45 protein-coding genes (2 of these 45 running past the window's edge) are annotated in these 57,671 nt (G+C 68.6%); 21 read left to right on the top strand and 24 right to left on the bottom strand.

What is annotated here, in order from left to right; all coding sequences use genetic code 11:
- Positions 1 to 719: the 5' portion of a polyphosphate--glucose phosphotransferase gene (gene ppgK, locus U0177_RS10570; protein WP_409570590.1), read on the bottom strand. The gene continues 22 nt to the left of window position 1, outside the view; only the first 719 of its 741 coding nucleotides appear in the window; its start codon is at positions 717 to 719; the stop codon falls past the left edge of the window.
- A gap of 72 nt (positions 720 to 791) precedes the next feature.
- Entirely contained in the window at positions 792 to 2,795 is a 2,004-nt protein-coding gene (locus U0177_RS10565; protein WP_409570589.1) for an amylo-alpha-1,6-glucosidase, read from the bottom strand.
- Between the two features lie 161 nt (positions 2,796 to 2,956).
- Between U0177_RS10565 and U0177_RS10560 the strand changes: the two genes are divergently transcribed.
- The gene (locus U0177_RS10560; RefSeq protein ID WP_409570588.1) at positions 2,957 to 3,517 is read left to right on the top strand and encodes a YdeI/OmpD-associated family protein; all 561 of its coding nucleotides are present in this window, start codon (positions 2,957 to 2,959) and stop codon (positions 3,515 to 3,517) included.
- 233 nt (positions 3,518 to 3,750) lie between these two features.
- Here the strand turns inward: U0177_RS10560 and U0177_RS10555 are convergent, their stop codons facing one another.
- From U0177_RS10555 to U0177_RS10545, 3 genes are all read right to left on the bottom strand, one after another.
- Entirely contained in the window at positions 3,751 to 6,492 is a 2,742-nt protein-coding gene (locus U0177_RS10555; protein WP_409570587.1) for an MGH1-like glycoside hydrolase domain-containing protein, read from the bottom strand.
- Positions 6,493 to 6,508: 16 nt separating this feature from the next.
- Positions 6,509 to 7,903 carry a mercuric reductase gene (locus U0177_RS10550; RefSeq protein WP_409570586.1) on the bottom strand — a complete coding sequence of 465 codons (1,395 nt, stop codon included), beginning with the start codon at positions 7,901 to 7,903 and terminating at the stop codon, positions 6,509 to 6,511.
- Positions 7,904 to 8,120: 217 nt separating this feature from the next.
- Positions 8,121 to 9,302, bottom strand: coding sequence for an FAD-dependent oxidoreductase (locus tag U0177_RS10545; RefSeq protein ID WP_409570585.1), 1,182 nt, complete (start codon positions 9,300 to 9,302; stop codon positions 8,121 to 8,123).
- Positions 9,303 to 9,666: 364 nt separating this feature from the next.
- Here U0177_RS10545 and U0177_RS10540 point away from each other — a divergent pair, with 364 nt between their 5' ends.
- Together U0177_RS10540 and U0177_RS10535 are read left to right on the top strand one after the other, a co-directional pair.
- Entirely contained in the window at positions 9,667 to 10,347 is a 681-nt protein-coding gene (locus tag U0177_RS10540; RefSeq protein ID WP_409570584.1) for an RNA polymerase sigma factor, read from the top strand.
- 1 nt (position 10,348) lies between these two features.
- Positions 10,349 to 10,618: an anti-sigma factor family protein gene (locus U0177_RS10535; protein ID WP_409570583.1), complete on the top strand. Its 270-nt coding sequence runs from the start codon at positions 10,349 to 10,351 to the stop codon at positions 10,616 to 10,618.
- A 1-nt stretch (position 10,619) separates the two neighbouring features.
- On the opposite strand, the gene U0177_RS10530 is transcribed toward U0177_RS10535, so the two are convergent.
- From U0177_RS10530 to U0177_RS10520, 3 genes are all read right to left on the bottom strand, one after another.
- On the bottom strand, positions 10,620 to 12,020 hold the full coding sequence (locus tag U0177_RS10530) for a CHAT domain-containing protein (RefSeq protein WP_409570582.1): 1,401 nt from the start codon (positions 12,018 to 12,020) through the stop codon (positions 10,620 to 10,622).
- A 167-nt stretch (positions 12,021 to 12,187) separates the two neighbouring features.
- A complete protein-coding gene (locus U0177_RS10525; RefSeq protein ID WP_409570581.1) occupies positions 12,188 to 13,435 on the bottom strand; it encodes a clostripain-related cysteine peptidase in 1,248 nt (415 codons plus the stop codon).
- 14 nt (positions 13,436 to 13,449) lie between these two features.
- On the bottom strand, positions 13,450 to 19,518 hold the full coding sequence (locus U0177_RS10520) for an AAA family ATPase (RefSeq protein WP_409570580.1): 6,069 nt from the start codon (positions 19,516 to 19,518) through the stop codon (positions 13,450 to 13,452).
- 202 nt (positions 19,519 to 19,720) lie between these two features.
- On the opposite strand from U0177_RS10520, the gene U0177_RS10515 reads away from it, so the two are divergent.
- Both U0177_RS10515 and U0177_RS10510 read left to right on the top strand, forming a co-directional pair.
- Positions 19,721 to 20,635 (top strand): diacylglycerol/lipid kinase family protein, encoded by a 915-nt coding sequence (locus U0177_RS10515; RefSeq protein WP_409570579.1) that lies wholly within the window; start codon positions 19,721 to 19,723, stop codon positions 20,633 to 20,635.
- Positions 20,636 to 20,791: 156 nt separating this feature from the next.
- Complete coding sequence (locus tag U0177_RS10510; protein ID WP_409570578.1) at positions 20,792 to 21,178, top strand: response regulator; 387 nt, start codon at positions 20,792 to 20,794, stop codon at positions 21,176 to 21,178.
- A 29-nt stretch (positions 21,179 to 21,207) separates the two neighbouring features.
- Here U0177_RS10510 and U0177_RS10505 read toward each other — a convergent pair whose 3' ends face one another.
- The 6 genes from U0177_RS10505 to U0177_RS10480 form a co-directional block, all read right to left on the bottom strand.
- Complete coding sequence (locus tag U0177_RS10505; RefSeq protein WP_409570577.1) at positions 21,208 to 22,863, bottom strand: response regulator; 1,656 nt, start codon at positions 22,861 to 22,863, stop codon at positions 21,208 to 21,210.
- 51 nt (positions 22,864 to 22,914) lie between these two features.
- Positions 22,915 to 25,251, bottom strand: coding sequence for a response regulator (locus U0177_RS10500; RefSeq protein ID WP_409570576.1), 2,337 nt, complete (start codon positions 25,249 to 25,251; stop codon positions 22,915 to 22,917).
- Positions 25,248 to 25,622: a response regulator transcription factor gene (locus tag U0177_RS10495; protein ID WP_409570575.1), complete on the bottom strand. Its 375-nt coding sequence runs from the start codon at positions 25,620 to 25,622 to the stop codon at positions 25,248 to 25,250. Before U0177_RS10495 ends, U0177_RS10500 begins: the two co-directional genes overlap by 4 nt.
- Positions 25,623 to 25,708: 86 nt before the next feature.
- Positions 25,709 to 27,598 (bottom strand): hypothetical protein, encoded by a 1,890-nt coding sequence (locus tag U0177_RS10490; protein ID WP_409570574.1) that lies wholly within the window; start codon positions 27,596 to 27,598, stop codon positions 25,709 to 25,711.
- 168 nt (positions 27,599 to 27,766) lie between these two features.
- Positions 27,767 to 28,240, bottom strand: a complete 474-nt coding sequence (locus U0177_RS10485) for a DUF1992 domain-containing protein (RefSeq protein ID WP_409570573.1) — start codon at positions 28,238 to 28,240, stop codon at positions 27,767 to 27,769.
- A 118-nt stretch (positions 28,241 to 28,358) separates the two neighbouring features.
- Entirely contained in the window at positions 28,359 to 28,721 is a 363-nt protein-coding gene (locus U0177_RS10480; protein ID WP_409570572.1) for a helix-turn-helix domain-containing protein, read from the bottom strand.
- 228 nt (positions 28,722 to 28,949) lie between these two features.
- Between U0177_RS10480 and U0177_RS10475 the strand changes: the two genes are divergently transcribed.
- The 4 genes from U0177_RS10475 (at position 28,950) to U0177_RS10460 (ending at position 34,032) form a co-directional block, all read left to right on the top strand.
- Positions 28,950 to 29,333: a response regulator gene (locus U0177_RS10475; protein ID WP_409570571.1), complete on the top strand. Its 384-nt coding sequence runs from the start codon at positions 28,950 to 28,952 to the stop codon at positions 29,331 to 29,333.
- A gap of 233 nt (positions 29,334 to 29,566) precedes the next feature.
- Positions 29,567 to 29,710 (top strand): hypothetical protein, encoded by a 144-nt coding sequence (locus tag U0177_RS10470; RefSeq protein ID WP_409570570.1) that lies wholly within the window; start codon positions 29,567 to 29,569, stop codon positions 29,708 to 29,710.
- Positions 29,711 to 29,926: 216 nt separating this feature from the next.
- Entirely contained in the window at positions 29,927 to 31,840 is a 1,914-nt protein-coding gene (locus U0177_RS10465; RefSeq protein ID WP_409570569.1) for an N-acetylmuramoyl-L-alanine amidase, read from the top strand.
- A gap of 2 nt (positions 31,841 to 31,842) precedes the next feature.
- Complete coding sequence (locus tag U0177_RS10460; RefSeq protein ID WP_409570568.1) at positions 31,843 to 34,032, top strand: CHAT domain-containing protein; 2,190 nt, start codon at positions 31,843 to 31,845, stop codon at positions 34,030 to 34,032.
- 89 nt (positions 34,033 to 34,121) lie between these two features.
- Here the strand turns inward: U0177_RS10460 and U0177_RS10455 are convergent, their stop codons facing one another.
- On the bottom strand, positions 34,122 to 34,967 hold the full coding sequence (locus U0177_RS10455) for an IS5 family transposase (protein WP_409568944.1): 846 nt from the start codon (positions 34,965 to 34,967) through the stop codon (positions 34,122 to 34,124).
- Between the two features lie 246 nt (positions 34,968 to 35,213).
- Here U0177_RS10455 and U0177_RS10450 point away from each other — a divergent pair, with 246 nt between their 5' ends.
- Positions 35,214 to 35,618, top strand: a complete 405-nt coding sequence (locus U0177_RS10450; RefSeq protein ID WP_409570567.1) for a globin — start codon at positions 35,214 to 35,216, stop codon at positions 35,616 to 35,618.
- Positions 35,619 to 35,768: 150 nt separating this feature from the next.
- Here the strand turns inward: U0177_RS10450 and U0177_RS10445 are convergent, their stop codons facing one another.
- Positions 35,769 to 36,578: a hypothetical protein gene (locus U0177_RS10445; protein ID WP_409570566.1), complete on the bottom strand. Its 810-nt coding sequence runs from the start codon at positions 36,576 to 36,578 to the stop codon at positions 35,769 to 35,771.
- A gap of 124 nt (positions 36,579 to 36,702) precedes the next feature.
- The gene (locus U0177_RS10440) at positions 36,703 to 39,249 is read right to left on the bottom strand and encodes an SUMF1/EgtB/PvdO family nonheme iron enzyme (protein ID WP_409570565.1); all 2,547 of its coding nucleotides are present in this window, start codon (positions 39,247 to 39,249) and stop codon (positions 36,703 to 36,705) included.
- 236 nt (positions 39,250 to 39,485) lie between these two features.
- Here U0177_RS10440 and U0177_RS10435 point away from each other — a divergent pair, with 236 nt between their 5' ends.
- The 3 genes from U0177_RS10435 (at position 39,486) to U0177_RS10425 (ending at position 41,254) form a co-directional block, all read left to right on the top strand.
- On the top strand, positions 39,486 to 40,100 hold the full coding sequence (locus U0177_RS10435; RefSeq protein ID WP_409570564.1) for an RNA polymerase sigma factor: 615 nt from the start codon (positions 39,486 to 39,488) through the stop codon (positions 40,098 to 40,100).
- Positions 40,101 to 40,171: 71 nt separating this feature from the next.
- A complete protein-coding gene (locus tag U0177_RS10430; protein ID WP_409570563.1) occupies positions 40,172 to 40,423 on the top strand; it encodes a hypothetical protein in 252 nt (83 codons plus the stop codon).
- Positions 40,424 to 40,603: 180 nt separating this feature from the next.
- Positions 40,604 to 41,254: a cyclic nucleotide-binding/CBS domain-containing protein gene (locus U0177_RS10425; RefSeq protein WP_409570562.1), complete on the top strand. Its 651-nt coding sequence runs from the start codon at positions 40,604 to 40,606 to the stop codon at positions 41,252 to 41,254.
- A gap of 235 nt (positions 41,255 to 41,489) precedes the next feature.
- On the opposite strand, the gene icd is transcribed toward U0177_RS10425, so the two are convergent.
- On the bottom strand, positions 41,490 to 42,842 hold the full coding sequence (gene icd, locus U0177_RS10420) for an NADP-dependent isocitrate dehydrogenase (RefSeq protein ID WP_409570561.1): 1,353 nt from the start codon (positions 42,840 to 42,842) through the stop codon (positions 41,490 to 41,492).
- A gap of 416 nt (positions 42,843 to 43,258) precedes the next feature.
- Here icd and U0177_RS10415 point away from each other — a divergent pair, with 416 nt between their 5' ends.
- From U0177_RS10415 to U0177_RS10380, 8 genes are all read left to right on the top strand, one after another.
- Positions 43,259 to 45,409, top strand: coding sequence for a right-handed parallel beta-helix repeat-containing protein (locus U0177_RS10415; RefSeq protein WP_409570560.1), 2,151 nt, complete (start codon positions 43,259 to 43,261; stop codon positions 45,407 to 45,409).
- A gap of 23 nt (positions 45,410 to 45,432) precedes the next feature.
- Positions 45,433 to 46,005, top strand: a complete 573-nt coding sequence (locus U0177_RS10410; RefSeq protein WP_409570559.1) for a class I SAM-dependent methyltransferase — start codon at positions 45,433 to 45,435, stop codon at positions 46,003 to 46,005.
- Between the two features lie 68 nt (positions 46,006 to 46,073).
- A complete protein-coding gene (gene rodA, locus U0177_RS10405; protein WP_409570558.1) occupies positions 46,074 to 47,177 on the top strand; it encodes a rod shape-determining protein RodA in 1,104 nt (367 codons plus the stop codon).
- A 3-nt stretch (positions 47,178 to 47,180) separates the two neighbouring features.
- Complete coding sequence (locus U0177_RS10400) at positions 47,181 to 48,578, top strand: cation diffusion facilitator family transporter (protein ID WP_409570557.1); 1,398 nt, start codon at positions 47,181 to 47,183, stop codon at positions 48,576 to 48,578.
- 125 nt (positions 48,579 to 48,703) lie between these two features.
- Positions 48,704 to 49,711 carry a phosphoribosylformylglycinamidine cyclo-ligase gene (gene purM, locus U0177_RS10395; RefSeq protein ID WP_409570556.1) on the top strand — a complete coding sequence of 336 codons (1,008 nt, stop codon included), beginning with the start codon at positions 48,704 to 48,706 and terminating at the stop codon, positions 49,709 to 49,711.
- An 81-nt stretch (positions 49,712 to 49,792) separates the two neighbouring features.
- Entirely contained in the window at positions 49,793 to 50,542 is a 750-nt protein-coding gene (locus tag U0177_RS10390) for a phosphoribosylaminoimidazolesuccinocarboxamide synthase (RefSeq protein ID WP_409570555.1), read from the top strand.
- Between the two features lie 178 nt (positions 50,543 to 50,720).
- Entirely contained in the window at positions 50,721 to 51,221 is a 501-nt protein-coding gene (gene purE, locus U0177_RS10385; protein WP_409570554.1) for a 5-(carboxyamino)imidazole ribonucleotide mutase, read from the top strand.
- 20 nt (positions 51,222 to 51,241) lie between these two features.
- Positions 51,242 to 52,366, top strand: coding sequence for a 5-(carboxyamino)imidazole ribonucleotide synthase (locus tag U0177_RS10380; RefSeq protein WP_409570553.1), 1,125 nt, complete (start codon positions 51,242 to 51,244; stop codon positions 52,364 to 52,366).
- On the opposite strand, the gene U0177_RS10375 is transcribed toward U0177_RS10380, so the two are convergent.
- From U0177_RS10375 to U0177_RS10350, 6 genes are all read right to left on the bottom strand, one after another.
- Positions 52,363 to 54,006 (bottom strand): alginate lyase family protein, encoded by a 1,644-nt coding sequence (locus tag U0177_RS10375; protein ID WP_409570552.1) that lies wholly within the window; start codon positions 54,004 to 54,006, stop codon positions 52,363 to 52,365. The two genes, U0177_RS10380 and U0177_RS10375, sit on opposite strands and share 4 nt — an antisense overlap.
- 171 nt (positions 54,007 to 54,177) lie before the next feature.
- Positions 54,178 to 55,569 (bottom strand): DUF58 domain-containing protein, encoded by a 1,392-nt coding sequence (locus tag U0177_RS10370; RefSeq protein ID WP_409570551.1) that lies wholly within the window; start codon positions 55,567 to 55,569, stop codon positions 54,178 to 54,180.
- An 85-nt stretch (positions 55,570 to 55,654) separates the two neighbouring features.
- The gene (locus U0177_RS10365) at positions 55,655 to 55,888 is read right to left on the bottom strand and encodes a hypothetical protein (protein WP_409570550.1); all 234 of its coding nucleotides are present in this window, start codon (positions 55,886 to 55,888) and stop codon (positions 55,655 to 55,657) included.
- Positions 55,889 to 55,893: 5 nt separating this feature from the next.
- Positions 55,894 to 56,499 carry an HAS-barrel domain-containing protein gene (locus tag U0177_RS10360; RefSeq protein WP_409570549.1) on the bottom strand — a complete coding sequence of 202 codons (606 nt, stop codon included), beginning with the start codon at positions 56,497 to 56,499 and terminating at the stop codon, positions 55,894 to 55,896.
- 57 nt (positions 56,500 to 56,556) lie between these two features.
- The gene (locus U0177_RS10355) at positions 56,557 to 56,889 is read right to left on the bottom strand and encodes an STAS domain-containing protein (protein ID WP_409570548.1); all 333 of its coding nucleotides are present in this window, start codon (positions 56,887 to 56,889) and stop codon (positions 56,557 to 56,559) included.
- A gap of 111 nt (positions 56,890 to 57,000) precedes the next feature.
- Positions 57,001 to 57,671, bottom strand: partial view of a PP2C family protein-serine/threonine phosphatase gene (locus tag U0177_RS10350; protein WP_409570547.1) — the 3' portion only. The gene runs 601 nt beyond the window's last position; 671 of the gene's 1,272 nt are visible here — the last part of the coding sequence; its start codon lies beyond the right edge, outside the window — the gene reads right to left on this strand; the stop codon is at positions 57,001 to 57,003.

Raw genomic sequence — 57,671 nt, 5'->3', positions numbered from 1 at the left:
GCCAGCGCCGCGCCGATGATCCCGGCCTCGTTGAGCATCTGCGCCGGCACCACCGGCGTGCGCAGCGTCAGAAAGGGCAAGAACTTCGCGTGCTTCTTGCTCACGCCGCCGCCGATAATAAACAGGTTTGGCGAGAAAAGCGCATCGTAGCAGTGCAGCACTTCGTCAAAGCGCGCGGCCCACTCTTTCCAGCCGAGCTTTTTCTTGGCGCGCACGCGATCCGACGCGCGGTGCTCGGCCTCTTTGCCGCGAACCTCAAGGTGGCCCAGCTCGGTGTTCGGCACAAGCTGGCCGTCGACGAACAGCGCCGAGCCGATGCCGGTGCCGATTGTCAGCATCATCACCACGCCGCGCTGGCCGCGCCCGGCGCCATACTGCATCTCGGCGATGCCTGCGGCGTCGCCATCGTTGACCACCACAAACGGGCAGCCGGACTGCTTCTGCAGCAGCGCCGCCGCGTCCGTGCCGATCCATCCTTTGTCGACATTCGCCGCGCTGTAGGCGACGCCATTCTTCATGATCGCCGGGAATGTACTGCCGGCCGGGCCAGTCCACTCGAAGTGTCGCACGATCTGGGCCACCACGTCGGCTACGGGCGTGGGTGCCGAGGGCTGGGGAGTTGGGATGCGGTGGTAGGGCACAGTCAGCGCCCCGCACTCGACATCCACCGGCGCGCCTTTGATGCCTGAGCCGCCGATGTCGATGCCAAGAATAATCATAGCACCTCCATATCCTTCGATGTCAGGCGTAAGTATACTCGCATGCATGGCTTTCGGGCAATCCGAGCGGCGCTAGCCCGCGAGCATGCGCCATACGCGCAGCAGCTCGGCCACGCCCCAGGCCTGCGCTATCGCGCCGCGCGGCAGGTGCGGCGCATCGCCCTCGAAGATCTCCGAGACGCTGCCGAGGCATGCGTCGCGCAGGTGGTGCTCGAACGGCCGCAGAAACGCCAGCGCGGCCTGGGCGTCGCCGTAGACGCGAAAGTGCGCCTCGGCGAACGCGCCGATCGGCCAGCTCCACACCGGCCCTTGGTGGTATACGCTGTCGCGCTGGCGCGGCGTGCCTACGAACGTGCCGCAGTAGGCCGGGTGCGCCGGGTCGAGCGAGCGCAGCCCGTAGCTTGCCAGCAGCGCGCGCGCGGTTGTGTCGACGACGCGGCGCGCGGCGTCGCCTTCGAGCAGCGGGTGGTGCAGCGACACCGCGAAGATCTGGTTCGGCCGCAGCGTCCAGTCGTCGCCTTCTGGCGCATCGACGACGTCGGCCAGGTGCTCGGTGTCAGACCGAATAAACCGCCGCTGGAATGAGGTGCGCGCCTGGTTCGCCAGCTGATCGTAACGGTCGGCTGCATCATCGTTACGTTTACGAAGGAAATCGGCCAGGATGCGGAGCAGGTTATACCACAGGGCGTTGATTTCGACTGGCTTGCCAATCCGCGGCGTAATCACCCAGTCGCCGATCTTGGCGTCCATCCAGGTGAGCTGCACGCCAGGCTCACCGGCGTAGAGCAGCCCGTCGGCCGGGTCAACGTGGATATGGTAGCGCGTGCCGGCGATGTGCTTGTCGGCGATATCGCGCAGCGTCGGCAGCAGGTCGCTCACCAGCGCCTCGTCGCGCGTCGCCTCGTAGTAGGCGCGGATGGCCTCGACATACCACAGCGTCGCGTCGACGGTGTTGTAGCCAGGCACAACCCCGGCGCTGTCGGGGAAGTTGTTTGGCAGCAGGCCATCGGCCACGTAGCGCGCGAACGTGCGCAGGATGCCGGCGGCGTCTTCCGGGCGGCCGGTTGCAAGCGTGAGGCCTGGCAGCGCGATCATGGTGTCTCTTCCCCAGTCGTTGAACCAATGATACCCGGCGATCACGGTTTTGCCCGTGGTCGCGGCATCGTCTGCCCGCGCAACCACAAACTGGTCGGCCGCCAGCACCAGCTGCTGCACGATCGGATCGGCGCTCTTGGCCTTCGCGCGCCGTAGCAGCTCGCCCTGGCGCGCCTGGGCCAGCCTAAGCGCGCCGGCGGCTGCCAGATCGGGCGTGGGCTCGGCTGAAAGGATCAGCGTCCAGCTTTCGCCAGGCCGAAGCGTGGCTGTAAACACGCCCGGCGCGAACAGATCCGACTCGGTATCGTCAAAGCCGCGCTCGTCCTCGACGCGGTGATAGAAGTGCTCGAACCAGCTACTGCCGGCCGTGAAGGTTCCGGCACCGGCCAGCAGCTGTATCGGGCATGCATTCGCCGCTGCAGCTACCGTCGCGCCGTGGTCGCGCGGCTCCACCGTGAAGCTGTGCTGGCTCCGGCTCGTCAGCACGTGAAAGTCGCGGTAGGTCACCAGCGGAGTGATTTCCAGCTCGAGCGGCCGCGTCGCGCGCACCAGCCGATAGCTCACGTAGGTGGTATTTGCGCCGTAGGCCATCCACACGCGCTTCTCAACGATTGCGTCAGCCAGCGCGTAGCGCCACACCGGCAGCGCGCCGTCGAGCGCGAACGACTCGGCCAGGCGGTAGCCGTGCTGATCAACCGTGCCGTCGGCGTACTCAAACGTGAACAGCGGGAAGCGCGCGCCGGCGTAGGCGGCCCACTCGACCAGGCTGCCCACCAGCACGGTGCGCTCGACCGGCGGCGCAAGGGCGGCCACGAGCAAGCCGTGATAGCGGCGCGTGTTCGGGCCGGCGAGCGTGCCCGAGGCGTAGCCGCCCAGGCCATTGGCCACCAGCCACTCGCGCCGCAGCCCGGCCGCCAGGTCGCCGCAGACCTCGCGGCCAAAGCTGACCAGCGGGTGGCGGAGTATCGAGGATGCGTTCATCGGTTGTACTCCCTTTGAGCGTGCTGTTGCCAGTTTGGCTATCGTACATAGAGCGATCTTCCACTCCATCTTCTGTATGCGGCTTTTCCGCGCAGAGCGTGGAAAAACCGCATACAATACACGAAGATAGTACCGCGAACGCCACAAAGGAGCAAAGAGATATGTCGACCATCGACTTTGAGGCTACGCTCTTTGAAATCAACTCCTGGACTATTCTCAGGCTGCCCGAGGATGCTTCGTCGCAGCTCCCATCACGAGGGATGACCATGGTTGAAGGAAAGCTCAATGGCGTTCCTTTTAAAGCCTTGCTCGAGCCGGATGGCAGGTATGCGCCTGGAAAAAAACCGAGCCACTGGTTTCAGCCTGGCCAAAAGCTGCTTGAAGATGCTTCGGCAACCGTAGGCGATACAGTTCACGTTGCGCTTGAGCCGACCAAAGAATGGATCGAGCCGGAGGTTCCTGAAGATCTCCAAAGAGCGCTGGCAACTTCCGCCAAAGCCGAGGCCCTATGGAACGAGATAAGCCCACTTGCCCGCTGGGATTGGATCCGCTGGATACGCGCGGTCAAAACGTCGGAGACCCGCCAGAAGCATATCGATGTTGCGCTCGACAAGCTCAATAAAGGCATGCGGCGGCCCTGCTGTTTTAACCGTAATCTCTGCAGTGAGCCTGCCGTGTCGCATAACTGGGTGCTGCTTGAGCCGAAGCAAGCGGCAGAGTAGCACGAGAGCAGAACGCGCAGCGATTGAGCCTGGAGCCTAGCAGCGCTGCCGCAGAGGCAGGAGGATGTTTGTTACAGAGTGGCGGTTTCGGCTTTGCCGAAACCGCCACTCTGCCTTCCCTGGTGTGGGTGCGCCGGAACATAGCGCGAGCGCGCAAAGGCATAGCGCGGGTGCGCCGGAACATAGCGCGGGTGCGCTATGCTCTGGCCCTGCACGATACGCACAAAAGCGGATCACGTAGGCGGCGGCTGGGGCGCTGCCGAATCAGTGGCGGGCCGGTGATCGCCCTGCTGCTGGATGAGCTTGGCGATCAGGCCAGTCCAGCCGGTCTGGTGGCTGGCGCCAAGGCCGGCGCCGGTATCGCCGTGGAAGTACTCGAAGAACGGAATATAATCGCGCCAGTGTGCGTCGGACTGGAGCAGCTGGCTTTCGCCGAACACCGCGCGCCGGCCAACCGCGTCGCGCACGAACAGGCGCATCAGCCGGCTCGATAGCTCGTCGGCGATCTGGTTCAGCGTCAGCATCCGCCCCGAGCCAGTCGGGCACTCGACGAGAAAGTCGTCGCCGTAGTAGTGATGAAACTGCTGGAGCGCCTCGATCAGCAAATAGTTCACCGGGAACCACACCGGCCCGCGCCAGTTTGAGTTGCCGCCGAACAGGCCGCTCTGCGACTCGGCCGGCTGGTAGCGCACCTCGTAGCTAGCGCCGCCGAACTCCAGCTGGTAAGGATGATCGGCGTGAAAACGCGAGAGCGCGCGCACGCCGTGCTGCGACAAAAACTCGGCCTCGTCGAGCATGCGCGCCAGCAGGCGCTTCATGCGGTGGCCACGGCAGATCGCCAGCAGCCGGCGTGCGCCCACGCCCGGCACATACCAGCGCGACACCAGGCTGGCGAGCTGCGGGCGATGCTCGAGGAACCACTCCATGCGAAACTTGAACTCGGGCACTTTTTCGAGCAGCGCCGGCTCGATCGTCGTGACCGCGAACAGCGGAATAAGCCCGACCATCGAGCGCACGCGCAGCGTAATATTCTGGCCGGGGCCAAGGTGCAGCACATCGTAGAAAAACTCGTCCTGCTCGTCCCACAGCGCGATCCCCTCGCCGGCAATATTGTTCATGGCCTCGGCGATATACAGGAAATGCTCGAAAAACTTGGTGGCAATATCTTCGTACACGCGGTTGTGGCAGGCTAGCTCGAGCGCGATCGACATCATATTCAGGCAGAACATGCCCATCCAGCTGGTGCCGTCGCTCTGCTCGATATGGCCGCCGGTGGGCAGCGGCGCGCTGCGGTCGAACACGCCGATATTGTCGAGCCCCAGGAATCCGCCCTGGAACACATTCAGGCCCTCGGCGTCCTTGCGGTTCACCCACCAGGTGAAGTTCAGCAGCAGCTTGTGGAACACCCGCTCGAGAAACTGCAGATCGCCCGCTCCGTGATGCTTCTGCTCGATCTTATAGACGCGCCAGGCGGCCCAGGCCAGCACCGGCGGGTTCACATCGCCGAAGGCCCACTCGTAGGCCGGGATCTGGCCGTTGGGATGCTGAAACCACTCGCGGCCGAGCAAGATCAGCTGGGCTTTGGCGAACGCCGGATCGACCAGCGCCAGCGGCAGGCAGTGAAACGCCAGATCCCAGGCGGCGAACCAGGGGTACTCCCAGGTGTCGGGCATTGAGATGATGTCGGCGCTGTTCAGGTGGCGCCAGTCGTGGTTGCGGCCGCTCAGGCGGCCAGGCGGCGGCGCGGGCTGGCCTGGGTCGCCGCGCAGCCACAGGTCGACATCGTAGTGGTAGAACTGTTTCGACCAGAGCATGCCCGCGAAGGCCTGGCGCTGGATCATGCGCTCGTCGTCGCTCAGCGTAGCCGGCTGCAGCGCGGCATAGAACGCGTCGGCCTCGGCGATGCGCTGTGCGAAGAGTGTGTCGAAATCGCCAAAGACCAGGGGCGAAGCACCAAGAAGCAAATGGCGCCGTTCATTTTCGTCGCTGGTCGTTGGCGATGCGTCTTTGGTATGGAGCAGCCTTAGCCGGATTGTGGCGGTTTCGCCCGGCCCGATCGCCAGCTGGTAGTGCGCGGCGGCCTTGGTGCCGGCTTCGGCCGGGTTCACCGCGCCGGCGCGCGCGCCCACCACTGCGTCGTTGATAGCATCTTTGACGAAGGGCGCAGAGTTTGGCGCGCGGTACAGCCGCTCGGCGTTGGTGTCGTTCTCGGTGAACAGCAGCGCGGGCCGGCCTTCGCCGGCCAGCAAGTAGCTGCCGAGGGTGTGGTGCTCGGCCAGTATGCCCCAGGCGGTGTCTTCGGCAGACGCACGGCCGAGGCGCGGGCGCAGCTGGGCGCCGTCGTGCTCTTCGCCCCAGGCCCAGGTATTGCGAAACCACAGCGTCGGCAGCAGGTGCAGCTCGGCGGCGTCGGGGCCACGGTTGGTGGCGCTGATGCGCACGAGGATATCCTGCGGGGTAGCCTTGGCGTACTCCACAAACACGTCGAAGTAGCGGTCGCCATCGAAGGCGCCAGTGTCCACCAGCTCGAACTCGGGGTCGAGCTTACCGCGCTGGCGGTTAGTCTCGGCCAGCGCGGCATACGGAAACTCGGCCTGCGGGTACTTATAGAGCATCTTCATGTACGAGTGCGTTGGCGTCGAGTCGAGGTAGAAATAGCACTCTTTCACATCCTCGCCGTGATTACCCTCGGGGCCGGTCAGGCCGAACAGGCGCTCCTTGAGGATCGGGTCGCGGCCATTCCACAGCGCCAGCGCGAAGCACAGTCGCTGCTGGCTGTCGCAGATGCCGGCGATGCCGTCTTCGCTCCAGCGGTAGGCACGCGAGCGGGCGTGGTCGTGCGGGAAATATTCCCAGGCGCTGCCGGACGCGCTGTAGTCTTCGCGCACGGTGCCCCAGGCGCGCTCGGCCAGGTACGGCCCCCACTGCTTCCAGCGCGAGCCGCCATTATGCAGCCGGTCGTGTTCGATGGTCATTGCCGCCCTCTCCTCCCTACTCGTCGAGGGCCATGAACAGATTGTTCAACGACTCAGCCAGCGTCGGGTGGGCAAACACGCCATCGCGCAGGGCGGTGTAGGGCAGCCTGCCCAGCATAGCGATCTGCAGCGCCGACATGATCTCGCCGCCTTCGATCCCCAGCACTGCCGCGCCGAGGATCTGGTTGGTATCGGCATCGACCAGCGCCTTCATAAAGCCGCGCGTCTCGTCGACCTCAAGCGCGCGCGCCACGCTGGTCATCGGCAGGCGAGCGACTCGCACGGCGCGGCCTTGCGCGCGGGCCTCGGCCTCGCTCAGCCCAACCCGGCCAAGCTGCGGGTCGATAAACACCGTGTAGGGCACCAGCCGGTCGCGCGTGCTGGCCGCGCCGCCCTCGATCAGGTTTGCGCGCAGGATTCTGAAATCGTCGTAGGAAATGTGTGTGAAGGCCGGGCCGCCCTTGATATCGCCCAGCGCATAGATGCCGGGCACATTGGTTTCGAGCCGCTCGCTCACCTCGATGAAGCCGTGCTTGTCGGCGCGCACGCCGGCCGCCGGCAGGTTGAGCGTATCGCTGTTGGGCGTGCGGCCGGCGGCCACCAGCAGGTGCGAGCCGGCGATCACGCGCTCGGCGCCATCTTTGGCGCGCACGGTCAAGGCGATCGCGCCATCGGCGGCACGGGCCACGCGCGGCGCCTCGCTGTCGAGCAGCAGCTCGATGCCATCCTGGCGCATGATCTCGGCCACCGCGTCGGCCACGTCGTCGTCCTCGCGCGCCAGCAGCTTCGGCCCGCGCTGGATCACCGTCACCTGGCTGCCGAAGCGCCGGAACATCTGGCCGAACTCCAGCCCGATATAGCCGCCGCCGATCACCAGCAGATGCGCGGGCACCTCGCCCAGCTCCATGATCGTGGTCGAGTTGAGGTACGGAACATCGGCGATACCCGCAATCTGTGGCAGGCTCGGCCGCGCTCCGGCGTTGATGATGATCAGGCCGGCGCTGATCTGGCGCGCGCCGCCGTCGTTCAGGCGCACATCCAGGGTCTGCGCGCCGCCGAAGCTCGCCGCGCCGAACAGCAGGTCGACGCCGTCGGTCGCCTCGATCCGGCGCTGGCTGCCGCCGCGGAAGCTCTCGACGATCGCGCGCTTGCGCTGGCGCACCGTGGCCATATCGATCGTGACCGGCCCGGTGTGCACGCCGTAATCGGCGGCGCGGCGCGCCAGGTGAGCCACGCGCGCGCTGGCGACCATGGTTTTGGTGGGGGTGCAGCCCTCGTTGACACAGGTGCCGCCCACGTGCTCGCGCTCGACAAGCGCAGTACGCCGGCCGGCCCGCGCAAGCGCGGTAGCAAGCGGCCCACCGGCCTGGCCCGCACCGATCACAATCGCGTCGTATCGATCTTCGGTCACTGGCTCCCCCTTCTTGAAGTCCTGGGCTTTGCGTAGCCCTGCAGGCCTTAGAGCCTGTTTGAAAAGGGGGTGCGCGAGGGGCTATGCCCCTTGCACTTCCTTCTGGCGGGTGGCGGCCACGAATGGGCTGCCACCCGCCAGGTGAACTTTGGAGGGACTTCGTCCCTCCAAACCACCCTTTCAAACAACTTCTTAAGCTCCAGCTCAAAGCTCAAACCTACACGCCCTTGAGGTACTCGCGCACCATCAGCGCGACGGTGGCACCTTCGCCGGCAGCGCTGGCGGCCTGCTTGGTGCTGCCCTTGCGCACATCGCCGGCGGCAAAAATGCCCGGCACGCCGGTTTCGAGCGTGGGCGACGTAAGCACAAAGCCATACTCATCGCGGGCGATCTCGGGCGGCAGCCAGCCGCTGTTGGGCGTCAGGCCGATAAACACGAACACGCCGGCCGGCTCGAGATCCTCGGCGGCGCCGGTGGCGCGGTTGCGAATGCTGATGCCGCTGAGCTTGCTCTCGCCGTGCAGCGCCGTCACCTCGGTATTGTAGCGCACCTCGACCTTGGGCGTCTCGGCGATTTTATCGATCACAACCTTGCTGGCGGTAAGCTTATCGCCGCGCGCCAGGATCGTCACTTTGTCGGCGAAGCGCGTGAGGAACAGGCTTTCTTCGCCGGCGCTGTTGCCGCCGCCGATCACCGCCACGTGCCGGCCCTTGTAGAACGGGCCGTCGCAGGTGGCGCAGAAGTGCACGCCCGCGCCGATCAGCTCGTCTTCGCCGGGCACGCCGAGGCGCTTGTACGTCGAGCCGGTGGCGATCAGCACGGCGCGCGCGCCATACACATTGCCGTCGGCGGTAGCAACGTAGTGCGACTCTTCCTCGCTGCGCAGGCTCGTAACCTCCTGCGCCTGCAGCAGCTCGACGCCAAACCGGCGCGCCTGCTGGGTCAGCCGGTCGGCGAACTCGGCGCCGCCAATGCCCTCGGGGAAGCCGGGGAAATTGTCGAGCCGCTCGGTGACGCCAGCCTGGCCGCCCAGGCCGCTGCGCTCGATCACCAGCACATCGAGGCCCTCGCGCGCGGCGTAGAGCGCGGCCGTGAGGCTGGTAGGCCCGCCGCCGATGCAGATCAGGTCGTAGTAATCCATCTTCGCGCGCGTCTGCAGCCCCAGCTTGGCCGCCAGCTCGGCATTGCTCGGCTCGACAAGCATGCTGTCGTCGTCGAACACGATCGTCGGGATGATGCGCTTGCCATTGTTCACGCGCTCGACCAGCGCGAGCCCCTCGGCGTCCTGCTCGACATCGACCCAGTTATAGTGCACGCGCTGCTCGCCCAGAAACTTCTTGGCGCGCTTGCAATCGCTGCACCAGGTCGCGCCGTAGACCGTGAGGTTGGTGTGAGACATTCGAACGACTCCTTTGGGCATGTGGGCACGGCTCAGACCAGCGCTTCGCTGCGTCGCCCCGGCGCCGTAGGGGCGCAGGGCCGAAGCTCCGGCAGTTGAACCAGGCCTTATAGATCTACACAGAAGCGATATTGCACTACAGTCTGCTTGGGCGGCGATCTGTTACACGGGGCGGCGCAAGATGTATTATACTGGACGCACTCCTCCGGTCTTACGGTTCGTTGCCCAAAGAACACGTAGCGGCGCAATAGAGCGCGCCCATTCAAGCCTGAGGATCAAGGCATGGCTTCCAGAATGTTCCGCAGAGCCATGGCCAAGCCGCACGATGATTGTGTTCGATGCATGTGCTAGGGGAACGTTTGCTATGGCCGACCGCGGGCAAGAACCATTAGCGACAGAGGGTGGCGCCTCGGCCGACGACTTGCAGCTGCTCGAAAGGCTACGTGCCGGCGACGAGCGTGCGTTCGAGGCGCTGATCGGCCGCTACCACAGCGCGCTGCTGCGCCTGGCAATGATGTACGTGCCAAGCCGCGCCGTGGCCGAAGAGGTGGTGCAGGAAACCTGGCTGGGCGTGCTGCAGGGGCTAGCGCGCTTCGAGGGCCGGTCGTCGCTGAAGACCTGGCTGTTTCGCATCCTCACGAACCGCGCCAAGACGCGCGGCCAGCGCGAGAGCCGCAGCGTACCCTTCGCCGACCTGGCCGCCGCCGAGGCCACAGGCGACGAGCCGGCGGTCGACGCGGATCGCTTTCTGCCGCCCGGCCACGAAGACGCCGGCTGGTGGGCAATCTACCCGCGCGCCTGGTCGGGCGCGCCGGAAGAGCGGCTGCTGGCGCTAGAAACTCGTGAAGTGATCGACCGGGCCATCGCCGCGCTGCCGCCGGCCCAGCGCGAAGTGATCACACTGCGCGATATCGAGGGCTGGGGCTCGGAAGAGGTGTGTAACATTCTGCAGATAAGCGAGACCAATCAGCGCGTACTGCTCCACCGCGCGCGCTCCAAGGTGAGGCGCGCACTTGAGCAGTACATGGAGGAAATTGGTGTCTAACATGGCCGACGCTGAGACGCTACGCTTCTACCCATGCCAGGAGCTGGTCGAGCTTGTGACCGAATATCTCGAAGACGCGCTGAGCCCATCGGAGCACGCGAGCTTTGAGTCGCACCTCGCCATTTGCCTTGGCTGCCGAAATTATGTCGACCAAGTGCGCGGCACGGTCACGGCGATCAGGCACGTGCCGGAGGATCCGGTGGCGCCCGAGGCGCGCGACCGGCTGCTCGCGCTGTTTCGCGCTTGGAAGCAGGGCGCGGAAGAGCCATAGGCTAGCCCAGCGTGATCTCGCCGCCCTCGATCGTCGTGCCGCCGGATGCTTGATCGACATGCACGGCGATCGACACCGTGCCGCCGCTCACATTCAGGTGCGCCGCGTCGATCGTGCTGCCGGCGGCGCTGCCGACGGTGATCGTGCTGCTGAGCGCGCCGGCTTTTACTGTGCCCTTCGGGCCAACCACGTGGCCGCCGGCGGCCAGCTCGCCAACCCGAATATCCAGCACCGCCTGCGCGGCCCTGGCGCCCTGCTCGCGCAGGCCGGGGTCGTCGGCCGCAAACAGCAGGCCGTCGGCGTCGCGCATATACAGCACCGGCGCGCCCCAATCGCGGCCCTGTGGGTCGGCGTTGTAGGCGGCCAGCCGGCCAGCCGCGAGCGCCTGCTCGATCGGCAGGCCGCCCACCAGCGCGCCGTAGAAATGTGCGCTAAAGGCGATAGCGCAGGAGTCGCGGACGGATAGCTGGTTGGCCACCACCGCCGGCAGCTGCTGCTTCACCAGCGCGGGCGCTACGCCGCTCCACACATTCACCCCATCGCGCCGGCCGGTCTCACAGCCGCCCAGCACCGCCAACCGCACGCCATTGCCGCGCAGGTTGATCCCGAGCTGTTCGGCATCGACGGCCTGGTCGTCGAGCGCGAGCTTGCCGACACCGGCGTAGGTGCCGGGCAGATCGGCCATCTGGCGCTCGAAAGTCGCGTGGCCGGCGAAGTGAAAGATCGCCGTGCCGGGCAAGGCGGCCAGCAGCGCGTCGAGCGTAGCATCGGCGAGAAAGGTAGGCGCGATGCCTGGCTGGCCCGCGAAGGCCTGCGCCAGGTTCGCCTGCTCTTGCGCCAGGTCGAGCGGCGGCAAGCCCTCGGCCGAAGCGAGCGCGGCCACCAGCTTGAGCGGGGCGCGCGCCGGCGGCAACGAGCCAGGCGCGGGCAGCGGCTCGTGGCGCACAATCGCCACGCGCGGGTCGAGCGCCAGGAAGCCGTCCATGCCGTCGCCGCCGCCGGCGCGCTCGACGTACAGATACTCCCAGGGCAGCGCGGCCAGCTGGGGCGGCAGGCGCAGCCGCAGCCGCAGGCCGGCGTCGGGGCCGATCGCCAGCAAGCTCTCGGCCAGCAGGTCGCCCACGCCTGCCGCCGCGCCGCTGGCCTTAGGCGGCAGCAGCAGGCTGGCGAGCAGGCGGCCAAGCGCCACCATGGCAGCGTGGTCGAGCGCGCGGCTTTCGAGCTGCTGCAGGCCAAGCTGCAGCGCCTTGTCGTCGTAGGTAACGGCCGCGGCGTCCTCGGGGCGCATCTCGCCGGCGGGCGAGGCAAGCACGCGCACGCTGAAGCTGCCGACGCGGCGCTTGTCGGGCGTGCGCTCGAGCGTCGCCGCCGACGCCTCGATCGACATGTCGTGGTAGAGCATTGTTGTTCCTCAGTAACACCACTTACGTGGTGGAGGTTCGGGGGCGGCAAAGCCGCCCAGCTTCCTTTTGGCAGGTGGCCGCGACCTGCCAAAGAGTGATGTTGGGGGCTTGCGCCCTCCAAGCCTCCCGCGCAGGAGGACATCGCGTACGTCCTGTCAGTAAGCGTTCAGCCCAGCGCGGCGTGGTAGGCCGCGAGAAATTCGCCCCAGCCGGTATGCTGGGCATACGCGGTAGCGGCATAGTAGGGCGAGAGCGCGCCTTCGCCCGGCGGCAGCATGTAGGTCGTCAGGCCGCCCACCGCATCGTAGGCCGCGCCGACGTGCGCGCTGGCCAGCAGCAGATCGGCGTCGCTCAGCGCGGCAAGCACCCGCCCGGCGGCGTGCGCGGCGTCGGCAGTGGCGCCTTGCGCGCTGGGCAGCGCCCGGCAGAAGCCAGCCAGATCGTACAGCTGGAACTTAAACGCGTGCGTGGCGCGCTGGGCCGCCCACACCGCCCCGGCCATGTCGTCGATGCCGGCACGCAGCGCCGCCGCCAGATCGCTCACCGCGCCGGCCAGCGCCGGGATGCCGTCGAGCCGCAACGCGGTAAGCGTCACGCCATCGGGCAGGCCGTCCTGGCCCCACGGCAGCGGATTCTCGCGGAAGTGCGCGCAGTAGCGCTCGACCGCGAGGCGGCCAACTGCGGCGGCGTCCATGGCAGGCTGGGCCGCCAGGCGCGAGAGAATATCTTCATAGGGCCAGCCGTACACCGGCATATCTTCGGCCGAGGCGACATACACCTCGGCGTTGCCGCGCAGCTGGTAGGCCACCTCGGCGTTGCTCATCTGGCAGGCGTTCATGCCCACCAGGTCGAGCGGGCGGCCGAGCGCGCGCGCGGCGCGGCCCACCACCCTGCCGAGCTCAACGGTATCGAGCGAGTGGCCGCTGCCGTCGTCGAAGGCGATCGCGCGATCGGCCGGCGTGGGCTTGGCGATCAGCTCGCGCAGCGCCGACGAGAAGAACACCTGCCCGGCGGTGTCGGCCGCGCCGCGCTGCTGCAGCTCGGCTGCGGTGAGCGGCACGCTGGCGGGGGCGCCCTGGGCCAGCCGCTCGATCTCCTTGGGCGCCCAGCCGCTGCCGTGGCTCCAGAGCACCAGCGCGTAGCGCCTGGCCGGCGCGGCGGCGGCGGCCCAGCCCACGAAATCGAGCAGCGCATCGGGCGCGCCCGAGTCGATCTGGCCAAGGTCTGCGGCCAGCTCGGGCGACGCGCCGATCACCCGGCGTACGGTGCGCTCGGGGGTGGCCTGCTGCACCAGCACGCGCACGCGCTCGTTCAGCGCGGCCTGGCGCATGCGCGCCACGCTCTCCTCGCCCACCTCGGCGGCGTTGTTATGTGTCGCCAGGTAGATCATCCACGTCCAGTCGGCTTCGGCCATGGTAGCGCCTCCGATCAGCGGTTGGCCATCGAGATCACCGGGCCGGCATCCGGCTCGGCCGTGCCCGCGCTTGGCGGCGCAGCCGAGCTGCCGGAGTGCGCGGTCGCGGCGAGCTGGGCGGCCAGCAGCGCGCGCACGCGCGTGGCGGCGGCGCGCGCACGTGGCGACCAGCCCTCGGGCGGGCTGGCCAGCAGCCTGTCGAGATCGGCCAGCGCGGCGCGGTAGATCGCCGGGCGCGAGTCGTCGGGGTAGTCGGCGTTGGGCTGCGGCACGATCGCGGCGTCCTCGGTGGCCTTGATCGCCGCTGCGTAGCTCGGCTCGGCGTCGCTGGCGGGGGTGGCGTTGCTGGCGGGCTTCAGCAGCGGGTTCGGGAAATCGAGCGGCATGCCCAGGCCCAGGCTCACGAGGCCGTGCAGAAAGTGGAAATCGGGCATCGGCGCAGACAGCTTATCCCACTTCTGAAAAATCGCGGGGCGGGCGTCGACCAGCGCCAGCTCGGCGCGGGCCAGATCGTAGCGCCCGGCGCGCGCGGCCTCCTGGGCAAGCTGCAGGTGGTTGGCGTTGGTGAGCAGCGCGTAGGTCCAGGGGATCCAGAAGTTCGCGAAGATCTTGCGGCGCGCGTCGAGCCGGTCGGCGGCAGCGGCGGCGGTGTAGTCGGCGTAGGCGCTGCTGTAGAGCGCGGCGAGCTCATTCCAATCGTGCAGGCCACGGCTCTTCTCCTGCAGCGTCAGCCCGAGCACCAGGTACATGCGCGCACGCCAGTAGCGGTAGCCCACCTGGCCATCGGCCGGCATGCGCTGGCGATCGGCGGCCACCAGCGCCTCGGAGGCGTCGGCGATTGCCTGGCGCATCCAGATGCTGTAGTCTTCGTCGTGGTAGTCGCCATCGGGGCGCGCGCCGGGGCGCGGGCTGTTGCGCAGGCTGAAGTTCAGCAGCGAGCGCGTAGCGTAGGCGCTCGGCAGATCGGCGCCGCCCATCTCGATCACGTGGGTGTAGCGCTCGAGCGCGCTGCCGATCGCGGCGCTGTAGCCAGGCGATGGGCCGCCTTTGCGCGCGGCCGGGTACTGGGTGCTGTCGAGCCAGAATGCCAGCCCCTGCAGCGCTGGGTAGGTCGGGTCGCGCGGGTCGAGATCGGCCGCCGCAGCCAGCAGGGCTTTGGCGCTGCCCCACGCGCCCATCTGGATGCTGCTCCAGGCCTGGCCGGTGTAGGCGCGCGGGTCGGCGGGGCTGGCGGCCGCGAGCTGCTGGAACGCGTTCATGGCTTGCAGCAGGGCGGTGGCGCGCTCGGGCTGGCCCACCGGAGGCTGGTCGATCTGGCCGATCGCCAGCCAGGCCGCCGCCTCGCCGCGCTCGGCAAGGTCGCGGTCCTTGGCCTCGGCGCCGCTCGCCGCCACCGCCTGGTACTCAACGATCGCGGCGGCCAGGTCGCGCCACGATTGGCCGCGAATGGCGTCGACGCCAAGCGGCAGCCCCTGGCGGTCGGGGGCGTTTAGCGCGCCGGCCAGCGCCGAGCCGCGGCTGTAGCAGGCGTCGGCGAGCTGCAGCACGGTTGGCGCCTGCCCTGCGGCGATCGTCGGCGGCGCGCGCTGCTGCAGGTCGATCGCCGCGTCGGGCGTGGTTCGCGCCAGCGCGCCGGCCAGCGCAGCGCAGTCGGCCGGGCCAGCCGGCAGGCCCAGCGCGCTGGCATAGTTGCCCAGCGCGTCGCGGTAGTGCGGCTCGGCCGCGACGGGCGGCAGCTGGCGCGCCAGCAGCGTATCGACGGCGCCGAGATTGGCGTAGAGCCCGGGCCGCTGCGCGCTTGCCGGCGTGGGCGCCACACCGGCGGCGCAAGCGTCGTCGGCCGGGCGCCGGCCCAGCGCGCGCTCGAAGTCGTCGCGCGCGCGGCCGTAGTCGCCGCGCGCCAGGTAGGCGAAACCGCGAAACGCATAGCCGTCGCTCTCGCCCGGCCGCAGGCAGATCACCTGGGTATAGCTGGCGACCGCCTGCTCGATTGGCGCGCAGCCTGCGGGGTTGGCGGCGCACGCCCCCGAGGCCAGCGCCTGCTCGACCAGCCGGTTCCCGCGCACCAGCGCGTTGTACCAGCGCAGGGTCGTGCCGGTATGCCAGCCCAGCAGCACCAGCCCGGCCAGCGCCACTATCGCCAGCAGGGTTCGCAGCATGTACGGCAGCCGCAGCGAAACCGCCAGGCGCAGCGGGCGCGGCGGCGCGTACAGCGTCAGCGCCAGCAGAAAGCCGCCCGCCAGCACCGGCGTAGCCAGGTCGGGCCGCATTCCCAGCGCCCCCAGGTCGATCCGGCCAAGCAGCACGCCGGCTGTCAGCCCCGCGCCCACCAGCGCGGTCGCAATCAGCGGCACCGGCGCGTCGGCGGTGTGGCTATTGGCGCCCAGCGGCTGAGCCACAAACCACCACAGCAGCGGGATGAGCAGGCCAGGCGTGGCAACCACATACAGGTTGATCAGCGAGTAGCCCAGCAGCATCGGCTGGTTGAGCGGCCCCGGCCACAGCACCAGCAGCGCGAGCAGCGCCAGCGCGTACAGCAGCGTCGCCAGAAAGCACATCCCCCACACGCTGCGCACGATCTCGACGCTGAAGTGGCGCGCCGGCCGGTGCAGCCGCCGCCCAAGCTCGTCGCACAGCTCGGCGTAGTTCGTCAGCGTGCCGGGGAGCAGCAGCGCGTGCGAGCCAGCGGCGCGCGGCCGCACCAGCGTGCCCGAGAAGTCGTGCAGCAGGTAGCCAAAGGCGCGCCGGTCGATGGCGATCAGGCTGTCGATATCGGCCAGCGCGATGCTCTGCGTGCCCGGCTGGGCGGGCGCGAGCGCCGCCGCGCGGCTGCCCGCCAGCCGCACCAGCCCACACTGCAGCCGCCTGACGATCCAGCGCAGATCCTGGCGCACCCACAGCACCGCGTCCATCAGCGAGCCCTGGCCGGCCGGGCCGCGCCAGTTCAGCTCGTAGCGATTCAAGATCAGGCGGCCGGGGCGGCGGCTCTGGAACTGCGCCGGCGACGAGAAGCCGATCACCGTCAGGCCCAGCACGGTGTACGACAGCATGTAAAAGCCCATGATCCACAGCAGCCGCCGGGTGGCGCCCAGCGGGTCGAGCGGCGGCGGGCTGGGCTGCAGCTTCACCCGGCTGCCGGCGAGCTGCGTCAGGTTGAGCACATTGAACGAGCCGATGTCGAGCGCCACATTGCCCGAGATCCGCCCCGCCACAAGGTCATTGGTCACGGCCGAGCTGGCCGGCCCACGCGCCAGCGCGTTGGGGAAGCGGGTCATGTCGACCAGCGGCGGCGGGAAGGTCAGCTCGGTCTGCGTCTGGATCTTAACATCGCTGGGCAGCTGCACGGCCAGCAGCAGGCCAACCAGCAGGTAGGCCGGCAGAAACACCGCCGCCGAGACGCGGAACAGGCGCAGCAGCGGGTGTTCGAAGCGCTGTGGAAAGTGGCGCTCGGCGATGCCGTCGAGCAGCACGCGAATGCTGTGGCGCTGCTCGTCGCTCAGGCGCGGCGCGCGCTCGGCGCGCCACAGCTGGTGCGCCAGCCCGCTCACCGCCAGCGCCGGGTCGAGGCTGGCGCTCTCGTCGCCCTGCAGCGTAGTGACGTTCTGCCACGCGGCCAACGCCTCGCGGCAGTTCTGGATGGCGAGGTCGTCGAAGGTGGTGGCCATGCGGGCGTCGCGGCGTGCATCGGCCGTGGCGGCGCGCTGGGCGTTTGCCAGCGCCAGCGCGCTCAGCGTGCGCGCCTGCTGCGTCGGCGCCTGCTGCCGCACAAACACCGGCAGCGCGCTGTTCAGCACCTCGACGGCCTGCTCGGATTTTTCCTGCGTCGCCAGCACCTCGCCCAGCTCTAGCCGCCACACCGCCTGGCGCCACGCGCGCATGATCGTGCTGGGGCGCGCCAGCAGCGCCTCGTAGCCTGCGGCGGCGGCATCGTAGGCCCCCATCAGCACATACAGCCGCGCCAGGCGCTGCGTCACCTCGCCATAGCTGTCGTCGTCGCCGCGTGCCAGCGCCAGGGCGCGCGCCCGGCGGTAGGCGCTGACGCTCAGCACACACAGCCGCGCCACCGTCCAGTCCTGGCCGCGCCCAAGGTTCTGCAGCGCGCCGGGGATGTGTAGCTCGCGCACGCCCTGGCGGATCAGCACAAACAACAGGTACAGCGTCAGCGGCAGGCGCACCAGCGCATCCCAGATCAGGTGCAGCCACAGGATGAGGCCCGCCGGGCGGGGCGGCCGGTCGGCGCCGGCGTCCATGCGCCGGGCGATCGTGCTATACGCATCGCCCAGCGCCACCAGCGTGCGCTCCAGCTCGATCAGCTCGGCCGGCGCCTGCGTACCGCCCGCGTCGGGGCGCCAGCCGCGCTCGCGCGTGTACACAAGCGCGCGGCTGCGGCGCAGCGCGTACTCGGCGGCGCGCAGGCAGCTCAGCGCCGCCGACCAGCTGCCGGTAGCGTTCGACTGCGATGGGTCGAGCGCGCGCGTTGCCAGGCCGCGCAGCAGCTGCGCCTGAACCAGTGGGTCGTGTACCTGCTCGCGGATCCGCGCCGCGCTGTCGAGCTGCGGCGCCACCGGCGGGCGCGGCGCGGTCGCCTCGGGCTGGGCGTCGCTCAGGTCGCGCGCGGCGTCGGCGAGGTCGAGGCCGCGCAGCAGGTGCGCCCAGCGGAAGCGCGCGCTGTACTCGCGCACCTGCGCGTCGTCGTCGGCCGAGAGCTCGAGCCGCTGAGCGGCCTGCACGTCAAGGTCGCGACCCTGGCGTGCCAGCTGGCGGCGGACAAACGCGCCAAAATCGCGGTGGTACAGCGCGTAGGTGCACGCGTCGCCGTCGCCCTGCGCCGTCACAACCGCCTTCAGGTGCTGGTTCAGCGCCGCCTGGATCTGCGCGGGCGCGCGCGCGGTGAGGCAGGCCAGCAGCGCCAGGTTCAGCGGCGCAAACGCGATCGCCAGCGCCGCCAGCACATCGGCATCGGCGTCGTTCGGCGCGGCGGCCATATCGCGGCGCACCTGCTCGAGCGTAGCGGCGTACGTGCCATCGAGCACCCCGGCCAGCGTACCGCTGTCGAAACGCAGCAGCGCGCTCGGGTCGGTCGCCGGCTGCTGTGCGTCGGGCTCCAGCGCGGCGCGCAGCGCATGCGCGTAGCGCCGCACAAACAGGAAGTTGCCCTGGCTGGCCGCCACCGCCTCGCCCACAAAGGCTTCGCGGCTGCTGCCGCCATAGCGCGCCGTGTCCAAGCCGGCGGTGGCGAGCAGCAGCGTGAAGCGATCGGCCACCGACGCGGGCAGCTGCGCCAGGAAGCGCTCGCGGAAGAACGTTTCGATGTCGCGCAGGTTCAGCTCGCGAAACGTCGCCGCCGCGCCGGGCAGCGGCACCGGGTCCTGCAGGTCGATCACCCGCACGCCGGCCTGGGTGCGCAGCGACTGCACTGCCGGGCCGGGCCGGGCCAGGCAGATGATATTGACCCACGGCGGCAGATCCTGGGCGTCGGCCAGCACGCCGACAATATTGCCGTCCTGGCCGCCATCCCACTCCCACGCGCGGTCGAGCCCGTCGATCACAATCACCAGCTGCGGGCTGCGCTCGGCGCGGTGCTGCTCGTTGTAGGCGCGCAGCGGCTCGCGCACGGCCTGGCGGAAGGCCTCGCGTGGGTGCATCCCGCCGATATTGAGCGTCAGCACCTTGACGCTGGTGGGGCCGGCGGCCTGGTTGATGTTCGCACTGGCCTGGATGTGCACCTGCTGCTTGCGCACCGTGTCGGGCAGGCTGTAGCCTTCGCCCAGCACGTCGTAGAGCTGCTGCGCCAGCGCGTCGCAGAACTGGTAGGGGTTGTCGTCGCCGGCGAGGCCGCAGAAGTGCGCCAGGTACGGCACATCAGCGCCCAGGTTCTCGCGCACCAGCTGCGCCGCCAGCGCGGTTTTGCCCACGCCCGGCACGCCCACCAGCACAAGCATGCGGTTCTGCACCGCAAGAAACTTGGCGATCTCGCTGCGCACGTACTCGCGGCCAACGAAATCGTTCTCGTCGGGTCGCAGCAGCTGCTCGTCGACATTCTGCAGCAGTGTTGTCAGCGTGGTCGATATCGGCGTGGCCATGCGGCAGTACTCCTCAGTGCCCCCTCGCCCTTACAAACGCTGCGCCGGGCGCTTTTACGGCATGTGCTTCAAGTCTATCCATCGGCGGCGCGCGCGCCCGATCAAATCAGCAGCGAAGCGGGTGCGAAACCGCACGATTTGCCGGTATCCACGCCAGATGGTATCATCGGCGCCGAGTGCAACACAGCCAAAGGTGGCCGCCATGACCAAGCTGCTGATCATCCTGAACCCCTGGGCCGGCCGCGGTACCGCCGGGCGGCGGCGCCCCGAGATCGAGGCGGCCCTGCGCGAGAGCGGCGCCGACTACTCCGTGCTCACCACTCACGCCCGCGGTGGCGCAACCGAGCTGGCGTGGCAGGGCGTCGAGCACGGCTACGACCGGATCGTCGCGATCGGCGGCGACGGCACAATCAACGAGGTGGTGAACGGGATCAAAGGCGCCGAGGCCAACCTGGGGCGGCGCGCGCGGCTTGGCATCATCCCGCTTGGCACGGGCAGCGATTTCATCAAGGTGCTGGATGGCTTCGAGGCCAACGATATCGCCGGCGGCGTGCGCCGGGCCGTCGGCGACCGCGCGCGGCCGATCGACCTGGGCCGCGCCCAGGTGGGCGACGACCAGCCACGCTACTTTATAAACGCTCTGGGAATGGGCTTTGATGCGCAGGCCGCCGCCGAGGCGCTCAAGCTCACCAAGCTGAAGGGCCTGGCGGTGTACCTGGTAGCGATCATCCGCGCGCTGGCGAACTACAAGGCCCACCCGATGACCGTCGAGTACGACGGCAGCCGCGTGCATCGCCGCCTGCTGTTCGCCAGCGTGGCCAACGGCCGCTGCCAGGGCGGCGGCTTCTGGCTCACGCCCGAGGCGCTGATCGACGACGGCCTGCTCGACCTATGCCTGGTGGACAATTTGCGGATCGACCAGATCGTGCGGCGCCTGCCCAGGGTGATGGAGGGAACCCACACGCAGCTGCGCGAAGTGACCATGGGCCGGGCGCGCAGCATCACCACACTATGCCCGGCCGGCATGCCCGTGGCCACCGACGGCGAGGTGATCGCCACCGACGCGCGCCAGGTGACGGTCGAAACCCTGCCGGCGGCGATCGAGGTGCTGGGGTAGGCCCGAAGCTCGTACGGCGTGCGTCTGCGCGCCGCAAAGATTACGGGTAGCAGTAGTATAGAATCGGCCCTGCGACCGATGCGCGCGTAACTCTTTCAGCCAAGGCCGCATTATAGAGAGTAGACGCGAATGTGAGAGCGCAAAGGGAGCAGGGCAATGGCACAAATCATCTGTTTCGCCGATAACGCCGCAGTCGCCAGCGCGGTGCAGCAGGGGCTCGGCGAGGGCAACCACGCGGTTCACCTACTCTCGGCTTCGCAGCTCACCAGCGAGCTACGCCAGACGGTGCAGCGCATCGCGCCCGACGTGATCCTGCTCGAGCTCTCGCACGCCACCGACAACCCGCACCTGTACTTTTTCCTCCGCGCCGACCGCATCACCCGCAACACGCCGATCATCCTGGTGTCGGCGGCCGGCAAGCGCCTGGCGCAGCAGGCCGAGATCCTCGGCGCCGACGGCTACATCGAGCGCCCGCTGATCAGCGAGCAGCTGCGCAGGGCGGTGACGCCGCACCTGGCTCGCCAGCACGTCGCCGCCGCCTGACACACCGGCGGCCTGGCGCCGGCTCCACGCTACTCTTCCACCACAAAATTGCTCCCGACGATATCCTTGGCGCGCTTCTTTGGCTCGACCGAGCGCTGGGCCACCTCGGCCACGTGCTGAATCGGGTGGCGCGCAGTGCTGACAATCGCGATCGAAAGGCTCATGAACGGGTAGCGCGTCGGCCGGCCCTGCCGGTCGGCGGCGTCGATATAGCCGACCTTGCGCGTGGTCGGGTCGTAGAACAGCGGGCTGAGCAGATCGAAGTTGCGGATCGCGTAGGCGGCGATCGGCTCGGCGCGATCGGGCGTGGTGATCACCACAAAATCATCGCCGCCAATATGGCCCACAAAGTCGTCGTAGTTGCCCTGCTGGGCCACGGCCTCGAGCAGCACATTGGCCGTCTGGTGGATCACGGCGTCGCCCTTCAGGAAGCTGTAGGTATCGTTGTAGGCCTTGAAATTATCGATATCGGCGTAGCACACCGCGAACGGCACGCCCTGCTCGATCCGGCGGCGCAGCGCGCGCTCGATCGCGATATTGCCAGGCAGGCGCGTCGAGGGGTTGGCGCCGGCCTCGCGCTCGTAGCGGCGCAGCGCGGCGCGCACGCGCGCCTGCAGCTCGGCCGGGCTGAACGGCTTGGTCACATAATCGTCGGCGCCGAGCTGCAGGCCGCGCACTTTCTCGGGGGCGCTATCGCGCGCCGAGAGCAGAATAATCGGCGTGGTGGCGGTGGCATTGCGGGCGCGCAGCGCCCCTAGCACCGAGAAGCCGTCGATGTCAGGCAGCAGCAAGTCGAGAATGATCAGGTCGAACGATTGCTTCTGCGCGGCCATAAGCGCCGCCGCGCCATTCATCGCCTGCACCACCCGGTAGCCGTCCTGCTGCATGCGCAGCATCAGGATGCGCTGGATGTCGGCGTCGTCGTCGACGATGAGCAGCGTGGGGGTTTGGGTGTCGGCGGCGCGGGCGGCGGCAATCACGCTATTGATCCGCGACAGAAGCGCCGCGTGCGGCATGTTCAGCACCAGCAGATCGGCATGCCCATCGGTCAGCGGCTGCTGCGGCACCGCCAACAGCAGCGGGATGGTTTTGGTATCGGGGTCTTCGCGCAGCACCTTGGTGATCTGCGCGGCGCCGATCAGCGGCAGTTCGCTGTCGATCACCACCAGGTCGGGGCGCTGCGCACGCGCCAGGTCGATGCCGTCGATGCCATTGATCGCCTCAAGCACGCCGTAGCCGGCCTGGCGCAGCATTGGTGCGATCGGCGCTGCCAGGCTGGGCCAATCACCAATCAGCAGCACCACACCGTTCCCCGACGGGCTGGCATATGTTAGCTGTGCGTTTGTCGATTGTTCCATACGCGAGCCATCTAACTGTGGTTCTGGCACGTCGGGCACCGGGGTGCCCAGCGCGCGGCCGGGTGCCGGTTCGATACCCAGCAGTGTCAGCGGGACGGATATCTGAACAACCTGACCCTGCACCATATGATGCTTGAGCAATACTTCGACATAGCCGCTGATGCGCAGGTAGTTGCGCTCGATCGTATCAAGTAGATCACGCGCGGTTGGGTCGAGCGCGGCGCGCTGCGGGTGGCGCAGCAGGTCGATCGCCCCACGCAGTGCAGTGAGCGGCGATACAAGCGTATGAATAAAGCGATCTTGGTTATCCGACGACGGCTCGCTCATACTAGCACATCTGCGCAGCGTGTGGCGGCTAGCCGCCTGGCGATTGGCACGCTATGCCAGCGACGGCTCGGGCAGCAGCCGCTCGAGCTCGGCCACCAGCTCGTCCGACGCGATCGGCTTGCGCAGATAGCGCACCGCCCCGGCTGCCAGCGCGCGCGCTTCGTCGTCGCCCTGCTCGTCGCCAGCTGTCAGCACCACCACGCGCACCTGCGGCAGCTGCCGCAGCCGCCGCAGGATCTCGTAGCCATCCACATCGGGCATTCGCACGTCGAGCAGTACCAGGTCGGGCCGCTCGCGCTCGATCAGTTCCAGCCCGCTACGGCCATCGCCGGCCTCTAGCACGTCGAAGCCGCCACGGCGCAGCAGCCGCACCAGCGTCGGCCGCACATGGTAGTCGTCGTCCATCACCAGCACGCGCCGCCCCGGCGAGCCGATCAGCCGGCGCACCTGGCCAAGCAGCTCGGCGGTGGTGAAAGGCTTCGCCAGGTACGCCACGCCCAGCGCGGCGCCGCGCTCGTGCTCGCCACTGGCCGAGATCAGCAGCACCGGCAGATCGCGCGTAAGCGTGTCGCTGCGCAGTACCTGCAGCACATCAAAGCCGTCAAGGTCGGGCATCATGATGTCGAGCGCAATCAGCTTGGGCTGAAGAAAGCGCGCCAGCTGCAGCGCCGCAGCGCCACCATCGGCTTCGGCCACCTGGTAGCCGGCGCTTTCGAGCATCCCGCGCAGGATCTGGCGCGTCGCCGCGCTGTCGTCCACCACCAGCACAACCGGCAGGTTTGGGTCGACGCGCGACGCGACGATTGGCTCGCTCTGGTCGGCCAGCGGCAGGGTGAAGGTGAATGTCGCGCCCTGGCCAAGCGCACTATCGAGCCAGATCCGGCCACCGTGCTCTTCCACCAGCGCCTTGCAGATCGCCAGGCCCAGGCCGGTGCCGCCGACATTGCGCGTCAGCGAGCTGTCGATCTGGTGAAATTTCTCAAAGATCCGCACGTGGTCCTCGGGCGCAATCCCGCGCCCGTGGTCGCGCACCGCGAAATAGATCGCGCCGCTGCCCTTTCTGGCCGAAAGCTCGACCTGCTGGCCCGGCTCGGAAAACTTAATCGCATTCGAGAGCAGGTTCGTCAGGATCTGCAGCGCCCGGTCGCGATCGGTGCTCACCGGCGGCAGATCGCCGGGCGCCAGCACGACAATGCCGATGCCACGGCTCGCGGCGATCGATTCGACCTCTTGCGCGGCGGCGCGGCACAGGTCGGCCGGGTCGAGCGAGACGCGCCGCAGCTGGATCGAGCCCTGCTCGATCTTGGAGATATCGAGAATATCGTTGATCAGCCGGATCAGGCGCTCGCTATTTTTCAGCGAGATCTCGAGCAGCTCGCGGGTGCGATCGGCCAGCGCGGGCTGCTGCGGCCGGCCCAGCACCAGCTGAAGCGAGCCGCGGATCGACGTCAGCGGCGTACGCAGCTCGTGCGACACGATCGAGACAAAATCAGTCTTCATGCGCTCGACCTCGCGCTCGCGCGTGATGTCGCGGAACACCAGCATGCGCCCCAGCAGCCGGTCGTCGCTGCCCAGCACCGGCGCGCTGAAGCACTGCAGCAGCCGTGGCTCGGCGCGAATCACGTTCAGCTCGATCACCGCGCGCTCCTCGGCCGAGGCCAGCAGCGGCGTGATCCAGGCTTCAAAGGCGCGGCTATCTTCAAAGATCAGCCGGAACATGGCGCGCAGCTGCTCGGGGCTGCGCCCGATCACGTCGCGCTCGGCCAGGCCAAAGAAATACTTGGCGCGCCGGTTGATCATGGTAGCGGCGCCGCGCGGGTCGAGCATCACAATCGCGTCGTTGCTCGCGTCCACCAGCGCGCGCGTGCGCTCCTGCTCAAGCTGGCTGCCGGCCGGCTGCTGAGCACTGGCGATCCGGCTCGCCAGCATCTCGGCCAGATCGGCCAGCAGCTGCTGCTCGCCGGCCGGCAGCGTGGGCACGGCCAGCACCTGCAGCACGCCCAGCAGGCGCGCGCCGCTGATCAGCGGCAGGGCCAGCGCCGAGCGTTCGTCGGCGGCGGCGCCAGCCGGGCCGGGCCAGGCATCGCCCCAGGCCGGCGCGCGCAGCTGCGCGGCCCGCACCGCCGCCAGCGCGGCGCTACCGTCGAGCACGAGCGGCTCGGCGCGGCGCGCGCCCGGGCGCGGCAGCTCGGCGGCCGGCACAAGCTCACGCAGCTGCGGGCTGAACAGCAACACCGCGCCGCCCGCCAGGCCGAGCACGGCCAGCACCTCGGCCAGGGCGCGCTCAAGCGCTTGGCGCAGCCGATCGGCAGGCGCGCGGCCGACTGCCTCGATCGCGGCCGCGGCAGACAGCAGCCGGCGATAGGCTGGCTCGCGGATCTCGCTCATGGATCTGGCGTGCTCGCCAGCAGCGCGCCGATCTCGCTGCCGAGCGTAAATGTATCGAACGGCTTGACGATATAGCCCAGCGCGCCGAGGTGCATGCCAGCCTGCATCTCGAACTGCTGCGAGCGCGCGGTGAGAAAGATCACCGGAACGTGGCGCGTGCGCGGGTCGGCCTTGAGCTGCTGGCACACCCCCAGCCCATCGAGCCGCGGCATCATCACGTCGAGCAAGATCACGTCGAAGGGCTCGCGCCGCGCGGCCTCGAGCGCGGCAAGCCCATCGCCAACGACCGCCACCTGATGGCCATCGTCCTCCAGGGCGATGCGCGTGACGAACTGGATATCGGGCTCATCTTCGGCAAGCAAAATCTTCATACGCATTGCAGGCTGCCAAACACAGCCACCGATTGGCGGGTGGCGTCGCCGGCGAGCCAAGCCAACCATCGAACGAATCGGCGACGCTACTGCGACTCGGACTCTTCCATCAGCGCCAGCTGGCGAACCACCTCTTCGACGGCAATGCGCTGCTTGCGGTAGAAATCGGATTCGCTCATGGCCAGGCGCTCAGCGATATCGCGCGTGCGCTTGCCCTGCAGGAAGCGCAGCTCGAGGATATTGTACAGCAGCCACTCCTGCGCCGAAGGGTCGAGCTGGTCGTCGGGCCGCAGGTTCTCGATCGCCTGGCGCAGCACCGCCTGCAGCGCGCGGGTGGGGCTGCCGCCCTGATCGCCGATCAGCCGGCGCACCGTGCGCAAACCCAGCAGCGGGCTATCGGAAAGCTTCGGCCCGCCCCAGTAGTGCGTCAGCGCGTCTTTCACCAGCTGCGGGAACTCGGGCAGCAGCGCCACCTCGGCCTCAAGCGTATCGAGCGAGGCCGGCGTGGCCTGCTCGAGCCGGGTATTCAGCACCTGCAGCAGCTGCATCTCGGGGCCCATGCCGCGCAGGGTATCGAACAGCCGCTGCTGCATCTGCACCGTCGCCAACGCCAGCTCCATCTGGTGCGCCAGCACGCCGATCAGCCGGCGCGCCTCGGGCGTCAGGCCGCCCTGCGGGTAGGCCACGCCGAGCGCGCCCAGGAAATCGCCCTCGGGGCTGCGCAGCGGCAGCATGCAGAAGCCATCGTAGCGCAGAAACATGTCGAGCGGCGGGATTGCGCCAGGCTCGCCGGGCGCCGCCGCCTGCAGCCGGGGCATCATCTCATTCAGCGGGTGCTCGGCCACAAACCGCTTCACCAGGCGGCGCGCGCCCACCAGCGTTTTGACCATATAGCTATTGGCGTCGTCGGGCGCGGCCACGAACCCGGTATCGACGCGCAGCGCGCCGCAGATCACCACCAGCGTATTCTCGAGCAGGCTGCGCAGATCGGCGTAGGTGAAGGTGTTGCGTGGCAGCGTGCGCAGGTAGTCGATCTCGGCGCGATCCTGCCGGTATACCAGCGCGTCGAGGTACGGCTTGATCTTGCTGACAAATATCGGCATCAGCACAGTCATAATCATCACGCCAAAAGTGAGCAGCGTTTCGAGCGGCAGCCCAACCGTTTTCGCCAGCACCGGCGTGCTGCGCAGAAACAGAATGATCGTCACGCCGACGAACGGGCCATACAGGCCCCAGCGGATGAAGTCTTGCTTGATCAGCCGATCGGGCAGCAGCAGGCCCTGGAAGGCGATGCTGTAGACCATGATCGTGATCATCATGGCCACGCCAGCCGCGCCCATGGCCGAGAGCAGCAGCACGACGTTGTTCGACAGGAAATCGTAGGTTCCGGCGATCACCAGGTAGGGAAACACCGCCAGCCCCGGCGCCAGAAACGTCGCGCCCAGGTACGTCAGGCGCCGCCGCAGCGTTGGCGTAAGCGCCAGCCGGCGCACCTGCCACACCGCCCACAGGCCACCGCCAATCGTGATCGCGAAGTAGATCGCGAACAGCCCGAACAGCGGCCCGGCCCCGAACTGCGCCAGCGGCCCGCGCGCGATCCCGCCGCGCAGCAGCAGGTCGCCGCTGAGCGCCAGCGCAAAGAACCCCAGGCTCAGGCCGTAGCTCAGCGCCACCAGCCAGCGCCTGCGGCGGCTGAGCAGGCCGCTATAGCTCAACAGCGCGTCGGAGAGATGCACATAGCCGGCGGGCACCAGCGTAATGCCAAGCCACTGCGCGCGCAGTAAAAACTGGATCGTTGCGTCGTGCTCGGCCTGGCCAAGCAGCACATCGCCGCCGGACACAATCACTACGCCGGTCAGCAGCACGCAGAGCGCGCGCGCGATCGCGGTGTGCCAGTTCTGGAGTGCAATATAGGCCAGGAGCGAAAACGCGACGATCAGCACCGACGCCGAGAGTAGATCGTTAAGTCGCAGCAAAATGCTCGTAAGCAGAGATATTCGCTCCATATGGGTTGCTATTGTCGTAGAGGATGCACGCCGAGCTGGCATTATTATACCACGCGCTACTTTATCGCTAAGCGGCGCCGGTTTTTACCATCGGCGGCAGTGCGCGCAGGCAGATAGCCGTGCTGCGCGCATGCCGGCCTAGCCAAGCTTGGCCAGCTCCTCGGGCATGCGCAGGCCCTCGATATGTGCTACGCCGGGCGGCGCAGTGAGGTTGAAGTTGGTGATCAGGCGCTGCAAGTCGGTGAGCTTGCGCTTGTAGGCCACCTGCAAGCCCGCGCGCGCCGCTGGCGTCTGGTGCGGCCAGCGCCGGCGCGCGTCGTCGAGCCAGGCGGCCACCCGGGCGCGCTCTTCGTCGATCGCGCGGCGCGCCTCCATCCATGGCGGGGCGAACCCCGCAGTTTTAAGCATGCGGTAGCCCAGCCGATCCTCTGCCGGCACCAGCTCGTCGGCATCGAGCTGCAGCGGCTGGCCCTGGCCGGGCAGGTTGTCGAACAATCCCTCGGCCTGCGCTTTGCCGATGATCTGGTCGAGCAGGGTGTGATGATTCGGGCGGCGCAGCACCGGCGGCGCCTCGGGCCGCGCGGGCTCGTCGCGCTTTGTGTCGTCACTCATCGCGGCGCTCCTTCGGTAGCAGTCGTCATTGATTGTTCATTATATCACAAGTGTGGTAGTGCCAGACTACTTGAAGCGGATGGTAGGCGCGCCGGCGCCACGCCAGGCGGCGAGCAGGCTAGCCCTCGGCGGGCTTATCCTGCTGCTCGCGCAGAAACAGCAGGAACGTGCGAGCCTGCTTTTTGTACTCGGGCGAGAGCGCATCGTAGAGCGAAAGAAACGCATCGCGCTCGCGGCTCGAGGCCGAAAAGGTGTAGCCATCCTGCTTGGCGGCCTCGCAGATCAGGTCGAACGCGGTGGTGCGGAACACCGTGCCAAGCGCCTCGAGCTCGCTGACACGCGCGCTGGTGGCGGCCGACTCAATGCTGCCGATATACGAGCCGCTCACGCCGATCCGCGCGCCCACATCGGCCTGCGTCAGCCGATCGCGCTGGCGCTTGCGCTTGAGCACCTCGGCAATGCGTTCATTCAAGCTGGCCATGTTGTCCTCCCAAATGCTGGCATTTGCACTGCGCACAAAGCATACCATGCAGCCTCTGGCGCGTCCAATCTCGCCCTGCCACCTCTTCCGGCTGCGAAAGCGGGCCAGGTGGCGGGGTCAAAGAGCGCGCACGAGCCCCGGCAGCATCCGCCCGGTTGCCCGTGATCGCGCTGTATGCTAAAATGAACGAAATGACATGGTGCGCGACGCCTGCTGAGGAGCGAGTGTATGCCCGATCAACCCGCCCGTAATCCGGCGATCATCCTGGTGGAAGATGAGCCAGATATTCTGATCATCCTGCATCGGCTGATGCGCGATCTCACCGGCGGCTACGATATTGTCACGGTCAACGGCGGCGCCCAGGCGCTGGCCCAGATCGCGCTGCGCCGCGTACCACTCGTGATCACCGACTACAACATGCCCGGCATGAATGGGCTGCAGCTCACCGACGCGATCAAGGAAACCTCGCCCGAGACGCGCGTGGTGCTGATCACGGCCTACGCCACGCCCGAGCTCGAAAAACGCGCGCGCGAGCACCGCGTCGATCACTACCTGCCCAAGCCATTCCCGCTCGACCGGCTCGAGCAGATCGTGCGCGACGTGCTGCGCTGAGCAGCGGGCTTTCAGCGGCGTTTCAGTTTCACGCCATTGTTTCAAGCTTTCTAGCGCGGTAGCATGCCACTCGGCTATGCAGCCGCGCTTTTTTGTGCCTGCAACCGCAGGGCTTATGCGGTGGGGGTCTCGGGCCGGCTTCGCCGCACCAGAATAATGTCTCGGAAGGTCTGCGACCCTCCAGACACCCGCGCGGGGGCCGACCGCCAAAGCCTATCATCAGGAGCTGCTCAATGCTGCAATCGTACCCGGGGCTGTTGCTTGTCGCGATGATTATCCTCACGCTGATCCTGCTGCCCTACCTCAACGACGACCGGCCGCGCGAGCGCACCGGCCGCACCGAAGAGCTGCATATCAAGCGCAAGCACGATTCGTAGAGGCTGCGAGATGCGTTGCAGTGTGGCGGTTTCGGCCCCCCCCCCCCCACGCTGCCTTTTGCGCTCGCTCCGCTGGCGGGCGAGCGGGCCGAAGGGCACTGCGCGAGCCCTGGGCGAAGGCGCCCGGTTCTTGACTCCGCAGGATCGGCGTGCTACGATCGGGCGTACCCTCCAGCGCAGCGCTCTGGCGGCTGCGCGCCACCCGAGGAGCTGCCTGTGGCCACGAACGACCCCACCAGCGGCACGCCGCCGATGATCGGGCGGCAGCTCAGCATCCGCGATTGGCTTGCCTATATTGCTGGCTACCAGTTCGGCGCAGTCGCGCCCTCGCGGCTGGTGCTGCACCACACCTTTGTCCCGACCGTCGCGCAGTGGGCCGGCCTGCGCTCGATGCAGGGCATGCAGCGCTTCTACGCGGGCAAAGGCTGGAGCGCCGCGCCGCATGTGTACGCCGCGCCCGACGGGATCTGGCTGTTCACGCCGCTCAAGGATGTCGGCATCCACGCCGGCACCGGCAATTCGGGCTACACCAACGGCGCATTCTGGTACTCGATCGGCCTCGAGATGGTTGGCAACTACGACAGCGCGCGGCCGAGCGGCGCGGTGTGGGAGAACGCCAAGGCGGTGATGGGCGGCATCGCGAAGCGCCTGGCGATCGCACCGCGCCAGCTGATCTCGTTCCACCGCGACTACACCAACCAGAAGAGCTGCCCCGGCTGGGCCGTGACCAAAGACTGGGTGTTTGGCGAGGTCGATGCGTGGCTGGCCAACACCACCCCGCCGCCGCCGCCGCCGCCTGGCCCGATCGGCACACCCACCCCGGATCGCGAGGCGCTGATCGAGGCGCTGATGGAAGAAAGCTACAAGCGCCGCGGCGAGGGCTACAACAGCGACTGGGCGTTTCACCAGTACGCCGTGCAGAATGGCCTGGGCTTTCCGATCGGCCGCAGCGCCCAGCTACAGGCCGACGGCAAGAGCTACGCCCACCAGCCGTTCGCGCGCGACACGCTCTACAACGAGGTGCCAAACTGGGGCGACGTGCGGCGCCTCTCCGAGCTGCTGCGCGGCAGCATCCCGCCGGGCGGGCTCGGGCGCGCGCTGCTCGACGCGACCTACCGCGCCGGCGGAGCGACATTCCACGCCGACTGGGCCTTCCACCAGTACGCGATGATCAGCAAGCTCGGCCCGCCGCTCGGCGAAAGCGCGACTATCACCGTCGACGGCGCACAGTACAGCTTCCAGGTGTTCGCGCTCGACACGCTCTACAATCGCGTGCCAAACTGGAGCGACATTCACCGCGTCAGCGAGCTGGCCGCCAGCGCCGACGCCGCCTCGGTGCGATTGCGCGACGCGCTGCTGACACAAACATACGCCCGCTCGGGCGCGGTGTACCACCCCGACTGGGCATTTCACCAGCTGGCGCGCAGCTGGAACTTGGGCGCGCCGCTGTCGGATTCGTACCGCGTGGCGGTGGGGTCGGCGCAGTACGCGATCCAGGTGTACGCCACCGATACGCTGTATAACGTGGTGCCAAACTGGAGCGACGTGCGCCGGCTCAGCCAGCTGGTTGCCGGCGCGCCGGCCCGCCCGGCCGTGCTCTCGGATCGCCTGGCGCCACGCGCCGCCGCCAGCGAGCCCGGCGCCGCGCCGTTCCACATCCTGCAGTATGGCGCGCCCGAGGCAATGCCAACCGCGTTCGGCGCGCGCAGCGGCTCGAAGATCGCCCTGATCGTGCTGCACAGCGACGCCGGCCCGGCCGACGCCGCGCTGGCAGGCTACCTCAGCCCCGAGGCGCGCGCCATGCCGCACTACTATGTTGCCGCCGACGGCGCAATCTACCAGCTGGTGGACGACGATCTGGCGGCCTGGCACGCCGGCATGGCCGAGTGGCGCGGGCGCGAGCAGAACATCAACCGCGTGAGCCTGGGCATTGCCGCCGAGCGCGGGCCGGCGGGCTATGCCGACGGCCAGCTCGACGCGCTGGCCTGGCTCGTAGGCACGCTGCGCGCGCGCCATGGCCTGCCGGCCGACGCGCTACGGCGCTGGAGCGACCTGAGCCCGGACGACCCGAACGACCCGGCCGAATTTCCATGGGCGCGGCTCCAGCAGCGCCTGAGCGAACGGAGGTAGCAATGGCAGGCCTTCGCGATGAGCTGAACACAAACTACATCCAGGTGTCGGCGGCCGACACTGTCGCGGCGGTGTATGGCATGCTCGGCGGCCAACAGGCCGAGCGCAGCTACCGCTATGTCGTCTGGCCCGCCGACGGCGCCCAGTTTATCGTGGTGCGCTGGAACGAGATCGAGCAGATCGGCGCGGCCAACCCGCAGGCCACGCTGGACAGCCCGATCGGCGCGCTGGCCGGGCTGCCCGCGCCAGTGGCAGCGATCGAGATCGACAGCATGGGCCTGCGCCAGGCGCGCGAGCTGCGCGACGAGCAGCCCGGCCGGCGGCTGGTGGTGCTAGCGAATGGCGCGGTAGTGGGGCTGCTGACCCGCGAGTACTACGCCGCCGACGGCGCCACCGCCGACCCGTTCGCGCGCGGCGCGGCGGGCCGCCCGCGCGTGCTGATCGACGACGCGCCATCCAAGCGCGGGCAACCCCAGGGCCTGCCGCGCACCACGCCGGCCGAGGCCGCGCCGACCGGCGCCGCGCCCGACGACGAAGCCGCGCCCGACACGCGCGTGATCAACGGCTGGGTCGACGGCGTGAGCGATACAATGCCCATGCAGGTATTCGTGCCGTACGAGCTGAAGTTCGACGTAGACCAGCCGCGCGCGGATGCCCAGCTGATCGTAGGCGGGGGCGGGGCGCTCGGCACGAACATCAAGCGCTACGCCGCCGGCAAAAAGCTGGTCAAGATCCTGATCACGCTCGACCCCGGCGACTTTACGCTGTACGGCGTCGACACGCAAGAGATCGTGGTGCCGACCGAGCCGAACATCGCGTCGAGGAATACCATCACCTTCACGATCGAGGCCAGCAAGACCGGCCCGAACACGCTGAACGCGATCATCTACATCAACGGCAACCTGTTCCAGCGCGTCAAGCTGACGGCGCAGGTAGGCGAGCAGCTGCCGCGCGGCGCCGAGGCGGTGAGCACCGAAGCCAGGGGCCTGACATTCACGAGCGCGGCGGCGCTGCCCGAGCGCCCGCAGGGCCAGACGGTGAACGTGGTGATCATCAACCAGGGCAACGGCTACCAGATCCTGGTGCAGGGCGGCGGCGTGGCACGCGCCCGCCTCAACATCACCGAAAATGCGCTGGCCGACTGGGTGAAGAACGCGCGCGAGACGCTGTTCAACATTGTGCATATGCAGAACGCTGCCGGCGAGGCGGTGTACCAGAACGACAGCACCACGATCGACGAGATCTCGCACAAAGAAGCCATGAAGCAGCTAGCTAGCGCCGGCGCGCTGCTGTTCGATAACCTGTTCCGCAATAACCTCGACGTAAACGCCCAGAACATGGGCAAGCTGCTGACGAGTCTGTCGCGCCAGAACCAGCTCAACATCCAGATCGTCGCCGAGCGCTTCTTTTTCCCGTGGGCGTTTATCTTCGACGGCGACGACGATGATCTCGAGAACCCCAGCCCCGAGCATTTCTGGGGCCTCAAGCACGTCATCGAGTACCTGCCCGAGTTTTCGGTTGGCGACCTGGTAAACTTCGTGCCGACGATCAGCGTCGGCGATACGGTGGACGTGGCGTTCGTGTGCAATAACACGATCGACAGCGACTTCACCGAGTTCGACCCGCCGCTGGTGCGCCGCCAGCGCGAGTTTCTGCGCGGGCTGCCGGGCGTCAGCGTGAGCGATTACCCCACCACTACCGATCTGCTGAAGCTGCTGCGCGGCCCCGACAGCCCACCGCTGATCTATTTCTACTGCCACGCCCTGAGCATGCAGACGGGCGAGGAGGGCGGCACCGACTACTCGCGCATCTCGCTGAGCGATGGGCGGCTGACGCTGGCCGAGGCCAAGCAGAAGACCCGCTCGGCGGCCGAGCCGCTGCGGCAGGCGCCGCTGGTGTTCCTGAACGCCTGCGAGAGCGCCGAGCTCAGCCCGTTCCTGTACGACGGCTGGGTGCCGTTTTTGCTGCTGCGCGGCGCGCGCGGCGTGCTTGGCACCGAGGTCGAGACGCCGGCAGCCTTCGGAGCCGAGTTCGGCCAGGAGTTCCTCAAGCGCTTCACCGCCGGCGGCCAGCCAGTGGGCAAGCTGCTGCGCGACCTGCGCATGGAGTACGCCACCAAGAAGAATAACATTATGGGGCTGCTGTACGCGCTGTATAGCAATGGCGAGGTGGCGATTGCGCGCGGCGCCTGAGCCGGCGAACTGCCTGCTAGTGCAGTAACTCCGTCTGATCCCTTATAAAGCAGGCGATCAGCCGGATTTGGTATAATACTCTTTAGTGTCTATCCGTAAATTGCCATGTCACACAAAATATGGGCGCAGGCAAGTTGCACCAAGGCTAACCAATTGCTGGCCTTCTTACACCAGCGGGTGCGCAGGCTGCGGCGCTTGAGTAACCAGTTGAAGGTGCGCTCAACCACCCACCGCCGCGCCGGAAAACCAGCTTCGCCTGGCACGTCACCAGCCGGCGCAGCCGCTTCGCCGCGTCGTCGCCGATGTTTGATGTGCGGCGTATAGCCGCTCTCCAGGACAAAGGTATGCACATCACTGTAGTCATAGCCGCGATCGGCACAGAAGTGTTGCTGCTGTGTCGGTCGTTTCGCCGCAATCGTGACCACCAGCTCGCGCACCATCGTTTTGTCGGCTGCATTTGCCCCGGTGATCCGCACGGCGATGGGTGCACCGCGCTGATCGACCACCAGGTGGATTTTGCTGCCTGAACGCGCACGGTCGGTCGGATTCTTTCCAGTCGCTTGGCCGCCCAGTGGCGCCGCACCACTACGGCTGTCAATCGATTGCCAGGTCCACTGGATGTGGCGCGTGCGGTTGTAAAAGCGTAGCAGCACCTCCAGTATTTTGGCGAAGCGGCCTTGCTGCTCCCAGACTTGAAAGCGGTCGTGGATGACCGAGCTGCAAACGCCAAACCACGAACGATGGACGGCTTTCCATTGGCAGCCGGTCCACAGGACATACCAGATGCCATTGATAATCGCGCGGGTGTCAGCCCTCGGTCGTCCCGGGCCACGACGGACCGGTTGTTTGGGGAGCAAGCGCTTGATTTTGCGCCACAGCGGGCGTGGCACACGAAAGTAGTCAACGTTCTTCGGTTTTGTGCTAGGATAGCGCATGGCGTAGCCTTTCTGACGATACCGATCTGCACCAGTATTGTCGGGCGGCTACGTCTCGTTGTCCACCCCTCCCCATTTACGGATAGACACTTAGGGCTTACGCAATTGCGCTGTTCGGCTTCCCGAAGCCGTGCATGTTGACGGTACTTTTTGATCATCGTGTGTCCATTTTCCGCGCTACGCGCGGAAAATGGACACGTCCAAAAGCAAAGTACCGCTTTTTTCAAGGGGCTTCTACTACACCATATGAGTGATCAGCCAACCATCTACGAGCTCGCCGGCGGCGACGCAGCGTTTCGCGCGCTGGTCGAGCATTTCTACGCGCGGATCGAGCGCGACCCGCTGCTGCGCCCGATGTTTCCGGCCGACCTAGCGCCGGGCAAACAAGGCCAGTTTCTATTCATCGCGCAGTACTTTGGCGGGCCGGCGCGCTACAGCGCCGAGCGCGGGCACCCGCGGCTGCGCATGCGCCACGCGCCGTTCGCGATCGGCCAGGCCGAGCGCGACGCCTGGCTCGGGCACATGCTCGCGGCGATCGACGAGGTGGGCTTTGCCGAGCCGGTGCGCGGCGCCCTGCGCGAGTATTTTGAGCGCGCCGCCACCTTTATGATCAACCGGCAGGCGCTGCCGGGCATCGAGCTGACAGGCTAGGCTGGCGCGGCGAGGTGCCGTGGTATCTCGCAAGGCCAGCAGCAGCACCAAAGCACAGCGTGCCGGGGCGGCAAAGCCGCCCCGGCACGCTGTGCTTTGGGCCTACTCATGCGCGCCGCTTGGTTCGGCGGCACGCGCCCTGTGCCACGCCTAGAAATGCGACTCGGGCACGTCGTCGCCGCCCCAATCCTGATACCAGCGGTACGTCTCGGAGATCTCGTACGAGCTAGCGTCGCTGTAGCCATACACGTGCAGCCGCCAGGCGCCAACGCCGCCCCAGCCGTACACGCTCTCGTTCGCCCCCGCGCCATTGACGCTGCGCGCCATCTCGCTGAAGCCGCGATACAGATACAGATCGGGGTCGCCGCCCGTCCAGGTAAGGTTGGCCCAGGTATCGATCACGTTGTCGTCGAACAGGCTCCAGATATCGCAGGTGCCGCGCGCCACCGACGGGTCGATGGTATAGCTCAGGAAGTAAGGCACGCGCGGCTTGAGGCTGTCGAGCACCTCGATCTCGATCAGCCGGTCGCGGCGCAGGTTGGGCTTGCAGGCGTCGTGCTGGGGCCGCGGGTCGGAGGCGGCGCGGATCAGGTCGCGGCGCTCATCCGCATCCACCGCATCCATGAAGGCCGAGTCGGAGAGCTTGCGGATGGCGTCGGCCTGGCGGCGCAGGCGCTCGTTCTGGCGCCGGCAGGCTTCGGCTTGCTGCTCGAACAGCTGCTCGTAGTCTTTGTCGGTGCCAGGGGCGATCTGCATGGCGATGACGCTGGCCTCGGCGGCGAAACGGTCGACCGACTCGGGCGGGCCGCTGACGTAGATGCGGAAGTTGCCCAGGCCCTGCGGGTTCGAGAAGTAGGCGATGCCGGTGACATAGCCGTCGTGCTTGAGGTACTCTTTGTACTCGATCGGGATGCCCTTGCGCTCGGGTGTATAGCCGCGCGTGGCAGATGCTTTGCTCATGCGAACCTCCTCGGTGCTGAGAGCTGCCTGTCTCCTAGATCACTAAACGCCCAATTGGCGGCTTTTTGGGCATGCGCGCCGCAGTGCGACACAGGCTGTGTAGTAAACATAGCCTGCGCGCGCCCTAGCGCTGGTTGGCCTGGCGCAGCGCGTCGAGCGGCTGGCCGCTCAGGCAGCGAAACCCAATGTAGCCGTAGGTCTGGTCGGGGCGCAGCGGGTAGCGGCGCAGCGCCTCGGCGCCTTGGTCGCCGGTGTTCCAGCTGCCGCCGCGCACCACCACCGGCGCCGCGCCGCCGCTGACCTGCTCGGGCCAGAACACGCTCAGCGCGCGCGGGTCGGCGTAGGGCAGGAACAGCGACACCGTCCACTCCTGAACGTTGCCGGCCAGATCCTGCACGCCGCTGTCGGGCGTACGATCGCCGGGCGCGGCGCCGGCCGCAGCTGGGCCGGCGGTATGCAGGTTTACCAGGCCCGCGCCAGGCAGCGCAGCGCCGGTAGGGAAGCGCCGCCCATCGGCGCCGCGCGCGGCCCACTCCCACTCGATCTCGGTCGGCAGGCGCCGGCCGATCCAGGCGCAGTACTCGGCGGCCTGCGGCAGCGACACATTCGTGACGGGCAGGCTGGCGATCGCGGCGTCGCAGACGCGCTGGCGATCGTAGATCGGATCATTGGCGCAGCCGCCGGCCGATCGGCACATGCAGTACTGTGCGTTCGTCACCTCGTGGGCGTCAATCGCGAATGGCGGCAGCGCGACGCGCCGCGCCGGGCGGCTCGTGGCAGGCGCGCCTGTGTCGTTCGAGCCGATGGTAGCGGCGCCGCCCGGCACGGCGATGGCGACCGTCGGGCTGAGCCAGATCGCGCGCTGGCGCAGCCAGGCCGGGCGCGCCAGCACCACGCCGCTGGCCAGCACCAGCACGGCCAGTAGCGCCACCAGCGCGCGCAGGTTGCGCACCGCGCGGCCCTGGGCCTCGGCGCGCCGCCGCTCGGTCTCGGCCAGCGCCTGGGCCTGGGCGAGCGCCTGGGCCTGGGCGGCGGCCTCGGAGCGCGCGCGCGCATCGATCGCCGCGCGGCTCGCCTCTACCAGCGCGGTCAGCGCCTCGTCGTAGCCAAGCTCGTCGGCGTCGGGGCGCGCCAGCCAACGCTCGGCCTCGGCCAGCTCGAACTCGTCGAGCAGGCTGGCGCGCCCGCGCCCGCGGCGCAGCCACTCGGCGGCCTTAGCCTCGAGCCGGCGCCGATCCTGCTCGGCCTCGCGCCGCTCAGCCAGCCAGCCGCCCAGCGTCGGCCAGCCGCCGATCAGCGTCTCGTGGGCGATATCGACCTGGCGCGCGCCGCCCTGCGCGCCGCTGAGCGTCAGCAGGCGCTGCTCGGCCAGGTGCTGCACGGTCGTGTCGAGCAGCGCAGGCTCGTCGCCGGCGGCGCGCAGCGCAGCGATCGGCAGCTGGCGGCGGGTGTCGGCCCGGCCATCGCCGAACTGGATCAGCCGCAGAAACACGCGCCGGGCGATCGCCTGCTGCGCTGGCGCAAGCGCGGCCAGCGCGGCGTCGGCGCGGCGCGCCATCACCACGTGCAGGCCGACGCGGCCGCCGTGGCCGTTGGCCTGGCCGCGGCCGGGCAGGATGATCGCCTCGTAGGCCGCCAGCGCGAGCGCGCGGTTCTCGAGCCGATCCCACAGCAGCCGCAGCGTCTCCTGCACGATCGGCAGCACGCCTGGCTCGCCGGCTGCGTCGGCCACCAGCCGCTCGACAAGCGCCGGCTCGACGGTGACGCCAGCCGCGCGCGCCGGGCCAACGATCGCCAGCCGCAGCCCGGCGGCGTCGAGCGGCACAACCTCGCAGCGGTTGCGCTGGATCGTCGGCCACAGCGGCGACACCATCAGGTCGGCGTAGAAGTCGGCCCGCGCCGTCAGCACCACGTAGCAGCCGGCGGCCAGCAGCTCGAGCAGGCGCGCCTGAAATGGCGCGGCCTCGGCCTGCTCAAGCGCGAACAGCTCCTCGAACTGGTCGACGACCAGCAGCAGCCGGGCCTGGCGGTGGCAGGCCAGCAGCGCGGCGGCGCACGCGGCAATATCGGGGCGCTCGCCAGCGGCGTCGAGCGCCTGCGCCAGCGCGGCCAGCGGCGTGGCGCCAGGCCGCAGCGTGCGGATCAGCCAGCCACCCTCGCCAAAGAGCGTTGTGCGCCTGATCGCCGGGATGAGGCCGGCGAACACCAGCGACGACTTGCCGCTGCCCGATGGGCCGATCAGGGCGAGAAACGGGTGCAGCTGCAGGCGCGCCAGCATATCGTGGATCTCGGCATCACGGCCGAAGAACAGGTCGCTGGCGTACTCGCTAAACGGCAGCATGCCCGGGTAGGGGCAGGGCGGCATCGCCGAAGCGGGTGCCGGGCGGCCCGGCAGGGCCGGCGCGTCGAGGTTCGGCGGCGGCAGGCGGCCGACGCGCAGCGCGCCGCGCGCGACGCTCACAAACGTCTCGCGCTCGTCGGGCGCGAGCCGCAGCTGCTCGGCCAGCTTGGCCGCGAGGTCGCGCGAGGGCCGCTGGCCGTCGGATTCGATCTTACGGATCGTGGCGACGCTGTAGGCCACCAGCTGGGCCAGCGCCTCCTGCGAGAGGTCGAGCGCCTTACGCCGCAGCCGCAGCCACTCGCCGAACGAGATCAGCTCGTTCTCTTCCATGGCACTCCACATAGCTAGGGCTTCGAAGCCGCCTGAAAGCAGCTGCGTAAGTCCTGGTCATATCGCATCAGGGCCTGTCGATACCCGGCTCGCACGGTTGCTTCCACTGAAATAAACGAGCCGGAAGGCCGATTATCACTTTTTATCTCACTTTTTGTAGCGCAAACTCATACTTCGTGCGCCCCCCGGCATGCTTCACTTGCGCCAGGTTCAACCTGAAACACAAGGAGCATGCAATGAGCACAGCAACACTCAGCCTGCCGGATCGCGAGGGCTACGAGCTGTTCCGCCGCGCAATCGTCGAGCGCGACAGCCACGCCTGGGCGGTGATCTACACGCGCTACCGCGGCATGCTGCTGGCCTGGTCGTTTCGCTTCAGCAACCGGCTGGGCCTGAACGACCAGGCCGCCGACCTGGCCGACCAGGCGTTCGCCCGCGCGTGGGCCGCGCTCACGCCCGAGCGCTTCGGCCAGTTCCCGACGCTGGCAAGCCTGCTGGCCTACCTGCGCAGCTGCGTCTCGACCACGGTGATCGACGCGGGGCGCAGCAACGCCACGCGCGAGTGCTCGATCGAGGCGCTCGAGCTGTGCGCCGCCGAGACGCCCGAGCACGCGCTGGTGGGCGAGCTTGAGCGCGGCGAGATCTGGCAGATCGTCGGCGCGATGGCCAGCACAGCGCAAGAGCGCACCGTGCTCGTCGAGAGCTTTCTGCACGACCAGCCGCCGCGCGCGATCTACGCCCGCCACCCGGGCCTGTTCGCCGACATCGGCGCGGTCTACCGCACCAAGCGCAATATGCTCGAGCGGCTGCAGCGCAACCGCGATCTACAGCAACTGTATCAGGCGTCATAGACGCTCGTGGCCGCTGGAAGTAGCATTCGGGCCAGGCGACGCGCGTGCTGCACTACGCCGGGGAGGATGCCGTGAGCCAACAGAAGAACGACGCCGCGCGCGCGGCCGAGCTTGAGCTCTACCCGAACCAGGCCAACGCGGCTGGGGTGCCGCTGCGCGGCCAAAGCGGCGAGCAGGCGATCAAGAACTTCCAGCTGATCCTCAGCCGGCTGGCGCCGGCCGAGCGGCAGGCGTTCGAGCGGCTGCGCGCCCAGGCGCTGGCCGAGGCGGAAGCGGCCGAGCCGCTGATCGAGCGCGCGGTGGGCGAGCCGCCCACGCGCTAGCGGCTGCATCCGCGCCAGCCGGCCGCCGGACCCGCCGGCCAGCGCACCAAACTCAGAACCGGCCAGGTTATGGCAAGCCAGCGCGGCGGCGCGGCGATGGGCAACGCTAGATCGCTTCTGTGGTATAGTATGGCTGCCAAACCATGATACAACCTACGTTTCGCGATAAGGAGGTAGCCGATGCACACCATTGCTGGTCGCTTCAACGGGCAGACGATCGAACTCCTCGAAGATGCGCCGGTCGCGAGCGAGGCGTTCGTGCTAGTCACGTTCCTCGAAGGCAGCATGGAGCTCGCCGCCGCGCGCGGGCAGCGCCGCTCGGTGAGCGTGGCGATGTATAACCTCGACGCGTACCGCCAGTCGCTGGCCAAAACCATGGCCAAGCCATCGCCGTCGATCGACCGCCAGCGGCCGTTCAGCGTCGGCGAGGTGATGACGCGCAAGGTGATATCGGTGGCGCCGGGCGCGAACGTGATGGAGGCCATGCACCTGATGCACCAGCACGGCATCACCAGCGTGCTGGTCGAGCCAGGCGACTACGGCGAGTGGGGGATCATGACGATGCGCGACGTGCTGAAGCGCATTGTGAACGCCAACCGCGCGCCCGAGGAGGTGCTGGTGGGCACGATCGCGACGCGCCCGCTGATCTACGTGACGGCCGAGACCAGCCTGCGCGAGTGCAGCCAGCTCATGATCGACAAGAATATCCGCCGCGCGGTGGTGCGCGAGGGCGACGAGCCGGTCGGCATCATCAGCGACACCGACCTGTTCCAGGTCGTCGAAGAGCGCGGCTGGGGCCCGCCCGAGCCAGTTGAGGACGATCACCTGTAGGTCTGCTTGGTTCACTTTACTTTTGAGATGCCCTGCCCGGCTTCGCCAGGCAGGGCATCTCGAAAAGAAATTCGGGGGCGGCTTCGCCGCCCCCGACCCCCACCACGCAGCGCGTGAGCTGCAGAGCGCGGCTTCGCCGCCCCCGAACCCCCACCACGCAGCGCGTGAGCTGCAGGGGGCGACAAAGCCGCCCCCGAACCCCTGACATACAGCGCGTGAGCTGCAGGATTTGGCACTACATGTTGGCAATGATCGCGTCGGCGAAGCCCGAGCAGCTGACCTCGTTGGCGCCGGCCATGAGGCGCGCGAAGTCGTACGTCACGGTTTTGTTGGTGATCGACTGCTCAAGCCCCTTGATGATCAGGTCGGCGGCCTCGCTCCAGCCCATGTAGCGCAGCATCATGTCGCCGCTGAGGATGACCGATCCGGGGTTGACTTTGTCGAGGTTGGCGTACTTGGGCGCGGTGCCGTGGGTGGCCTCGAAGATCGCGTGGCCGGTGACATAGTTGATATTCGCGCCCGGCGCGATGCCAATGCCGCCCACCTGCGCCGCCAGCGCGTCGCTCAGGTAGTCGCCGTTCAGGTTCAGCGTGGCGATCACGTCGAAGTCTTCGGGGCGCGTCAGCACCTGCTGCAGCGTAATATCGGCAATCGCGTCTTTCACCAGCAGCTTGCCGCCGGCCAGCGCCTCTTTCTGCTCGGCGTTGGCGGCCGCCTCGCCGCGCGCGGCCTTGGTGCGCTCCCACTGCGCCCAAGTGTAGCAGTGCTCGCCGAACGCGCCCTCGGCCAGGTCGTAGCCCCAGTCGCGGAACGCGCCCTCGGTGAACTTCATGATGTTGCCCTTGTGCACGAATGTAACGCTGCGGCGCTGGTGGGTGAGCGCGTACTGGATGGCGGCAGCGATCAGGCGCTGCGCGCCGAGCTTGCTCACCGGCTTGATGCCAATGCCGACTTCCACCGGCGCGTCGGCGTCGAGGCCGATCTGGCGCACCCACTCCGACGACCTCGCGACATCGCCGAAGCGCACCTTGCCGAAATCCTTCGGAAAGGTATCGCGCAGGAAGTCGAGCACCTTCTGGGCCTCGGGCGTGCCGGCGCGGTACTCGACCCCGGCGTAGATGTCTTCGGTGTTCTCGCGGAAGATCACCATATCCACCAGCTCGGGGCGCTTCACCGGCGAGGGCACGCCCTGGAAGTAGCGCACCGGCCGCAAGCAGACGTACAGGTCGAGCATCTGGCGCAGCGCCACGTTCAGCGAGCGAATGCCGCCGCCCACCGGCGTGGTGAGCGGGCCTTTGATGCCCACCAGGTACTGGTGAAACGCCGCCACCGTCGCGTCGGGCAGCCAGTTGTTCGTCTGCTTGAATGCTTTCTCGCCGGCCAGCACCTCGTACCACATCAGCTTGCGCTTGCCGCCGTAGGCTTTGGCCACCGCCGCATCGAACACGCGCACGCTGGCCCGCCAGATATCCGGGCCGGTGCCGTCGCCTTCGACAAACGGGATGATTGGGAAGTCGGGCACCTTGAGCATACCGCCTTCAATCGTGATGGCCTCGCCCGCAGGAGCCTGTGAGCTTGTCGCGGTCATACGTTCTCCTTTATGTGTGCAGTCTGATGGGCAAGGCGCGTGCGATGCCTGGCATGCGCCCTGATTCGCTCGGCGTGAAACCGCCCGCTATTATAACATCATCGCTCGGGTGGTTATGACAGGCGCTTGTGCTGCCGGCGGGCTCGCGCAACCTCGGCCCACCCCTGCCCCGCTCCTGTAGCAGAGCCTGGAGCCGAAAAACGCCGCGCGGCGCTGTGTAAACCGTTTTTTTACTTGAAACTGCCGCGCCTAGCAGGTATAATGGGCTGCGCGAACATACGCTTGGGTGGAAACGTTCGTCAGAGCGCGCCGCTGTGAGGCAAAACGCCGGCCGCTTTTTCTTTTGCACATACCGAATTCGCTGTTTCCCCCGCCAGTGAGCACGCAGCAGCGCGTGCTCCGCAAGGAAACCTCGCATGCCCATGCGGCGACACATCAACTGGGGCGGTGCCATGCTTGCGCTGCCCTTGTGCATGCTGTTGCTCGTCTGCGGGCCGGCGACGCCAACTGCGGCCTACCCTGCCGCCGTACGCCAGCCGAGCGCCGGCGCTGCGCCGCGCACCAGCATCCTCGTCACCACCAGCGCCGATACCGTCGACGGCAACACCAGCTCGCTCGACGCGCTGGCGGCCCAGCCCGGCGCCGACGGCGCGATTGCGCTGCGCGAGGCGCTGCTGGCCACCAACGCCATGACCACGAGCGCGCCGCTGACGATCGGCTTCAACCTGCCCAGCGGCGACCAGGGCTACCAGAATGGCGTGTGGGTGATCCGGCTCGGCGCCAGCCCGCTGCCGACGCTCGCGCGCGGCAACCTGACGATCGACGGCAGCACCCAGCCAGGTGGCACGGCTGCGGCCCCCACGATCGCGCTCGACGGCTACGACGTGTACGCGGCTGCCGGCTTCAGCAACGGCTTTACAATCACCTCGGCGCATAATAGCATCCGCGCGCTCACGCTGATGAACTTTTACGACGACGCGATTCTGCTCGACGGGCCGGAGGCCGCGTTTAACCAGATCAGCGGCTGCTTTCTGGGCACCAGCGCCAGCGGCGGCGCGCCCGCGGCCGCAAGCTACTTCGGCGTCGAGATCCGCGGCGGCGCGCACGACAACCTGGTGGGCGGCGACAGCGCGGCCGACCGCAACCTGATCGGCGCGCTCGAGCACTCGGGCATCCTCGTGGCCGGCGCCTCGACCCAGCGCAACAGCATCGCCAACAACTGGATCGGCGTTGGCCAGGGCGGCCAGGCCGCGCTGCCAAACAAAGTAGCGGGCGTCATGGTGAGCGGCGCCAGCGCCACGCAGATCGGCGCGGCGAGCCAGGGCAACCTGATCTCGGGCAACGCGACTGGCATCTACCTCGACGGAGCGGTCGGTACCACGATCGCGGCGAACCTGATCGGCATGGCCGCCGACGGCAAAACGCCGCTCGGCAACGCCAGCGGCGGCATTTTTGCGGTGAACGGCACGCGTGGCACTCAGATCGGCGGGGCCAGCCCGGCGCTGCGCAATGTCATCTCGGGCAACGGCACGCCGGCCTCGCCGTTCGGCCAGGGCATCTACCTTTCCGACGCCAGCACCGCCGGCAACCTGATCGTGGGCAACTACATTGGCACCAACGCCAGCGGCACCGGCCCTGCCGGCAACTACCGCCAGGGCATCCTGATAGCCGGCGGCGCGCAGAACAACCAGATCGGCGACAGCGCACCGTCCGCCGCGAATGTCGTGGCCTACAATGGCCTTGGCGGCATCCGGATCGACGCGCCGACCAACCGCGTGCTTGGCAACCTGATCGGCGTCGCCGCCGACGGGCAGGCCCAGCTGGGCAACCAGGCCAACGGCGTGCGCGTCGGCGGCGACGGCAACACGATCGGGCCGAACAATGTGATCGCCTTCAACCAGCACTCGGGGCTGCTGCTGCTCGGCAACGGCACCACCGTGCTGAGCAACACGATCGAGCAGAACGGCCGCTCGGGCCTGTGCATCGCCGGCTCGCGCACCACGATCGACCGCAACCAGATCGCGCAGAACGGCGGCGGCGCCGGCCCGTGGCCCGAGTGCGGCATCCACGGCGGCGTGGTAGTGAGCGACACCACCGAGACGCTGATCACCAACAACCAGATCACGGCCAACACTGCCGCCGGTGTGACGGTGTTCCGCGGCCGATCGAACCGCATCCTGGCGAACAGCATCAGCGACAATCAGAGCAGCGGCATTCTGCTGGTGAATGGCGGCAACGATAACGTGTCGCCGCCGCAGATCAGCGGGGTGGCCGAAAGCAGTATCAGCGGGCGTAGCTGCGCCTCGTGCCGCGTCGAGGTGTTCACCGATACCCACGACGAAGGGCGCGATTTCGTCGGCGCTACGATCGCCGGCAGCGACGGCGGCTTTCAGCTGGCGCTCAACCCCAACGCCATCCGCGAGCCGCACCTGACGGCCACGCAGACCGACAGCCTCGGCAATACCTCGCCGTTCGCGCCCGCCGTCGACGCAGTTGCGCCCGCGCCGCTGCCGACGCGCCCGCCCGACGCCACCTGGGACGTGTTTGTGCCGATAGTCCTCCGCTAGCCTGGCCGCAGGGCAAACCGCCAATGCCGCATCAGAACAACAAGCAGCACCAGGCGATCCGCCCGGCCTACGAGCAGCACGGCGCCGAAGGCTTCTACCAGCAATTTGGCGCCAGCTACCGCAACCCGCACGAGCCGGTCGTCGCCGCACTGCTGGCCCAGGCGGTGGCGCGCTGGCAGCCGCCGCTTGGGCGCGTGCTCGACCTGGCCTGCGGCAGCGGCGAGGCGAGCCTGGCGCTCGAGGCGCAGGGCGCCGTCGCGATCGACGCGATCGACCCGTACACCTACGCGGCCTACGCCGAGCGCACCGGCCGAGCCGCCGAGCGCTACACCTTCGAGCAGATCGCCGCCGGCGCGCTGGCGGGCCGGCACTACGACACGATCGTATGCAGCTTCGCGCTGCACCTGGCGCCGCTGTCGCGGCTGCCGGCGCTGGCCCTCCAGCTCAGCCTGCTGGCCGGCCACCTGCTGATCGTCACGCCGCACAAACGCCCGCACATCCAGGCCGCGTGGGGCTGGGCGCCGCTCGGCGAGATCGCCGCCGAGCGCGTGCGCGCGCGCTGCTACCTCAGCACGCAGCGCGCACATCCGCGCTAGCCGCCCCGCGCGACACGGCGTGGTATAATCAGCGCCGGCGGAACAAACCACACAAACGGTATGCGGCAATGTCGCGAACATGGCGTGACTACAACTATTTCCTGCTCGGCTGCGTGATCGTGCTCACCGGGTTTAGCCTGGCGCTGATCTACACCACCACGCTCAACAGCCCCGGCACGCGCGGCTACTTCGCGCGCCACCTGGTGAACTTGATCGTCGGCGCGGTGGCGATGACCCTGCTGACCGCGCTCGATTACCACGCCCTGCTGGCATGGTCGCGCCCGATGTACATCGGCACGGTCGCCATTCTGGGCGTCGTGATGGTGCTGGGCCACGTGCGCGGCGGCGCGCAAAGCTGGCTCGACCTCGGGCTGCGCACCTTCCAGCCCTCCGAGCCGGCCAAGCTGGCGATTATCCTGACGCTGGCGGCTTACTGGGAGCGCTTCGCCAAAGATGGCGGCGCCTGGCGCATGCAGGTCGGCGGGCTGCTGCTGGCGGGCATCCCCATGGCTATGGTATTCATCCAGCCCGACTTCGGCACCACGCTGGTGATCGCCACGATCTGGTTTATGATCGCCTGGGCCGCCGGGATGCGCTGGTGGCAGATCGCGCTGCTGCTGGTCGCCGCGCTGCCGATCGGCTACTACGGCTGGACCGAGGTGCTGAAGGAGTATCAGAAGACGCGCATTCTGATCTTCCTCGACCCGATCAGGTACGATCCGAAGCTTGAAAATGGCGCCTGGAATATTATTCAGGCGCTGAACGCGATCGGCTCGGGCGGCCTGACCGGCCAGGGCTGGACGCACGGCCCGCTGACGCAGGGCAACTACATCCCGGTGCAGTACTCCGACTTCATCTTCGCCGCAGCCGGCGAGGAGCTGGGCTTTATCGGCACCACCATTCTGGTGCTGTTTGAGGCGCTGCTGATCTGGCAGGCGCTGGCCGTGGCCAAGATCGCGCGCGATACCTTCGGCCGGCTGATCGCCGTGGGCGTGGCCGCGATGTTTATGTGCCACCTGCTGGTAAACGCCGGCATGAACATGAGCATCATGCCGATCACCGGCATCCCGCTGCCGTTCATCTCGTATGGCGGCAGCTTCAACATGACCGCGCTCGCGGCCGTGGGCCTGCTGCAAAGCGTGGCGCTGCACCGCCGGCGGATCATGTTCTGAGCCATGACCACACCTTCGACCAAACGCGGCGCCGCGCTGGCCTCGGTCGGCTCGGGGCTGCTGCTGACGCTGCTGAAGCTCACCGTGGGCGTGGCTACCGGCAGCCTGGCGATCCTGGCCGAGGCGGCGCACTCGGCGCTCGACCTGCTGGCCGCGGGGATCACCCTGCTGGTGGTGCAGATCGCCGACCTGCCGCCCGACGACAACCACCCCTACGGCCACGCCCGCGCCGAGCACCTGGGCGCGCTGGCCGAGGCAGTGCTGCTGGTGGCTACCGCCGCGCTGGTGCTGCGCGAGGCGTTTCTGCGCGTGTTCGTGCGCGCCGAGATGCCCGAGACGAGCGTGTGGGCGTTTGTGGTGATCATCACCTCGCTGCTGATCGACTGGCGCCGCTCGCGCGCGCTCAAGCGCGCCGCCGAAGAGTTCAAGAGCCAGGCGCTGGCCGCCGACGCGGCCCACTTCACCAACGACATGCTCTCCACCGCCGTGGTGCTGGTGGCGCTCACGCTGATTGCGGTGACCGAGCCGCTGGGCCTGCTGCCCGAGTGGCTGCTGGCGCGCGTCGACGCGATTGCCGCCGCGGTTGTCGCGCTGATCGCGCTGTGGGTATCGTGGGGCATGAGCGTGCACGCGGTGCGCGCGCTGATGGACGACGTGCCGGCCGACCTGAGCCGCCGGCTGGCGCGCCAGGTGGCCGCGCTGCCCGACGTGATCCCCGAGAGCGTGCAGATGCGCACACGTTTTGTGGGCCAGCAGCCGTATGTCGAGGTGTCGCTCGGCACGCCGCGCGGCGGCTCGCTCGAGCAGGCCCACCAGCTCACCGAGGCGGTCGAGGCGGTGGTGCGCGAGGAGCTGGCCGGCGCGAATGTGCTGGTGCATGTGGTGCCCGCGCGCACCGCCGCCGAGCCCTACGCCACCGCCGTATATGCCTCGGCCAACCGGCTGGGGCTCCATGTGCACAACCTCGACCTGTACCAGCTGGCCGATGCGATCCGCGTGGATATGGACCTCGAGCTGCCCACCGACCTGACGCTCGGCGAGGCGCATACGTCGTCCGAGCGGCTCGAGCGCGCGATCTGCGACGAGCTGGGCGGCTCAACCGTGGTGGCGGTGCACCTCGAGCCGCGCCGCGACCGGGTGCAGCCGGCGGTGCGCTACGCGCCGCTGAACGACAGCATCCGCGAGGTGGTGCGCCAGCTGCCCGGCGCCGCGAGCGTGGCCCAGGTCGAGACGCTGCTGACCGACGCGGGCGCGATTGTGACGCTGCGCTGCGCCTTCCCACCCGAGACGCCGCTGAGCGAGGTGCACACCGCCATGGCGCGCATGGAGCGCGACCTGCGCCGGGCCGTGCCCGACGTGGTGCGGGTGCAGATCGACCCCGAGCCGGCGCAGCACGCCTAGCGCCAATTCCCTTCTTCCACATAGCTTGCGCGGTGAGTTCGGGGAGGCTCTACCTGCCGCAGGCACCACCGGCTTCCATGGTATACTAGCCGCGCCGAACAACCCTGCGTGGAGGAGCCGAATTTGTGACCAGCTACCGCCAATCCGGTGTCGACATCGAGGCCGGAACGCGCGCAACCCAACTGATGGCCGACGCCGTCCGCTCGACGCATACCCCCGCCGTTCTCGCCGGCATGGGCGCGTTCGGCGGATGTTTTGATCTCGCCGCCGCGCCGGGCGTGGGCGCCGCGCCAGTGCTGGTGGCCTCGACCGACGGCGTCGGCACGAAGACGCTGATCGCCGCCGCGCTCGGGCGCTACGATACCGTTGGCCAGGATCTGGTGAACCACTGCGTGAACGACATCCTGGTGCAGGGCGCCCGCCCGCTGTTTTTTATGGACTACATCGCGGTAGCCAGGCTCGACCCGGCCCAGGCCGCGGCGGTGGTTGCCGGCGTGGCGGCGGCCTGCCGCCACGCCGGCTGCGCGCTGCTCGGCGGCGAAACCGCCGAGATGCCCGATGTCTACCAGCCCGGCGCGTTCGACCTGGCCGGCACGATCGTGGGTGTGGTGGCGCGCGAGCGCATGCTGCCGCGCGATGTGGCGCCCGGCGACGCGATCGTGGCGCTGCCGTCGAGCGGGCTGCACACCAACGGCTACTCGCTGGCCCGGCGCGTCTTCGCCGGGCGCCTCGCCGAGCGCCCGCCCGAGCTGGGCGGCCAATCGATCGGCGAGGCGCTGCTGGCGGTGCACCGGCCCTACCTGCGCGAGGTCGAGGCGCTGTGGGCCGCCGAAGTGCCGATCCACGCGCTGGCGCATATCACCGGCGGCGGCGTGTACGACAACCTGCCGCGCGTGCTGCCCGGCGGCGCGGGCGCGGTCATCCGGCACGAGAGCTGGGAGATCCCGCCGATCTGCGACCTGCTGGTGCGCGAGGGCGGGCTGGCCGAGCGCGAAGCTTTCCACGCGCTCAACATGGGCCTGGGCATGCTGGTGGTGCTGCCGCGCGCCGCCGCCAGTGCCGCGCTGGGGCTGCTGCCCGAAGCCCGGCTGGTCGGCGAGGTGGTGCCCGGCGGCGGCGTGCAGCTCGTCTAGCGCTCGGCGCACGCCGATTTTCACAGGCACAACGAGCAGAAAAGCTGCTCGAGCCGCGCCCAACATACAAAGTAGGTTCCAATGAAACTAGGCCCAAAGCTTGCCGAAGGCAAAACCAAAATCATCTATGCATACCCCGACGACCAGGCGCTGGCGGTGATGGTGCAGAAAGACAGCATCAGCGCCGGCGACGGCGCGCGCCGCAACACGATCGCGGGCAAGGGCGCGCTCAGCGGGCGCACCGCCGCGAATGTGTTCGCGCTGCTCAACCGCGCCGGCATCGCCACTCACCTGGTTGCCGCGCCCGAGCCGGGCGTGATGCTCGTGCGGCGCTGCGCCATGATCCCGCTCGAGGTGGTGATGCGCCGCCTCGCTACCGGCTCGTTCCTCAAGCGCCACCCCGGCACCGCCGAGGGCACGCGCTTCGAGCCGCCGCTGGTCGAGTTCTTCCTGAAGGACGACGCGCGCCACGACCCGCAGATCAGCGAGGCCGGGATCGCCGCTCAGGGCATCGCCAGCGCCGCCGAGGTGGCGCAGATCGCGCGCGACGGCCGGCGCGTGTTTGCGGCGATCGAGCACGCCTGGGCCGCGCAAGACGTCGCGCTGGTCGATCTGAAGATCGAGTTCGGCCGCGACACCAGCGGCGCGCTGATCGTTGCCGACATGATCGACAACGACTCGTGGCGCCTGTGGCCGGGCGGCCGGAAAGAGCGCATGCTCGACAAGCAGGTGTACCGCAATATGTCCGAGGTTACCGACACCGGCCTGGCGCAGGTGCGCGACCTATACGCCACCGTCGCCGACATGACCGACGCGTGGCGGGCGGAGTAGCCTCGCCTCTGGGGGCTTGGGGGCCGCAGGCCCCCAAAAATCTTCTCTTGGTGGGGCGAGTATGATAGCAAAGCTACCATACTCGCCCCACCAGGGAGGTTCGGAGGGGCAAAGCCGCTCCGGCTCCTCTATTTCCGATGAAGCCTAATGCAACTGCGTAAGCCATAAAAGAAAACCTATGCAGCCACTCATCGGCCTGATCATGGGCTCAACATCCGACTGGGAGACGATGAGCCATGCCGCGCAGACGCTCGACCGCCTGGGCGTGCCCTACGAGGTGCGCGTGGTCTCGGCCCACCGCACGCCCGACCTGCTGTTCGAGTACGCCGGCTCGGCCGAAGCGCGCGGGCTGGAGGTGATCATCGCGGGGGCGGGCGGCGCGGCGCACCTGCCGGGCATGGCCGCCGCCAAAACCACGCTGCCGGTGCTGGGCGTCCCGGTCGAGTCGAAGGCGCTCAAGGGCATGGACTCGCTGCTCTCGATCGCGCAGATGCCGGCTGGCATCCCGGTGGGCACGCTGGCGATCGGCCGCGCCGGCGCGGTGAACGCGGCGCTGCTGGCGGCCGCCATCCTGGCCAATAAATACCCGCCCATCCGCGCGGCGCTGCAGCGCTTCCGCGCCGATCAGACGCAGGCGGTGCTCGATCAGCCGGATCCGCGCGAAGGTTCGGCAGGCTAGAGAGACGGGGTAGACGGGATTTGACAACAGTAGGAATCCTGGGCGGCGGGCAGCTCGGGCGCATGCTGGCGCTGGCCGGCTACCCGCTCGGGCTGCGCTTCCGCTTCCTCGAGCCCGCCGCCGACGCGCCGGCCGGGCATATGGCCGAGCACACCCGCGCCGGCTACGACGACCCGGCCACGCTCGACGCGTTCGCGGCCGGCCTCGACCTGATCAGCTACGAGTTCGAGAATGTGCCGGTGGCGGCGGCGCGCCAGCTGGCCGCGCGCGTGCCGGTGTACCCGCCGCCGCAGGCGCTCGAAGCCGCGCAGGATCGCGTGGCCGAGAAGTCGTTCTTCCAAAGCCTCGGCATTGCCACGCCGCCGTTCGCGGCAGTGGGCACGCCCGCCGAGCTCGACGCGGCGCTGGTGCGGATCGGCCTGCCGGCGGTGCTGAAGACGCGCCGCCTGGGCTACGACGGCAAGGGCCAATTCGTGCTGCGCGCGCGCGAGGATGCCGCGGCGGCCTGGGCCACGCTGGGCGGCTCGCCGCTGATCCTCGAAGGGTTCGTACGCTTTGCGCGCGAGCTATCGATCGTGGCGGCGCGCGGCCGCGACGGCGCGATCGCCTGCTACCCGCTGGCCGAGAACTACCACCGCGACGGCATCCTTCGGCTCTCGCTCGCGCCAGCGCCGGGGGGCACGCCCGCGCTCCAGGCCGCCGCCGAGCGGATCGCCACCCAGGCCCTTGAGGCGCTCGACTACGTCGGCGTGCTGGCGATCGAGCTGTTCCAGGTAGAAGAGCCTGCCTCTGCTGCCCCGGCGCTGCTGGTGAACGAGATGGCGCCGCGCGTGCATAACTCGGGCCACTGGACGATCGAAGGCGCCGAGACCAGCCAGTTCGAGCAGCACCTGCGCGCGGTGCTGGGGCTGCCGCTCGGCTCGGCGGCGGCGCGCGGCCACGCGGCGATGGTGAACCTGATCGGCGCCTGGCCCGACCCGGCGGCCGTGCTGGCGGTGCCGGGCGCGCACCTGCACCTGTATGGCAAGGCGCCGCGCGCCGGCCGTAAGCTCGGCCATATCACCGTGCGCGCCGACAGCCCCGCCGCGCTCGAGGCGCCGCTCCAGGCCATCCTGGCGCTCGTCGCGGCAAGCGAGCAGGGCTAGCGGCAGCCGTATACCCAGTCGGTCCAGCCGAGGTTTTTGCCGGGCCGCGCCGGCAGCGCCGCGCGGAAGCTCGCGCCATAGGCGTGGTTGATCACCCACGGCATCCACTCGTCGTCGCCGGTAGCCCACCAGCCGCCCGCCTCGCGGTCGAGGTCATCGAGAAACTGGGCCGCGCGCAGCAGCGCCCGATCCGACCAGTTCCACACATCGTAGCCGGCGCGCGAAAGCAGCTCGGCCTGCGCCAGCGCGCCTTCGAGCGCACCCCACGGGTAGTTGGTATGCACGGGCGGCCAGGCGAACGGCCCGCCGCGCCGCATATCGTCGGGGATGGCGCCGTCGAGCCGGTGGCCATCGCGCGTCGCCCCCGCCGGGTTAATGCCAACCGGCTGCTCGGGGTCGGCCTGCCACGAGAGGTCGCCATCGTAGCTGAAAGCCGAGTACGCCACGCGGTTGCCTAGCCAGCCGCGAAACACCTGCGCGGCGCGGTCGAGGTCGGCCCGGTCGCCGAGGTACAGCGCGGCGGCCACGCGCGACGCACCGGCGTGCGTGCCCCAATTGTTCGGGCGCTGATCGTGCGTGCCGATCAGCGTGCGCCCGTCGAGGGCGGCAAAGCGCACCGCGCTCAGCCATTCGCGGAACTGCTGCTCGCGCGCCGGGTCGTAGCTCTTGAAGTCGATCAGGTCGGCGGCGATCACATACGACACCAGGTTGCGCCCAAGCGCGAGCGTGCGATCGCCCTGCTCGGTGCCGATGGCGGCCATCACCGCGTCGGCGGCCTTGGCGCGGTAGCGCTCGTCGCCGGTGCGGGCGTACACCAGCGCCGCGGCGAGCGCACGCACGTCGTGGTTGCTGTTCTGATTGGCGATCTCGGCTTTGCCCAGGCCGGCGTCGGCCGCGGCCTTGAGCTGGCGCCAGGCCGGCCCGGCCATTGGCAGGCGCGCCAGCTCGGCGCGCGAAGTCCAGATCCCGCCGCCGGGCGGCACCGGCGGCCCGCACACCGCCGCGCCAACCTCGCGCCCGAGCAGGCCCAGCAGCACGTCGTAGGGCGGCTGGTTCTCGGGGTGCAGCTCGAAGCGCGCGCGCTCGAACCACTGCACGGTGTAGCTGCGCCCTTCGATCTGCTCGAGCTGGGCGTCGCCGAGCGGCAGGCCGAACAGCGCCAGGCTTTCGGCCTCGCTGGTGCCGCGCCGGCCGTCGAACTCCAGGCCGCTGGCGCGCCAGGCTTTCAGAATATCGCCGCAGACATTGTGGCCGGTTTCGGCGAAGAAGCGGCAGCCGGGCTGCGGCGCGCTTTTGGCGAAGCTGAACCAGTCGCGGCCCTGCCGCGCCAGCGCGTCGGCGCCCAGCCGGCCCAGCAGCACGTCGTAGGGGCGCGCATTTGTGGGGTGCAGCTCGAGCCGGTTGCGCTCGAACTGCTGCGATTGCGTCGCCACGCCTTCGATCAGCTCTTCTTGCTGCGGCGCGAGCGGCAGGCCAAACACCGGCAGGCCGCCGTTCGCCTCCCAGAACTCGCGGATGCGCCCCTGTATGCAGAAGCCCGTTTCGGCAAAGCAGCGCTGGCCGGCTGGCGCCGCCTGGGCCGGCAGCGCACCGGCCAGCAGCACGGCTGCGGCCAACAGGGCAACAACAATGCGTTTCATGCGAATACGAAAACTTTCTAGTATGTTCACGAGCTACGCGGTGGGCCGCGCGCTCGGCTGCATTACCTGCGCCGGCGAGGAGCTTGGGTGGCGAGCGGCCCCGAGCCTCCCGCTTATGTGAACGCGGCAGGTAGCGCCGAGGATACATAGCTGTCAGGATGTTCACCCAGCTCAGCCGCCAATGACTTTCCCCAGCGGCGAGAGCCGTGCGGAGGTTTTGGGCTTGGGCGGCGTGAGCAGCGGCAGCGGCGCGCCAAGCTCGAAGATGCTGGCCGGCACGCCGCTGGCGGCCAGCTGCGCGGCAAGCGGCTGCGCCTGCGCGGCCACGTCGGCCACCAGCAGCGCCAGCGCGCCACCAGCCCGGCGCGTCTGCCAGCCTGCCAGGCCCGGCAGCCACGCGCCGTCGAGCGCGGGCGTCACCAGCGCCAGCGCGGCACCTGCGGTTTCGGTGGCGCGCGCAGCCTGGCCCTGGCGCAGCACCTCGCCCAGCGGCAGCGCGCCGCTGGAGTGCGCGTCGACGAGCGCGCCCAGGATGCGCCAGAGCTGGCGCGGCCCCCGGCCGGGCATCACCATGCGGCGGCGGCCATCGTCGGCCAGCAGCCCGACCGCGCGGCCCTCGGCCAACGCCTGCGAGGCCAGCGAGCACGCCAGCACGATCGCCAGCTCAAGCAGCGAGTCGGCGCGGCTCTCAAGCGCCGGCGTGTCGAGCACCGATGTCTGGGTAAAGGCGTAGGGGTCGGCGTGCAGCGGCGCGGGAGCGCGCGCCGGCGCGGGCGGGTAGGCGCCGGCCGCGAGGTCGAGCACGATCCACAGCGCGCCGGCGCGCTCCTGGTCGAACTCTTTGATCATCAGCTTGTCGGTGCGCGCCACCGTAGGCCAGTGGATGCGGCTCGGTGGGTCGCCCGGCGCGTACTCGCGCAGCCCGCCGACGCTTGGCGTAACGTGAAGCTGCAGCAGGTCGGCGCGCGCCAGGCCGCCGCGCTGGCCCTGCGGCACCAGCAGCGGCGGCAGGCGCACCAGCGGCGGGTAGATCACAATCTGGCGCGCGGCCTGCTCGCGCCACTGGTAGCGAAACAGCCCGAACGGGTCGCCGAGCGAGGCAGTGAGCGGGCCAAGCGTGTACACGCCACGGCGGGTACAGTGGGCCTGCGTGCGCCACTGCTGCCGCGCGCCCGGCCCAAGCCCGGCCACGCGCCGGCCGTTGTAGCCCGGCAGCGTCGAGGCATCTTCAAGCTCGAGCCACAGCAGCGGCAGGCGCGCGCGGTTCTCGAGATCCCACAGCTCTTCCAGATCGTCGCCGACCTGCGCCCACTCGGCCAGCAGCTTGCGGTGCAGCGCCACGCGCGGCCCCAGCTCGCGCACCCACAGGTACATCAGCAGCACCAGCAGCATATAGCTGTAGGCGATCACGAATAGCCCGGCGTATGGCGCGATCAGCCCGGCCAGCAGCGCCGCAGGGCCGAGCGCGAACACCCAAGGCTGGGTTGGGCGCAGCCGGCCTTCCAGGCTCAGCCAGCGCCGCGCGCGCGCAAGGTGCCGTACACTCGCCTCGTAGTAGTTCATGCCGGCGATCGTACCACGAAATGCCGATCAACGCGGCCGCTGCGCCCGCCGAATCAGGCCGTAGAGCTGATGGGAAGCGGCGGGGCTAGAGGTTCAGGCCGAGCGCCTGCATCAGCGCGGCGCTGAATGTAAAGCAGCACCAGAAGGTGCTGAGCGCGATCAGCCCGACGCCGGCGGCCAGGCCGATCGGCAGCCAGCGCGCACGGCCGTGGGCTTGCTCGATCCGCGTCTGCAGCCGGTCGAACACCACGTAGCAGCCGAACAGCGTGGCGGCGCACAGGCCGACCATCAGCAGTGGGATGAGGATGGCTGCGCTCATAGCGTTTAGGGGCGGACGCGCCGCAGAATAGCGGTAAGGCGGTCGTAGTCGTCTTTCAGCAGCGAGGCGACCTCACGGCCGGCGTACACCAAGTATTCGCGCTCGCCGGCACCGCGTGCGCGCGCGGCGGCGCGGATCACTGCGGCCAGCAGCTCGTCGCTGGGGATCTGGTAGGCGAACAGCAGCGTGCGGAAGAAGTCGGTGTGCTCGCTAAAGCCGATCAGCTCGTCGTCGCCGCACTCGTAGACGCTATAGTGCACCGGCGGCGGCTGTGGCGGCAGGTACTGCCGCACGCGCCCGCCCTCGGCAAAGCCCACGGTGATCGCGCTGAACTCGGTCTGCAGCACTTCGGCCAGGTCGGGGTGCTCGTGGTAGATCTCGGCGTCGTACAGCTCGCGCCCGCTGTAGGTGCGCCCGCGCACCAGCGCGCGGCCGCCCGGCTCTTTGCTGCCGGTGCGGATATCGTACACCAGCCCGTACACCGCCGAGCCCTCGGCGCGCGCCTGCGCGCGCACCAGCGCGCCGAACGGCGGCGCCGCCAGCAGCTCGTAGGCCCCGGCCGTGAAGCCAGTGCTTGTCGATTCGATCACTTCGCCGATGCGTGTTGGCATAGGTTGTGTGCGCCCCAAGCGATCAGAAGGCAGGATCGGCGTGCGCCCCGGCGCCTGCTACCCCGCGTACGACGCCAGGCCGGCCGCGCGATCGGGGTAGATCTTGAACAGCGTATCGAAGCGGCTTTTGCGAAAGATCTCGGCCACCGGCGGCTGCAGGCTGCACAGCCGCACGTCGCCGCCAAGCGGCTGGGCCGATTTCAGGCCCATCAGCAGCATGCGCAGCGCCAAGCTGGCCGCGAAGCCGACCTCGGCCATATCCACAAGCACCTTGCCCTGGTGCGCGTTGATAATCGCGTTGAACACTGGCTCAACATCGGCAAGCGCGGCGGCGTCGAGCCGGGCCGGCAGGGTGATCACCAGCACGTCGCCAATGTGCTCTTGTTTCACGCGGGTTAGCCCTTTCGGTGAAGCGGAAAACGGTGCGCGGCGCGGCGCTGGCTGCGTGGTGCGCTGGCGCGTATTATAACACGCGCGTTTCATTGCCGTAGCCGCGCTGCTTCACGCCGCCTCGCGCCTGACCACGAGCAGCGTCAGGTCGTCGGACTGGGGCGCGCCGCCGGCATGCACCTCGACCTCGGCGATCACCCGGTCGATCAGCGCAGCGGCCGGCAGCCCGGCGTGCGCGCGCAGCGCCGCCAGCAGGCGCGGCTCGCCAAACAGCTCGTTGCCGGCGTTCATCGCCTCGGTGATGCCGTCGGTGAAGCACACCAGCGTATCGCCGGGCGCAAGCCTGGCGTGGCCCACCTCGAACGCCTGGCCGGGCACGATGCCGATCGGCAGGGCCGAGCTTTCGAGCTCGGCGCGCAGCACGCCGCCAGGGCCGAGCAGCATTGGCGAATTGTGGCCGGCGTTCACAAAGCTCAGCTCGCCGCTCGCGGGCGTCAGCACCGCGTAGAACAGCGTGATGAACATGCTGCTGGCGCCGTGCTCGGTGGCGATATACTCGTTGGCGAACCTCAGCGTATCGGCCAGCAGCGCGTCGGCGCCGGCCTCGTGCTCGTGCCGAAACATGCGCGGCGCCTGCGACGACGCGCGCACCAGGCTGCGCGTCAGCGCCACAAACAGCGCCGCCGGCACGCCCTTGCCGCAGGCGTCGGCAATCACCAGGCCCAGCCGTCCGCCGTCCAGCGGGATGCAGTCGAAAAAATCGCCGCCAACCTCATGCGCGC

Source organism: Kouleothrix sp. (assembly GCF_046328425.1).
Taxonomy (GTDB): domain Bacteria; phylum Chloroflexota; class Chloroflexia; order Chloroflexales; family Roseiflexaceae; genus Kouleothrix.
Note: the sequence above shows the minus strand (reverse complement) of the source record. Positions and strands in the feature narration are given on the sequence as shown.

Bases quoted from the DNA above. Each gene is read 5' to 3' on its own strand.
- U0177_RS10390 (WP_409570555.1), top strand. From the start codon at position 49,793: ATGAAACTAGGCCCAAAGCTTGCCGAAGGCAAAACCAAAATCATCTAT.
- U0177_RS10545 (WP_409570585.1), bottom strand. From the start codon at position 9,302: ATGTCTCACACCAACCTCACGGTCTACGGCGCGACCTGGTGCAGCGAT.
- U0177_RS10505 (WP_409570577.1), bottom strand. From the start codon at position 22,863: ATGAGCGAGCCGTCGTCGGATAACCAAGATCGCTTTATTCATACGCTT.
- U0177_RS10515 (WP_409570579.1), top strand. From the start codon at position 19,721: ATGACCAAGCTGCTGATCATCCTGAACCCCTGGGCCGGCCGCGGTACC.
- U0177_RS10535 (WP_409570583.1), top strand. From the start codon at position 10,349: ATGGCCGACGCTGAGACGCTACGCTTCTACCCATGCCAGGAGCTGGTC.
- U0177_RS10530 (WP_409570582.1), bottom strand. From the start codon at position 12,020: ATGCTCTACCACGACATGTCGATCGAGGCGTCGGCGGCGACGCTCGAG.
- U0177_RS10485 (WP_409570573.1), bottom strand. From the start codon at position 28,240: ATGAGTGACGACACAAAGCGCGACGAGCCCGCGCGGCCCGAGGCGCCG.
- U0177_RS10365 (WP_409570550.1), bottom strand. From the start codon at position 55,888: ATGAGCGCAGCCATCCTCATCCCACTGCTGATGGTCGGCCTGTGCGCC.
- U0177_RS10360 (WP_409570549.1), bottom strand. From the start codon at position 56,499: ATGCCAACACGCATCGGCGAAGTGATCGAATCGACAAGCACTGGCTTC.
- U0177_RS10375 (WP_409570552.1), bottom strand. From the start codon at position 54,006: ATGAAACGCATTGTTGTTGCCCTGTTGGCCGCAGCCGTGCTGCTGGCC.
- U0177_RS10495 (WP_409570575.1), bottom strand. From the start codon at position 25,622: ATGAAGATTTTGCTTGCCGAAGATGAGCCCGATATCCAGTTCGTCACG.
- U0177_RS10480 (WP_409570572.1), bottom strand. From the start codon at position 28,721: ATGGCCAGCTTGAATGAACGCATTGCCGAGGTGCTCAAGCGCAAGCGC.
- purE (WP_409570554.1), top strand. From the start codon at position 50,721: ATGCAGCCACTCATCGGCCTGATCATGGGCTCAACATCCGACTGGGAG.
- U0177_RS10555 (WP_409570587.1), bottom strand. From the start codon at position 6,492: ATGACCATCGAACACGACCGGCTGCATAATGGCGGCTCGCGCTGGAAG.
- U0177_RS10470 (WP_409570570.1), top strand. From the start codon at position 29,567: ATGCTGCAATCGTACCCGGGGCTGTTGCTTGTCGCGATGATTATCCTC.
- U0177_RS10450 (WP_409570567.1), top strand. From the start codon at position 35,214: ATGAGTGATCAGCCAACCATCTACGAGCTCGCCGGCGGCGACGCAGCG.
- U0177_RS10400 (WP_409570557.1), top strand. From the start codon at position 47,181: ATGACCACACCTTCGACCAAACGCGGCGCCGCGCTGGCCTCGGTCGGC.
- U0177_RS10445 (WP_409570566.1), bottom strand. From the start codon at position 36,578: ATGAGCAAAGCATCTGCCACGCGCGGCTATACACCCGAGCGCAAGGGC.
- U0177_RS10435 (WP_409570564.1), top strand. From the start codon at position 39,486: ATGAGCACAGCAACACTCAGCCTGCCGGATCGCGAGGGCTACGAGCTG.
- U0177_RS10370 (WP_409570551.1), bottom strand. From the start codon at position 55,569: ATGAACTACTACGAGGCGAGTGTACGGCACCTTGCGCGCGCGCGGCGC.
- U0177_RS10460 (WP_409570568.1), top strand. From the start codon at position 31,843: ATGGCAGGCCTTCGCGATGAGCTGAACACAAACTACATCCAGGTGTCG.
- U0177_RS10455 (WP_409568944.1), bottom strand. From the start codon at position 34,967: ATGCGCTATCCTAGCACAAAACCGAAGAACGTTGACTACTTTCGTGTG.
- U0177_RS10510 (WP_409570578.1), top strand. From the start codon at position 20,792: ATGGCACAAATCATCTGTTTCGCCGATAACGCCGCAGTCGCCAGCGCG.
- U0177_RS10410 (WP_409570559.1), top strand. From the start codon at position 45,433: ATGCCGCATCAGAACAACAAGCAGCACCAGGCGATCCGCCCGGCCTAC.
- icd (WP_409570561.1), bottom strand. From the start codon at position 42,842: ATGACCGCGACAAGCTCACAGGCTCCTGCGGGCGAGGCCATCACGATT.
- U0177_RS10500 (WP_409570576.1), bottom strand. From the start codon at position 25,251: ATGAGCGAGATCCGCGAGCCAGCCTATCGCCGGCTGCTGTCTGCCGCG.
- U0177_RS10525 (WP_409570581.1), bottom strand. From the start codon at position 13,435: ATGGCCGAAGCCGACTGGACGTGGATGATCTACCTGGCGACACATAAC.
- U0177_RS10440 (WP_409570565.1), bottom strand. From the start codon at position 39,249: ATGGAAGAGAACGAGCTGATCTCGTTCGGCGAGTGGCTGCGGCTGCGG.
- U0177_RS10565 (WP_409570589.1), bottom strand. From the start codon at position 2,795: ATGAACGCATCCTCGATACTCCGCCACCCGCTGGTCAGCTTTGGCCGC.
- U0177_RS10540 (WP_409570584.1), top strand. From the start codon at position 9,667: ATGGCCGACCGCGGGCAAGAACCATTAGCGACAGAGGGTGGCGCCTCG.
- U0177_RS10520 (WP_409570580.1), bottom strand. From the start codon at position 19,518: ATGGCCACGCCGATATCGACCACGCTGACAACACTGCTGCAGAATGTC.
- U0177_RS10415 (WP_409570560.1), top strand. From the start codon at position 43,259: ATGCCCATGCGGCGACACATCAACTGGGGCGGTGCCATGCTTGCGCTG.
- U0177_RS10475 (WP_409570571.1), top strand. From the start codon at position 28,950: ATGCCCGATCAACCCGCCCGTAATCCGGCGATCATCCTGGTGGAAGAT.
- U0177_RS10425 (WP_409570562.1), top strand. From the start codon at position 40,604: ATGCACACCATTGCTGGTCGCTTCAACGGGCAGACGATCGAACTCCTC.
- rodA (WP_409570558.1), top strand. From the start codon at position 46,074: ATGTCGCGAACATGGCGTGACTACAACTATTTCCTGCTCGGCTGCGTG.
- U0177_RS10560 (WP_409570588.1), top strand. From the start codon at position 2,957: ATGTCGACCATCGACTTTGAGGCTACGCTCTTTGAAATCAACTCCTGG.